The organism is Luteolibacter rhizosphaerae, assembly GCF_025950095.1.
Lineage (GTDB): Bacteria > Verrucomicrobiota > Verrucomicrobiia > Verrucomicrobiales > Akkermansiaceae > Haloferula > Haloferula rhizosphaerae.
Map to the genome: position 1 here is coordinate 114,507 of NZ_JAPDDR010000008.1, position 57,671 is coordinate 172,177.

Sequence of the window (57,671 nt, forward strand, 5' to 3'; positions counted from 1 at the left end):
GCTGCGGCTCCGGCCGTCTTTTGCTTCCACTTTTGCAGAAAGGCTATCAGGTCGAGGGCTTGGAGCTCTCCGCGGAGATGTTGGAACTTTGCCGCAGGTCCGCGGCGGATCTCTCGCTGGAGCCTGTCCTCCATGAGGGGGACATGACGGTCTTCGATTCGGGGCAACGCTATCAATCGCTGCTCCTTCCCGCCTTCACCCTCCAGCTCGCCGCCGATCCCGCGGCGGCACTCAAGCATTTCCATACCCTGCTGGAGCCGGGTGGGGTGATCTACCTCAGTGTCTTCATCCCCTTCGCGGAGCTACACAAGGAGCTGCCGGAGGGTGAGTGGTATGAGGACCACCGCATCCCGTGGACGGAAGGCCGCAGCGCGGTGATCGATACCCGCCACCGCCTGAACCGGAAGGAGCGCATTCTCGAGCGCGAGCACCGCTACCGCCTGCTCGCGTCGGACGGCAGCGTGGAAACCGAGCATGTTTCGCAGCAGACCCTGCGCTGGTTCACCGCCCGCCAGCTTCACGGCCTGCTCATGAAGGCGGGCTTCGAGCCCCTGCATGCCCTTGCCGACTTCGATCCGGAAGTCCCCGTGAACGAGGAGGCCCAGATCATCACCGTCGTGGCACAGAAGTAGCGTAACTTCGGAAACTCGCGCCACTCCCCTTGCGGGCCGGGGGATTTCCCTCAATCCTACCCGCATGCGATTCCCTCACGGCCACCTCGCCTACTGCACGAATATCCATCCGGCGGAGGATTGGAAGACCACCTTCCAAGCGATCTCCACCCATGCGATGAAGGTGCGGGATTTGGTGGCTCCGGATGAGGCCTTCGCGATCGGCCTTCGCCTCTCCTCCACCGCGGCCAAAGAGCTTCTCCGCGGCGACGAACTTCCCGCCTTCAACGACTGGCTGGCCACCAAGAATGCCTACGTTTTCACCATCAATGGCTTCCCCTACGGCGACTTCCGCGCCGGGTCCTTCGTGAAGCGGAATGTCTTCCGCCCGGATTGGGCCGATCCCGCCCGCTTGGAATACACCAAGGAGCTTTTCACGATCGTTTCTCAACTGCTTCCGGAGGGCATCGAGGGCTCCGTGTCCACGCTGCCCGGCTCCTTCAAGGAGTTCCAAGCGGACGAATCCGCGATCCGCCTGCAGCTTATCGAGCTCGCCACATTCCTCGATTCCCTCGCGGAGGTTTCGGATCGCGATCTCCATCTCGGCATGGAGCCCGAACCGCGCGGCCACTTCGAGAACACCGAGGAAACCCTGCGCTTCTTCGACCGTCTGCTGGACGACGCCCCGGATCACGAGCTGATCAAGCGCCGCATCGGCATCAACTACGACTGCTGCCACTTCGCGCTCCAGTATGAGAGCGCGCGGGACTCGCTCACGGCTCTCCGGGGCGAAGGCCTCCGCATCTCGAAGATCCATCTCTCCGCCGCTCTCGCGCTCGATCCCCGCATCCCCGGTGCGGTGGAGGCAGTCTCGAAGTTCGATGAGCCCACCTTCCTCCATCAGGTGCTCGCTCGCCATCCGGATGGCCGCATCGAACGCTACACCGATCTGCCGGAAGGCGTCGCCTCGCTGGGAACCGATACCGGCGCCGATGCCGAGGAGTGGCGTGTCCACTTCCACATCCCCCTCGATGCGGAGCCGGCCCCACCGCTCGCGAGCACCCGCCAGAATTCGCTCGATGCCCTCGCCCTCGCGCGCGAGGTCCCGGATCTCTGCCAGCACTGGGAGATTGAAACCTACACTTGGGGTGTCCTCCCGCAGGAACTTGCCCGCCCGGTGGAAGAGCAAATCGCCGGAGAATACCGCTGGGTCCTCGCCGGAGTATGAGCCATCCCGGAAAGCTCCGCGCCCTCCTCGCCACGCTCCGCATCGCCAATGCGCCGAGCGTGGTGAGCAATGTGTTTCTGGGATTCATGGTGGGGTGGATCCAAGTCGGTGAGTTCTGGAAACCTTCCGAAATGGATTGGGGGCGGGCCTGCCTCGCAGCCCTCTCGGGCCTGATGCTCTATTTCTCCGGGAATCTCGCGAACGATTGGTTCGACCAGAAGTGGGATGCGGAGAAGCGACCCGAGAGGGCCCTGCCCTCCGGACTCTTCAAACCGGGATCTTATCTTGCCTTCGCGTTGATTCTTGCGGTCGGAGGAACCTCGCTCGCCTTCACCCTGCATCCCCTCTGCGGCTTTACGGCCATCCTCATCGTTTCTCTGATTGCCCTCTATACAGCCTACCACAAGCGAACCATCTGGGCGGTGATCCCCATGGGCTTGTGCCGGGCCGGTCTCTACTTCCTTGGCTACTTCGTCTGGTGGCTGAGCCTCGATTACCTTGAATCGATCGGCTACGCTTCCGGATCACTAGCTTTAAAGAAGCTGGCGATTCCCGCTGTGATTGGCTTCGGACTCTTCTCCTATATCGTGGGGCTTTCGCTGTCCGCGCGCTATGAGGGGATGGGGGATCCACCGCGGGGGCCGCGCATGCTTTCTTTGATCATGCTCTTGGTCCCGCTCGCGGCCATGCCCGGCAACTTCATGACGGGCTACTTGGTCCCCGGATTCCTCGGGATGCTTCCCTTTGCCGTCTGGCTCGCGCTCGCACGAACATCATTCAAGCAGCCGATTCCCCGCTACGTCTCCGCGCTGCTCGCCGGGATCCCATTGGTGGATCTTATCGCCGCCGTTCCGATCGTCATGGGGCTGGATGCGAGAATGCCAACTCTCGGGCTGCGCGACCTGCCTCACCTCATCGTGATGCTGGTATTGCCGCTAGTTGCGTTTGTCTTGGGCCGGGCGCTGCAGAAGCTGGCACCTGCCACCTGATCAATGCGCCGGTGTCCCGCGCATCTTCTTGATCCCGTTCACTAGCAAAAGGACTGCAGCCCCCGCCACGAGGCCGATGCCTCCATTGACCAACGAAGCGGTCAAGCCACCCGCAGGACCATGGCCAATGTGCTCGATCCAATGGTGAAGCGCGGGAACCCCGTGGGTGACGATGCCGCCACCCACCAGGAACATCGCCGCGGTGCCGGCGATCGAAAGCCCCTTCATCAGGAAGGGGGCTGCCCAGAGAATCGCTTTACCCAGCGACTTTGCCGCAGCGGAAGCCTTCTGGCTGAGGTGCAGCCCCAAGTCATCCAGCTTCACGATCCCCGCGACCAAGCCATACACGCCCACCGTCATCAAGATCGCGATCGCGGAGAGCACGGCGACTTGGGTGCCGAAAGGCTTCGGCCCTGCCGGATCCGCAACCACTCCCAGAGTGATCGCGATGATCTCGGCGGAGAGGATGAAGTCCGTGCGCACCGCCCCCTTGATCTTCGCTTTTTCCTCCTCCTCGGACACGCCTTCCCTCAGTTCCGCTTTGGCCTCCTCCACGGTCTTCTTCTCCCCGCGGTGCTGCCACTGATGGTAGAGCTTCTCGACCCCTTCGAAGCATAGATAGAGGCCTCCGATGATCAGCAGCGGCGTGATCAGCCACGGAGCGAAGGCACTGATCGCCAGCGCCGCCGGCACCAGGATCAGCTTGTTGACAAAGGAGCCCTTGGCCACCGCCCAGACCACCGGCAGCTCGCGGTTCGAGACCACGCCGCTCACCTGTTGGGCATTCAGCGCGAGGTCATCCCCCAGCACCCCCGCGGTCTTGGAGGCCGCTTTCTTGGTCATCACCGCCACGTCATCGAGGATCGCGGCGATATCATCCAACAGCATCAATAGACTTCCTCCGGCCATGGCGGATCATGGCCAGCAATCGCCACGCCGAGGCAAGGGGAAAGGATCTGGAATCCTGTCCTGATTTCCCAATTGGCCGCTGATCCTCAAACCGCCGGAGCCTTCGAGCGCAGCTTCAGGTTCAGCATCTCCACGCCCAGCGAGAAGGCCATGGCGAAGTAGATGTAGCCCTTCGGGATGTGGAAGTGCAGACCCTCCGCCATCAATGCGGTGCCGATCAGGATCAGGAAGGAAAGCGCCAGCATCTTGACCGAGGGGTGACGGGAGACGAAGTCGCTGATCGCGCCGGAGGAGACCATCATCACCCCCACCGAGATGATCACGGCCAGCGCCATGACCGTGATGTCCTTGGCCATGCCCACCGCGGTGATCACGGAGTCCAGCGAGAAGATGACATCGATCATCGCGATCTGGACGAGCACCGCGCCGAAGCTGGCCACCGCCTTCGCGGACTGGCTTTCTTCGTGCCCTTCCAGTTTGTGGTGAATCTCTTTGGTGGACTTCCAGATCAGGAAGAAGCCGCCCCCTAGCAGAATGAGATCCTTCAGCGAGATGCCTAGCATGCCGGAGGCCGCCACCAAGGCGGTCGCCGTCTCGCTTTCGCCGGGCTTGCCGAAAAGGGTCTCTTGGATCGCTGGATGGATCGGGATGCTGAACAGCGGCTGCACCAGACCCATGATCCAAGTCAGCGTGAAGAGCAGCAGCAGGCGCATGCCCATCGCCAGGCCCAAACCGATGAGGCGCGCTTTCTTGCGCTGCTCCAGCGGCAAACGATCCACTAGGATCGAGATGAAGACGATGTTGTCGATGCCGAGGACGATCTCCAGCAGTGTCAGCGTGAAGAGAGCCACCCATGCATCCGCACTGGTGTACCACGGGCCGGAGATTTCCGGCATGGAAACCGCGGCGGCCAGAAACTGGGCGCCCGCACCGAGTGAGGAGATGATCTCAAGCATGTCGCGCGGGACATAGTCGCTTGAAGCGCCCCGCGCAAGATCATGTAAGGGATCCCCCTACAAATCAGCTCCCGGAGAGCTCCAGCGCCCGCTGCTTCATCTGGGTCGCCATCAGGTTCAGGGCATTGGCCCGGGTGGGGGCCAGGTGCTCTTTCAGCCCGGTCTTGTCGATGAAAGACATGTCGGCGGACAAGATCTCGTCCGGGGCCTCGCCGTCCAGAACGCGGACGAAAAGAGCGATCATCCCTTTGGTGATCACGGAGTCGGAGTCGGCCAAGTAGCGGACCTTGTCGCCCTCCTTGTGGGCATCCAGCCAGACCTGCGACTGGCAGCCCTTGATCAGCCGGTCCTCGGTCTTCGCCTCCTCCGCCATCGGCGGCAGCTTCCTGCCCAGCCCGATGACGTATTCATAGCGCTCCTGCCAGTCCGGGAAAAAGGACAGTTCCTCAAGGATCTCCTGCTGTTTGTCGGCGATGCTCATCGCGGCTCCAAGGAAGGGCGGGCGGGCCGCGATTGCACGCGGAAAGTCCTACTCCCCTGGCGGAATCGTCACCGGGATCGTCACCACGTTGTTGTCGTAGTTCGTCTCGGGCAGGATCCCGTCCGGGTTCACCGTCAGCTCCAACTGGTAGTTCCCCGCCGCCAGGTTATCGATCTCGATCCACTGTCCCGGCAATCCGCTGTCGTAGACATCACCCCAGCCTGCCTGGATCCCTTGAGTGCCGCAGTTGTAGCGGCGGGTGGTCCGGGCACCCCGCTCCCAACGAATGTTGTCGAGCAGACAAAAACTGACCTTTCGGCTCGTGCGCAGTTCGTTGCCCGCCATATCCAACAGGCGGGATCCGGCGAATCCCTTGAAGTGGTAGTGCCCGTGGCAGGAGTGATATTCAAAGAAGGGATTCCCCTCCGGATCAGGCATGACCATATCCTGCGCACCCACGTTCCGCACCTCGGTGTTGTAGCGCAGCAGGCGCCGCGGTCCCGCCCCGATCAGGCCTTCCTGCACTTCGCAGGAGGTGGGGTCGAATTCCTCGTTGCTCACGTAGGGATTCAGCGCCGGTCCCCACGGCATGAGATCCGGACCGTCGCCAGCGACCGCCGCCATGAGCGAGCGACCGGAGAAGGTAGCGGTGGCATCCAGCGCGATGTAGTAGTCGCCCGCTTGGGTTTCCGGGATCACCACCCGGTTCGTGCCACGGACTGTGGCCTCACCGCGCACCGGCTTGCCAGTCGGCGGAGCTTGCCCGAATAGGACTGCTAGCGACGACTTGCCCTTGCCGCCTTCAGACTGGATTGCCAGCCGCTCGCCGGCACCCACGGTTACGCGGAAGAGATGTCGCTGACCCTTGATCGCGGCGAGGTGGGAGATCGTGCCCACATTGACCAGATCGATGATATCGCCCGCCGGACGGATCTGGTAGCTTGCTTCTCCGATCGGGCCTTCTTGGCCGCTCGTGCTGTAGGAGCGGGCCTTGAGCGTGGTATCCTCCGTCAGGCTGATCGTGGTGTTGGCCAGCGGCGATCCGGCATCGGGATCATCGCCATCGGTGGTGAAGCGAGTGCTCGCCTTCTTCGTCTTGGTTTTGATCTGGGCGCTGATCGGTCCGGGATAAACTCCCGGCACCGGGGTGAAGGTCGGCTGGAGCAGCGCGCCTTTTTCCAAGGTGGTCTGAACCGTGAGCTGGACGCCCGCATAGCCGCCATCCGCTTGAATGCCGATATACCACACCCCGGCCTCGGCGGCCGGGACCCGGATCTGCTGGCGCGTCCCCGGATAGGTGGAGGCGTAGTCGGTCGCCTCGCCGTTATAGGTCGGATAAACTCCCCGGCGGACAAAGAGGTCTACATTACCCGCCCCGCTGCTGGTGGTAACGATCATCCGTGCCGTAGAGGGCGGCACGATCACCTTGTAGACGACGAAGGCATGCGGGTCCGAGGAGATCAATCCGCCGATCGGCACGCCGGATTGGACGATCTTCGGAAAGGGAGTGACCTCGAAATGCGCCTGCGCTGGAAGCGCCGCCAGGATGCTCAGCAGGAGGGGAAAGACTGCTCTCATGGCGGCGGAGTCTTCCAGACCCACCGAAAAGAAAAAGCCGAAGTTCTACCGAAAATCGCGGTCAGCGAAGCATCGAGAGTGCCTTGTCCACGGCAGTCACCAGCGCGTCCACCTCCGCTTCCGTGTTGTAAACGGCGAAGGAGGCGCGGGTTGTCCCGGTGATTCCGAAGCGAGCCATCAGCGGCTGGCAGCAATGGTGTCCGGTGCGGACTGCTACCCCCATCTGGTCGATCAGAGTTCCCAAGTCGTAGTGATGCACACCCTCGATGCCGAAGGAAAGAGCTCCAGCACGGTCATCCGGGCCATACAGGCGCACGCCGGAAAGCGCCGAGAGACCCTCGGCCGCGCGGCGGATCAGCTTCGTTTCGTGCTCGCCGATCACCTCAAGCCCGACCGACTCCATGAACTCGAAGGCGGCGGCGAGAGCGATTGCCCCCTCGATGTTCGGCGTGCCGGCCTCATACTTGAAGGGCAGCTCGTTGTAGGTGGTCTTCGCGAAAGTCACTTCCTTGATCATTTCGCCACCTCCGCGCCACGGCGGGAGTGCATCAAGGACCGCGCGCTTGCCCCACAGCAGGCCGATCCCGGTGGGCGCATAGGCCTTGTGACCGGACAGGGCCACGAAGTCGGCTCCGAGAGCCTGCACATCGATTGTCAGGTGCGGTGCTGCCTGGGCCGCATCGATCAGGACCAAGGCTCCCGCGCTCTTCGCGGCGGCGATCATTTCGCGGACCGGATTGACCGTGCCGAAGGCGTTCGAGATCCAAGTGAAAGCGGCGATTTTCGTCCGGTCGGTCAACAACGTGCGGAAGGCCTCTTGATCCAGCGAGCCATCTTCGTGGCAGGGAATCACCTTCAGCATGGCACCCGTGCGCTCGCAGAGCATCTGCCATGGCACGATGTTCGAGTGGTGCTCCAGCGTGGAAATCAACACCTCGTCGCCCGGCGCGAGGATCCCGCCGAGCCCGATTACGGAGGCTACCAGATTGATGCCGTCGGTGGTTCCCGAGGTGAAGATCACCTCCGCGGGATCGGTTGCGTTGAGGTAGCGTGCGATCGTCTCACGCGCCGCTTCGTGAGCGGAGGTCGCGGCCCGGGCGAGGTGGTGGGTGCCGCGGTGGATGTTCGCATTGATCTCCTCGTAGTAGCGCCGGGAGGCATCGAGAACGGCACGCGGCTTCTGGGCGGTCGCCGCATTGTCGAGGTAAACGAGCGGGCGGCCGTTCACCGATTGGTGGAGGCAAGGGAACTCGGCGCGAATGGCGGCGGAATCAAGAGCCATGTGGAGGCAAGGGAAGCGAGGGAAAGGCAGGATGCACGCGAAATGTCCGCGCGGGGCTCAGGACTGCGGCGGAAGGTGCTCGGAGCAATACTCCTTGCCGTCCGGAGTGACGAAGAACTGAAGGTCCGCGGGATCATGCTCGGTGCGGCGGCAGATCTCGCAGACATGGAAGGGTTCGGCGGAGGGGCCCTTCGCGACGGTGAATTTGCGCCGGCGCTGGGCAGCTTGGACCAAGGACTTTCTGCCGCGGGCCACGTCCGGCAGGACCCAGAGGCAGTATGGCAGCATGGCCGGGACCACGAGCCACAGGAGTGGCGGCCACATCACGCAACTGATCGCCATCAGCACCGCGCTGATCATCGCCAGGAAGCGGACCTGCACGGGAATCAGGAAAAAGAGGACGAACTCCACCTTCGGGAAAAGGGTGGCAAAGGCGAAGAAGAGGGAGGAATAGAGAAAACTTCCGCCTCCTTTCGCTTCGGGACCAATTGCCAGCTGGAAAATCATCATCCCGAGGATTGCGGCGACGATGTAGAGCGTGGTGCGCTTCGGTCCCCATGCCTGTTCGAGCGAGTCGCTGATCATGAAGGAGATCATTACGGCGAAGAACAGGAACAGCGCCCCGGGCGCAGAGAAGGACCTCATCCCCATCGGGGCGAAGATAAAGGTGAAAATCCGCCAGATCTCCTTGTCTTCGAAAACCGCGGCCCGATCGAACTCGAGGATGTGGCCGATCTCCGGCCGCGCCCATTGGCAGGCGTAGGCGATGACCCCGAGGAAGGTCAGGTATTTGAAGAGCCCCGGAAACGAGAGCCACTCCATCCGTCTTTCCAATGCATCAAGCCAGCGCACGCCGGAGGAAAGCCCCTCGGCCAGCGGCTGGCAAGGCACAAGGGGGATGGCGGATCGGGGGTTGTCCGGCGCTGGTCCGGGGCTAGGCTGGCGGCACTCCTGCATGAGCGAGCATCCGGTTTCCCCTCCCGTCGCCGAATCCGACTTGGAGAAAACCCGGCGCTATCTCCCTTGGGTAGTGGCGGTGGCCCTGTTCATGCAGCAGCTCGACGGCACGATCGTGAACACCGCGGTGCCGACCATGGCCGAATCGCTCGGCGTGGCCTCGCTGGCGCTGAAATCGGTTCTGACTAGCTACACTATCGCCATAGCGGTGCTGATTCCCCTGAGCGGCTGGCTGGCGGATAAGTTCGGGACCAAGCGGGTTTTCGCCTTCGCGGTGGCGGTTTTCACTCTCGGCTCCCTCGCCTGCGGCCTGTCGGTGAATCTGCCGATGCTCGTCGCCTCGCGCGTGCTGCAAGGGATCGGAGCGGCCTTCATGATGCCGGTGGGCCGGATCGCGCTGCTGAAGACATTCCCGAAATCCGGGATCCTGCGGGCGATGAATTTCGTGATCATCCCCGCGCTCCTCGGGCCCCTTTTGGGCCCGCTTACCGGGGGCCTTATCGTTCATTGGCTGCCGTGGCGGGTGATTTTCCTGATCAATATCCCGATCGGCCTTCTCGGGCTCTGGCTGGTGAAGAAGCACATGCCGGATCACCGCGGCGCGGTGGCGGATCCTTTGGACGCACGGGGCTTCATTCTCTTCGGAGCGGGGATCGCCCTGCTCTCCTGGGTTCTGGAGATCTTCGGCGAGCATCGCATGGAAACCGGCTGGGTCGCCGGACTGGCCGCCATCTCGCTGGGGCTCATCGGCGCCTATTTCGTTCATGCGCGGAAGTCGGCAAATCCCTTGTTGCCGGTGGATCTATTTAGAGTCCGCACCTTCCGGGTTTCGGTCGTCGGCGGTTTCCTGACCCGTTTGGGGATCAGTGGGATGCCTTTCCTCCTGCCGCTGCTCTATCAGCTCGGGATGGGCTTCTCGCCCTGGCAAGCCGGGCTGCTGGTGATGCCGCAGGCGCTGGCGGCGATCGGCATGAAGCTGGCGGTGCAGCGGATCATGGGACATTTCGGACATAAGCGCGTGTTGCTATGCAATACGGTCTTGATCGGCCTGATGATCGCCGCCTTCTCGCAGGTCGGGCCCGGAACGCCGGTCTGGGTGATCCTCATCTTCAGCATCCTGCAAGGCAGCGTGTCGGCTTTGCAATTCACCGCGATGAACTCGCTGGCCTATGCCGATACCACGGACGAGCAAGCGAGCGATGCCAGCACCGTGGCCAGCACCGGACAACAGCTTGCGATCAGCTTTGGCATCGCCTTCGCCTCGCTGGTCACTGCGTGGTTCCTCGGCGGAATCGATCGCACGAATCCGGCGCAATTGGTCCCGGCCTTGCACAAGGCCTATCTGCTGTTAGGCGGAGTGACGGTCGCGAGTTCTGCGATGTTCCTCACCCTCAGGCGCGCCGATGGTGATAACGTCAGCGGCCACGGGCAAATCAAGGAAGTGGTGGAAGCCTGAGTCCCTCGTTTCAGTCCCATTTGATTCGGCGCGCTCCGAGCCACAACAGGGCTGGCACGCCAATGCTGAAAGCGATCGCCCATCCCGGGGCATCGCGGCCGACGGCACCGATCCACGCGAAGAGGAAGCCCACCGGGATGCTGCCGCAAGCCAGCGCGGCAAGAAAGCGGTGGAAGGGCATGCGCACCAGTCCGGCCGTGCATGACAATGCCTCGGGAAGAATGGGGATCGCGCGTGAAAGAGCGACCACCCAGCCACCACCGCGGGAGAATAGCAGCCGTCCCCGTTCGAAGTCGCGGTCGCCCAGCAGCTTCCGGGCGGCCTTCTCACCGATCAAACGGCCGAGCCCGTAACCGCAGAGGCCAGCGAGAATCGATCCCGCCGCCGCGAAGAATCCACCGAGCAGAGCCCCATACACCAGCCCGAGCGCGGACATAACGACCGTCCCGGGAATCGGGAGCACCAGGTCCGCCGCCAGCAGACCCATGCCCGCCGCCCATGCCCAAGGGCCGGCTTGCTTCATCCACTCCGCGGCTCCGGTGAGGGTGAAATGCTGCTCCCAATGCCCGCCCCAGAGCAGCCACACCGCGATCACGAGGGCGGAGACGGCGATGAACCAGAGCAGCAGGCGCATGGCGGTATTGTTAGAAGATCCACCAGGCCAGCAAGGTCACTCCGAGCAGGCAGAGGAAATCGAGCAGCATCCCCGTCTTGATCATCTGGCGCTGGGGAATGCGTCCCGTTGCAAAGACGATCGCATTCGGCGGAGTCGCCACCGGGAGCATGGAGCCGCAGGATGATGCGATGGCGATGGGGATCACCAGCTTGGCCGGAGCGATGCCAAGCTCCAGTCCGATCGAGTGGAAGATCGGCACCATCAGCGCGGCAGTGGCGGTATTGCTGGAGAACTCCCCGAGCAGGATCACGAAGAGCAGCGAGGCGGCGATCAGCAAGGCCAAGGGCCAATCGTGGACCATTGCCACGATCTCGCGGGCCATGAACAAGCTCGCGCCCGTCTTGTCCAGCACGGTGCTCAGGGCGATACCTCCGCCGAAAAGCAGCAAGACTCCCCACTCGGTGCCGCGCTCGATCTGCCTCCATGTAACGGTGCGGAAGATCACGAGCGCCATCACCGCGAGCAGGGCGATCAGGGAATCGGTCGCAGCCGTGATCCCGAGCATTTTCCCGAGCCATTCACCGCAGATCCATAGCACTCCGGTGATGGTGAAGATCGCGATGGTCGCCGCTTTGGTCGCGCTCCACTTGAAGTGGTCGATCTTCGGTAGGGGGAAGCTTGCCACCGTGGGTCGGCACGCCAGTCGCAGGGCCAGCACCATCAGGAAGAAAAGCAGGAACATGGATGGCAGCCCGAAGCGCAGCCATTCAAGAAAGCCGATGCCGAGTTGCTTGGCGGCAATCCCGTTCGGCGGAGTCCCCACCACGGTACCCAATCCACCGATGCTGGAAGCGTAGGCAGTACCTAGCAAAAGGTAGATTGCGTTGCGGTCGCTTCCTTCGCCCTCCGGCAGCTTGCGCAGGATGCCGATCACCAGCGGGATCATCAGGGCCGTGGTGGCGGTGTTGCTCATCCACATCGAGAGGAAGGTGGTGGTGCCGAAGACCAACCAGGAAACCCGCATGAAGCTGCCTTTGCCTCGCAGCAGGAGCTGGTTGGCGATCCATTGGTCCAAGCCTTGGGCGGACATGGCCGATGCCAGGGCGAAGCCGCCGAAAAACAGGAAGATCAGGGGATCGGCAAATCCGGCCAAAGCCGACTTCATGTCCATCAGCCCGCAGATCGTGGCGAGGATGGGCACCAGCAGGGCGGTGGCTGCCAGTGGCAGCGCCTCGCTGATCCAAAGTAAACCGATACAAAGGAAGATCCCCAGACCGAGACGGATTTTACCCGGATCGAGACCTGCACCCGGATCAAAAGGGATGATGAAGGGCAGGGGAATCAGCGCGAAGCTTAGCAAGATCAGCCAGGTTTCACGGCGGCGGAAGAAGGGGCGCTCGTCCGGGGATGGTTCACGGGTTTCCTCCATTTAGGCAGCTAGTTGGAGCCGATCGGCGGGGGAGGGCAAGCTTGCGGCGTGCATGTAAGGAAACAGGATCAAGCGCGGGACAATGTCCGCCAAGGCGTTTAGGGTCGCGCCGTGAAGCATCGCCTGCCTGTCCTCGTCGCCTTGGGTTTCCTGTCACAGGGCGAGGCGTCCGACACCTTTCGCAATCCGATCAATCCATCGGCGGATCCGTGGATCGGCTATGCCGAGGGCAAATATCATCTGGCCACGACTCAAGGTGACCGGGTGAAGCTCTGGTCGGCCAAGACCATCGCCGGGCTCAAGGATGCCAAGCCGGTGACGGTGTGGGAGCGGGGGAAAGGCGTCTGGGCCGCGGAGTTCCACTATCTGCCCACCCGCCTGGGCAAGCGCTGGTTCTGCTACTTCACCAAGACCGATGGCGAGGACGTCGACCACCGGATGTATGTGGCGGAGAGTAAGACCCACAGCATCACCGGTCCCTATGGCGAGGCGAAGCTCATCAAGACGGACCCGAAGAACGAGTTCTACGCCATCGACGGCAGCGTCTTCGAGCATGGCGGCAAATACTACTTCATGTGGGCCGGTCATCCCGGGCACCGCATCTTCATGTCGCGCATGAAGGACCCCTTCACCCTGGAAGGAGAGCGCGTCCTGATCCCCGCCTCCGGCTTCGGCTGCGAGGAAGTACGGGAGGGTCCGTACATCCTGAAGCATGGAAAGAACCTCTTCCTCACCTATTCCGCCTGCGATACCGGCAAGCCGGACTACAAGGTCGGCTACCTCTGGATGCCGGAGGATAAGGATCCGATGAAGCCAGCCTCATGGACCCAGGAGCCGGAGCCCCTGCTGGAGCGGAATGATGCCGGAGAGGTCTTCGGTCCAGGCCACCACTCCTTCTTCAAGTCGCCCGATGGCAAGGAGGACTGGATCGCCTACCACGGCAAGACCGTGAAGGAATACACCTACCGCGGCCGCAGCACCCGGGTGCAAAAGCTGGAGTGGGATGGCGACGGCTTTCCCAAGAAGATCGTGCCGCTGCCTCTGGAGGCTGAGGTTGCAGTGCCCTCAGGAGAGAAATGACGAATGAGGTATTTCCGAATGACAAATGAAGCCGCCTTTGAGGCATTCGACATTCGGAAATTCTGAATCCGTCATTGCGCAGCCCTACGCCGATTGCCCGGCGAAGAAGACCTCCATGCGGTGCTGCATGTCCTCGTAGAAGCGCTTCTTGATCGCTTCCAAAGCGGCCAGCTTCTCCGGCCCGGCGTGGCGTGCTTCTTCCTGCTCCAGACGGATCTTCTCGGCGAAGGACTTTTCCATCTGGATCAGGGAATCGAGGAACTCCTGCGCGGCGCGGGAGTGCTCCACGCCATCGACGAGGGCATTCTCCAGACGCTTGTTCCGCGTGACCGCGAAGAGGTTGCCGGCGGCCACCTTCTCCATGTAGCGCTGGTGGCTGGTGCGGAAGGCCTTGTGCTCGGCATCGTAGGTGATCTCGTCGCGGTCCAGCAGGGTATCGTAGGGGCCTGGCTTGGTGAAGAACTTCACGATCAGCGGAATCGTGTCCACCAGCATGAAGAGCAGGGTCAGCACGACGTAGGTGGCGAAGGCGAACTGGCCACCCTCGCTGCCTGCCTTGAAAAGACCATGCAGAGCCAGCGTCTGGGTCAGGATGTCCTTCCGCGGCTCGGCTTGGATCGCCTCGATTCGGGCCCGCTCATCGGCGGCCACGGCACCGAGTTCGTCTTGGGCGCGCTTCAGTTCGGCGAGGCGGATCTCGATCTGTTGGTCGATCGAGGAGCGCAGCGAATTCTGCTGCTCGGTGAAGGAGTCGGCCTGGCTTTCCTCGACCTTGCGCTTGAGGGCCGCCACGCGATCCTCCTCCGCCTTGTTGGCTGCGGCGATCTCGGAAAGCTTCGCCTCGAAGGTGGCGATCGCGCCCTTCTCGGCCTCGCGAACCTGGGTCTGCAGGGTCGCCTTCTCCGCGCTGAGGTGCTCGAGCAGTCCGCCGATCCGCTGGGATTCCTGGCGGCGCGGCTCGAGCTGGTCGGCCCGGATCGAGCGGGCGCGTGGTCCCTCACCGCGCATGCCGGAGCGCTGGCCGTTCAGCTCGCGCTCGAATTCCGCCTGCCAGAAACCAAGTTCGGATTGGAGCTTCGTATACTGCGGGCTCAGTTCATCGGCCTGCGTGTTCACGATGTCGAGGCGGTCGCGGAAAGGCTTGGTCGCCTCATCGGTGGCCGTCTTCAACTCGGCCTGTTGTTCGGGCGTCAGACCCGGGATTGCCGCTTGGGCGTCCTCGCGGTCCTGGATGATGAACTTCGCTTGGAAGGTTTCCTTGCGCTTCTCGCGCTGGGCTTCGATTGTTTCCTCCAGCTTTGTGACTTCGCCGCGCGCCGCTTCCTTCGTCACCGCGAACTTCTCGCGCTCGGTCGCAATCTCCTTCGAGCGGTCCTCCTCGACCACCGTCTGGATCGTGTCGCGGAAGAGCAGCAGCACCAGCGGGTGGGCGATGGTCAGGCCCATCAGGATTGCGACGACCAAACGCAACGAGAATTGGGAGAGCTTCCGCCACCAGGACAAGAAGGGCCGGTAGCCTGCCAGCAGGGCGCGGTCGATCGTGAGAATGATGAAGGCCCAGACCGCCGCCACCGGATAGATCACACGCGGGTTGTCGGTGAGGGTGGACAACGCGTAGGAGCACGCGATGAAGGCGAAGGCGCAGGGCACCAGAACCGTGGCACCGAAGGCGACATACTTTCGCTGCTCCCAATTCGGGCACTGTTCGAGAGTTTCCGTGCCTGCACCCGAGAGCCAGAAGAAGAGGCGCTTGAAAGGATTGGACTTATTCATGGGAAAGCGAACCTGAAGATCAAAGCGTGGTTCTCGCCAAAAGCGAGGCTGCGCGCCGGATTTATCGGCTAACGCGGAATAAATCCGCGCTCTCTCACTCGATTCGTCAAAATTTCGTGAAGACGTCCCGGGTGCGTAGATTCACTCGCCGCTGAACTCTAGTTTCACCAGTCGCTGGTTCCCGGAGTCGAAAACCACCGCCCGCTTTCCCCGCGCTGCTAGCGTCGTCGGCCGGTTGAGCCGCGCGAGATCCTCTCCTGCACGGTCGGTAGTTCCAAAGCTAGCGAGGAGTTTTCCCGCGGCATCGAAACATAGCACCCGGTGGCGCAGGGTGTCCGCCACCCAGAGCAGATCCTCGCTCGCGGCCAAGTGGATGACCTCCCCGAATCGAGAGGCCGTGTCCTCGCTGCCCCAATCCTTCCAGCGCGAGGTCTCCTTGAAGCCTCCTTGCCCGGTTCTGAACCCAATCACCTCGCCCTTGTCCGCAGCTAGGATCGCCTTCCCTTGCGTGGCCAGGCTGGTGATCGCGGAAAGCCCTCCGGGTAGCTCCGCCGCCCCTGCATCGCCCTCGAACTTCCCTTCGCCCGCAATGTGCATCATCCGGCCTTTCCCCTGCGCATCCGTGACCAGCAGCGTCAGACGCTCTTGATCGGGGACCAGAGCACAGGCCACAGCGTTCTCTGGCAGGGGAATGTCCTCGGAAAGCCCCGCCGGGCCATCGCCTTTGCCATAGTAGAGCGCGGGTTTCTTCCAGCGGATCCCCGGCGCGACGATACCTCCGCCCGGCAGGGTCGCCGCCCCGGCAAATCCCGGCGCATCCGGCGGCGGCACGCTGTGACGCAGCGGCGTATCCGGCCCGTCGCTCCATTCCCAGAATCCGCTGTGGAACCAGACCCGGTCCTCGCCGTCCATGGCCAGTGCTCCGCAACGTGGCACCGCGCCGATCCGCCGCAGGATCGTGAAGCGGCTTTCCACCGGCGACCACTCCAGCAGGTGCATCACTCCCTCCGCGCCGGAGGCGGCGAAGAGGTTGCCACCGAGATCGGCCAGGCCACGCGCGTCGTTCAGTTCGTGGTTCCCCGGCACGTAGCCGATGAAGGCCCCGGAAGCCCCGCCGAGCACCACCCCGGGATCCGGTAGGAAGTCCGCGCCGAAACGCCGCAGGGTGCCGTGCCATGCCGAGCCATACCAGCGCTCTGCCAGCCACTGCGGCCGGTCGCCGGGCGCGGGCCATGGCCCCCGTTGACCCTCGGGTGCGAAGGAGTCGATCCGCTGCATTGTGTCGCCCGTCTTGGCGAAGATTCCGTTGTCCGGACCGATCGCGATGTCCGAGGTGTCGGATTCCAGCACCTCGACCGGCTTGGTCTCGCCCGCGGCATTCACTAAAAAAGCCTCGCGCCCCCTGGCTGCCGCGACCCAGCCGTCTTGGCTGTTGGGTGAGATCCGCGTGACCTCGGGGGCCAGCGCGGTGGGGTGCGTCGCCGCCTGAGCGTCGAGCGGAAGGACATGGAGCGACTTGCCGACTTTCATCAACAGTTGCTCGCCGCAGATCACCAGCGTGTCCTTGTCGTGTGCGCTACCGCCAGGAGGGATCTCGTAGCTCGCTATCAGGCGGCCATCCACCGCATAGCGGTTCAGCCTGCCGTCACCGCCCCGATCCCATAGCGAGCCCTGCGCGTCGTAGGCCACGCCCATGCCGCTCGCGTTCTTCTCCGCGAAGCGCACCAAGGTCGTGCCTTGCTCGCCGGAGTTTCCCAGCACCCCGCGATGGCGCAGGGACGTCTCAGCCGCGGCGGCGGGAATGAGTGCAATCAATAGAAGCGGCAGTCTCATGGTTTGGCGGCGTCGAAGTGGATGTTCCCCCAGAGATTCGGGCTCAGCATGATTTCCCCCGGCACGTCGTTCACCAAGCCAGTGGCCCGGTTCGACCAGTAGTTGCGGAAGATGTTCAAGGTCCCCGCGGCATCCCCGTAGATCACGCCGAAGTCTCCGCGCAGCGATAGATTCGCCGGATCGCTCAGGCCCAGCTCGGCGAGGGGGATCGCGACATCGACCCGGTAGCTCTCGCCACCGCGCTCCGCCCGGATCTGCACGGCTTCGAGCTTCCTCACCGAGTCCACCTTCTCGCTCCGCCACGGGCTTTGAAAATTCACCGTCTCGCCCGCCGCCGCTCCGGGCAGGCGATGCCGGTAGAGTACGGCCACGTTTTCCTCGCCCATCGGCGCGATGAAGAGCCTCAGGTCCCCGGGCACCGGATTGCTTCGAGCGGTGGCCGCCGCCGGGTCGGTTCCGAGCTGCAGGTCGATCCCGTCTCCCGTCTTGAACAGCGCCTGCCAGTCCGTTCCGTGGTTCACCCATGGCGAGGCATCCGCCACCTCATACTGTAGATATAGTAGTTTGCCATCGCAGGCTGCGCGGACGGTGACGGGGAATTTGCCCTCGCGGTCCCATCGCGTCGTCTCGGTCGTGGCCTTGTCGCCCCGTCCGATCACTGCCTTCGGCGGCTCGGCGCTCTCTGCCACGCTCCGCGCCTGCTTGCGTCCTGCCGCGATCGATTGCGGCCCGCTCACGGTGAGGCTCCCGCTGCTCCGTTTGGTCTTTCGCAGACCCTCGACCCGATAGATGCGGTAGGCGATCCCGCCTCCTTGGAAATAGTATTCCCCGTCGGGTGCCCTTCCGAAGGTCCCGCCGAAGCACTCTCCTCCCAAGATACCCACGCCCCCGGCCTGCGGGTTCGTCATCATCCGCACGTCGGGAAACATCTCGTCCAGATAGAGGCCGTCGCTTGTCATAATGAAGGCTCGGCCGTGATTGCCGTTGATCGCCATCACGTCGGATTGATCGTCCAGCGGCACCATCCCGCTGTAGAAGAGCGCCCCTTGTAGCTCGCCGGTCTTCGGGAGCGGTGCCTTGTGCGACCCGTGGACGTTGCTCCACCGGTTGGGATAGGTCCATTTCAGCTTTCCGTCCGGACCGATCAGGCGCATCGCCGGGTCCGAGTTCATCACCGTGTTGCCGAAGCGGTCGCTGATGCTCTCCACCATGCTGCTGCCTGGCAGGTCAATCTCCGGCGCCTTCGCCACCGCTTCATTGAGCGAAGGGTAGCGCGGTGCCCCGCCCGGCCACCAGCCCTGCGGAACCAGCGTCACCAACACGGCCTTTCCGTTCCGCTCGCCCGGAACGCGGAAGCCCAGGTCCTGTCCATCGTGGCTCCAGCCCGCCCCGCCCGCGCTGGTGTCCTTCGCGGTGAATTCGATCTCCGCCGCATCCATCTCGCCATTCCCGTTCTGGTCCACCCACAGCATGCCGGTGCCATGCACCGGTTTGCCGTCTTCGATCACCCCGCCCTGGCTACCGCCGTAGGGAATGTCGGGCCGGTCCCGCTGGAAGGCCTCGGTGAATGCCGCCGGTGGCCGCCAGTCGCAGTCGTAGGAGAATTGGTGGGCAGACGACAGACAGGCGAGGGGACGCAAGGTTCCGTCCTCGTGGAGTTCTTGAATCCATGTCGCCTTGCCCGAGCTGATTACGAAGGTCCGCCCCTCCTGTCGCCAGAACTGGTGCCGCCGTCCGCTCTTACCGCTGGTGATCGCGACCGGCTTGGCCTGCTTCGTCTTGAAGTCGATCTTCCACAGCGCCCCCTGTCCGAGCCACCGGCTCGCATCCTTCTCGTCGAAGCCCGCGCCCTGCGCCCCGTAGTTGGTCGGGCCGAAATACTCCTTCACCACCTCGCCGCTCAGGATGTCGAAGGCAGCCAGCCGCTTCGGCTGCCAGCGCTCGCGTTCCGTCACCCACAGCTTCCCATCCAGTGCGACAAGGCCGCCGGGGTTTTTCAGTCGCTTAGGATCGTAAGCCCCCGGCACGATCCCTCCCGGCGTGCCCAGCCGCTTCACCTCCTGCCCGCGGCCATCCAGCACCCGCACAATGTGATCTTTCCCGTCGCTGACCAAGAAGCCGTCCTCCATCACATCCAGCCCCGCCGGATCACCCCCAAGCTTGGCGATCACCTTGCTCTGTCCCGTTGCCGGATCGATTTTCATCAGGCCACCCTGACCAATCGCGTGGAACCGCGATCCCTTCGTCGCAAGTGCCCTCACCCCGGGGAGTGGATATTCCCTCTCCAGTTTCCCGCTCCCGGCATCGACGATCATGATGCTGGCTGTGGTGCTGTCGCCGATATGGAGCTTGCCATCTAACAGAATCATCCCTGCCAGCGCGTGCTCCAAGGGGTCTCTCTTGGTGCCAGACCCCGGTCCCACCTGATATTTCCTCAGCGGCGAATGCCTCGTCCCGTCGGGAAACTCCGCGACCTTCCAAGACTTCAGGTCGATCCGTATCACGCTGATCGTGCGCTCTTCCTTCCAGTCCGGCTTGGATCGGTCCACGTGTTGGCCCCATGCCAGCCCGTCGTGGGCTGCGTAGAGATAGTTTTCGTCCGCCGCCAGCGCCACCCTGCCCAGCCCATGACCATGCGGCGGATTAAACCCGCGGATGAAGCTGCCGTCCGGCGCCAGCTCCACGATCTCATGCCCGCCCTCCGCCACCGGTGCCGCGAAGAACAGCGAGGTCCCGTTGGACGCCGCCGCTTGGAAAGTCCCATGGTTCGATCCCGGCCCGTCGCAGAAATCCATCACGTGCACCGGCTTCAGCCCGGGATGGGAGATCGCCCGCCAGCGATAATCGCCCGGTGCCGCGATGTTTCCCTCTTCGTCCAGCCCGTCCCAGACCAGCCGGTGCTTCCCCGCTGCCAGATCTTGCCCTGAGATCAGGTTCCTGACCCGCGAGCCGTCCGGCTTCTCGATTACCACGCTCGCCTTCCCATCCGAGGGCTGCTGGAAGTCGATCGCGATCTCCAGTGCCCGGTCCGCTGCCTGCCGCTCCCGCTCCTCCAGGTCGAGTACCTGCCAGTCCCGCGGATTCTCCGACAGACCGGAATGCGCCGCCGCCGGATTGAGATGTCGGAAGCGCTGCTTCAACCGGACTTGTCCGCCCGGGCCGCCAGCCCATTCGAGGGAGAATGCGAGGCGGAGTGATGAGTTTCCCTTCTCGTCAGGGATCTCGAATTCCCAGCGGGTTGTCTTGCCGCTACGGGACTGCTTCGCTCTCTCGCCGCCAAGCTCGGTGTGCCCCTTTCCCGCCACTCCGAGCTTCAGTGCAACGGCTTCTCCATCGAGGGCATCCGCCTCAACCACGATCTTGAGACCGGCTGGCGTTTGTTCCGCATCGAAGGCCACGCGGGGACTCAGCACCGTCGAAACCGTGGTCAGGTTCTCCGCCGCTACAGAGTAGGGAAGGCCGGCGCAGAGGCAGAGAATGGATCGGAAGGACATTTGAATCTGGAGAGAAAGAACCCCGTCAGGAGGGACTGGCTTTCATCAAAACGCGATCCTTCCCGGCATCTTCCGCCTTGGGGCTCGCCACGGAGCCCGGGGCATCCTAGCAAATCCGCGATGCCCAATCGCTTCTACGGTGCCTTCGATACCGAGCGCTTTTCCGGAAAACCCGATGCCAGGGACTTCCGCACGCCTTTCCAGATCGATCGCGACCGCATCCTGCACACGCCCACTTTCCGGCGCTTGCAGAACAAGACCCAGGTTTTCTGGAGCGGGGAGTATGACTTTTATCGCACCCGCCTCACCCACTCCTTGGAAGTCGCCCAGATCGGTCGTTCGATCTGCCACTGGCTCAAGCATGCGGGCGATCCTCTGGCGGAGGATTTCTTCATCGATCCCGATCTCGTCGAGGCCGCTTGTCTGTCGCACGACCTCGGTCATCCGCCCTTCGGCCATGCCGGGGAGCGAACCCTCAATCACCTGATGGGTCCCTACGGCGGCTTCGAGGGCAACGCCCAGACCCTGCGCCTGCTCACCGAGCGGATATTCTCCGCCAAGCGCACTGGCATGGATCCCACGCGGGGCTTCCTCGACGCGATCCTGAAATACAAGTCGCTATGGACCGAACTCCGGACGACAGGAGGCGTACTGCCGGAGAACCATTTCCTCTACGACTTCCAGCACGGCTTTCTCGACTGGGCGATGGGCGGGCATGACTTTCCCGCAGAGCTCCCGCCCGGTGACGAGCGCGACTCCTTCAAATCGATCGAGTGCCAGGTCATGGACTGGGCCGACGACACCGCTTACTCGCTCAACGATATCGCCGACAGCGTGCGTGCCGGCTTCCTCCGCATCGAGCGGATCGAGGCATGGGCGGAGAAGCACGACAAAGGAATCGGGGAGGGGACCCCGCTTGGCGAGCTCATCGCCGCCATTCGGAAGCGCCGCGTTGATCCCTTCGTGGGCAAGCGCATCGGGCGCTATATCCAAGCTACCACTCTCAAGGCGGATACCAACTTCCTCAGCGGCTCCAGCAACCGCTATCGTTTCAAGCTCGTCGTAGATCCCGACATCAAGGCCGAGTCGAAGCTCTTCAAGAAACTCGCCTTCGAACTCGTCTTCCTCTCCCCCCAGCTCAAGCAACTCGAGCACAAGGGCAATCACCTCCTCCACCGCCTGTGGGACGTGTTGGAGCAGCGCTATGTCACCGGCGGTTCCATCGACGGCCAAGACTTCCAACTCCTGCCTGAAGACGCCGCCGCCGAGATTTCCGAAGCGGACAGCCCCGAGAAGAAAGCCCGCCTCATCTGCGACTTCCTCGCCGGGATGACCGACGGTTACGCGGCGCGCATGTACAAGCGTCTCTTTACTCCGGACTTCGGCTCGATCAGCGACCTGATCGGTTAGAGAATAACAAAACGGCTCCGCAGTGCCGAAGCTCTGACGGAGCCGTTCTAGTCCGGAAGTCAGATCCGCTACTCGGGGTAATGAGTTGTCGTCTTCCGCGTGGTGGTGCTTTCACCCGTTCCGTAGTCCGTCACCGTGGTGGTCGTATCGCGGGTGGTGCTGGAGATTCCGGACGGTTCGTCTTCGTAATAGGTGCAGCTTGAGAGGCTGGCCAAAAAGCCGGTGACGAGGAATGTCGCTATGATTTTCATGGGTCGAGAAGTTGGAGCTTATTCCACTTTGTTGATGACGGTGCTGGTGCCAGAATCGGTAGTCCCACCGCGGGTCCCGGTACGAGCGGCTCCCATGATACCCAAGCCGAAGATGATCGCGCCGATCACGCCGACCCAAACGGGAGGAACTCCGACCAAGGTTGCTGCGTAACAAAGGGCTCCGAGAAGGATCAAGGAGCCGAGGATATAGAGGATGATTCTCATGGCAGTGAATCATCCAGCAATCACGATGCCCGGGCCTGACGGGGCTGTGATTGGTCTTTGTTAACCGTTGTTGGCGAGTTTGTTATGATCGGTGTTCGATGCTATTTTCCATTTTCAGGAGGACAGCAATCCAGCGCAAGTCGCACTCCTTCGCCGAGCGTGCGCATTGCAAAGGGCAAGGGTTTGTCAACGCAGCAGCTTTTCGTAGTTCGACCTCTCCGTCGCGTCGAGGTCGGCCCCTTGGATCGCAATTCTCACGGCATCCGCATCGTTCGTATTCCAGTTGCGGATCGTCGCCTCCATGACGGCCGCTCGCTTCGCAGAATCTTGAATCGAGAGCCCCCATGAGAAGGCGGTCTCGGGATCATTCTGGCGGATGGATTCCACCAAGGGTTGGATTGCCGCATCTTTCACCCCTCCTTCGGGCAATCCGGAGATCCAATCGGCCGCGCCTGCCGGGTCATGGGTGCTCCAATTTTGGATCAAAGAACCGGCTCCGGATTCGGCTGCACTTCCTGCCGGGAGCCCTGCTACCCAAGCTGCGGCTTCTAACGGATTTCGTCCCGCCCACTCGCGTGCCAAGTCGCCGGTGGCCGATTGGAGTACCGCGCCGGTATTGCTACCGGGATTCGCGAGCAGGGAACTCAGGCGGTTTGCCGCGGAAGCAGGATCGTTCCTGGCCTGTTCAGGCAGAAGCTTGGCCAGCGCTGCCGTCTGCTCTTCTCCGGAGAGCGATTCCGCCCAGCGCAGGGCGGCGTCCGGATCGCGCTGGCTCCATGCTTCCGCCAGTGCCACCAGAGCCTGCTGCCGGTCCTTCGGGTCGCTCATGCCTTCCATCGTCCGGGCCGCATCCTGTGGAGAGAGCGAGGCCATCTGCTCGAAGGCCTGCCGCACCGCTTGGCTGCGATCGGAGGCCGATTCGAGCGAGGTTGCGAACTTCAGAGCCTCCTTCGGATCGTGTTGAGCCAGTGAGGACATGAAGTAGCGGAGATCATACTCACCCCGCAGGGACGGTGGGACTTCCTGGAAAAGCTTCATGGCCGCTTCCGGATCCTCGGCGATCATCGAGCCGGCCACCCGGCTGGCGAGCTTGGAGTATTCCGCCCCCTCGAATTGGGCGAGAGTCGCCTGCCGTTCCGTCGGCGATAGCCAGCGAAGACCCCAGGCCAAGTTATCCAAGGCCGAGTTACGGGCATTCCCCTTGGGCATCGCGAGCAGCACCTTGGTGGCGGCGGTCGGATCGCTCCAATCGAGCCGGTTGACGAGAGCCTGCATCGCCCGCTCGCGTTCGGCCGGCTGGCCCATTGCTTGGGCTGCGGCCAAGGCCCCGGGTAGGTCGGTATCCGCCCATGTTTCCATCACCGCGCCGATCAGTTCGGTTCTCAGGTGCGCGGGCATGGCGCCGACCTTTGCCATCGCCGCGGCCGGATCTTCTCCTGCGATGCGGCGGCAGTAAGCACGGTAGGCCGAGTTCCGCATGTTCAGATCGGTGGCGGTTCCCGCCCAGGCCAGTAGCGCCTCCGGATCGCTCGCCGCCCATGTGGTGAAAACCCCTTCGCTGTTCCAGAAAGTATCCCGGTCATTGGGCGAGATTTTCGCCAGCTCGGCGACCGCTTCTTCCGGCGCGATCTTCCCCAATTCATCGATCAGGGCGGTCCGGATATGACCGGGTAGCTCCTTCATCCCTCCGAAGAGCCGGATCGCCTCGCGCGGATTTTTCCTCCCGCTCGCCCATGCGGCTGCGGCCAAGGCATTCAGCCGTTCCGAGGAGTTCTCCAGACCCTTCGCCCGGCTGAGGGCATCGGCCGGGTTTTCTTCCGCGAGTACGCCGAAGACCGAATCGTAGGCCATATTGCGAAAGGTCTTCGAAGGCGAGTCCCTCACGAAGGCCAACGCCCCTTCCGGATCACTGCCGGTCCAAGCGGAAAGCACCGCCCCCAGCAGCTGCACCTGCTTGTAGTCGTAGCCGGGATTCTTGCGGAAATGCTCCCGCAATTCGTCCGCCAGTTGCGAGAGCTTTTGTGGCGGCACGTCATCGAGCGCGAGGGTCAGCCGTGCCTCGGCCACGCCGGTCCGTCCGGACTTCATCAGCTCCATCAAATCCTTCAGCGTCGCATCGGCTTTTACGATCCGCTCTCCCGTGCGGTTGGTCCGAGAGTGGCCAGCCGGATCGGCGGTTTTAGAGGCCGCGGAGGAGGGGGATTCCTCCTTTCTGACCGAGTGTCCGATCAGGCCTCCACCGGCCAAACCTAACACCAAACATGTAACGGGGAGAGTCGCCTTGTGCACAACTCCAGCAATGCCGGAGCACCTTGTCCTCGTCAGTAGAAATCCCGACATCGCGGTCTTCCCTCGCGGAAATTTCACCGTAGCTTCACCGGGAACCCGGCTTGACCCTTGTCGCCGGATGAGTTCACTTGAACAAGTGCCAGCCGCGCCATCCAAATCCCTTGTCCAAACCCCGCTCGAAGCGCTCCGGAAGCACTTCGGCCACGAAGGTTTTTTGGATGGCCAGGACCGTGTGATCTCCCAGATCACCAGCGGGCGCGATGGCCTGGTGGTGATGCCCACCGGCGGTGGCAAGAGCCTCTGCTACCAACTCCCGGCCCTTTGCTTCGAGGGGGTAACACTGGTGGTTTCTCCGCTGATCGCCCTGATGAAGGACCAGGTGGATGCGCTGGTGGCGAAGGGAATCCCCGCCACGCTGATCAATTCCTCTGTCCCTTGGCCGGAGCAGAAAGAGCGGCTCGATGGCATGCGGAGCGGACACTGGAAGCTCGTCTACGTCGCGCCGGAGCGTTTCCGCGCCGAGTCCTTCCTAAACGCCCTGAGGGGCGTGGAAGTCTCGCTCTTCGCGGTCGATGAAGCACACTGCCTGAGTCAGTGGGGCCACGACTTCCGCCCGGACTACATGCGGCTTGGCAAGGCGCTGGACAAGATCGGGCGTCCCCAGTGCGTGGCACTCACCGCGACCGCCACGCCCGTGGTTCGGCAGGATATCCTGGAAGTGCTGAAGCTCCGCGATCCCTTCGAGGTGGTTAGCGGCTTCTCGCGGCCCAATCTCTCGCTCGCCATCACTGCGGTCGAGAAGAAGCAGCAGAAGTATGACCGCATCCGCGAGATCCTTCAGGCGCACAAGACCGGCATCATCTACTGCGCCACCCGCAAGAAAGTGGAGGAAGTGGCCGAGACGATTGCCTCGTGGCGCATCCGCTCGATCGCCTACCATGGCGGCATGAGCGATGCCGAGCGGGAGGATGCTCAGGATATCTTCCTGCAGCGCAAGGCGGACGTCGCCGTGGCCACGAATGCGTTCGGCATGGGGATCGACCGTTCGGATGTCCGCTTCGTGATCCACTTCGAAGTGCCGGGAAGTGTGGAGGCCTACTATCAGGAGGCGGGCCGCGCCGGTCGCGATGGCGAGGCCGCGCACTGCGAGCTGCTTTTCAACTATGCGGACACCCGCACCCAAGAGTTCTTCATCGAGGGAGCGAACCCCGGCGCGAGCACCATCCGCGAGGTCTACCAGTATCTCCTGAATGCCGCTGACAAGGAGTACGAGGTTCATCGTAGCATCGAGGACATCACCGAGGGCGCGGGCATGAAAAATTCGATGTCCGTGAGCAGTGCCTTGGCTGCGCTCGGGCGGGCAGGTTACATCGAGCGCTTCGATGTCCCCGGCAAGCGCATGCGCGGCACCCGTCTCAAGCGGCCCGATGTTTTCGCCCGCTCCTTGGAATTGGACGATTCAGCGCTGGAGGAGAAGGAGCGTCGGGATCGTGACAAGCTGAAGTCGATGGTCGAGCTCTGCTATGCCCGCAGTTGCCGTCAGCAATGGATACTCGGCTACTTCGGCGAGGAGGACGCCGATGTCTGCGGCAACTGTGACATGTGTCGCGAAAGCGGCGGGAGCGATCAGCGCGGCCCAACCCCCGATGAGGACTTGGTGGTCCGCAAGGCGCTCAGCGGTGTCGCCCGGATGTCGCGTAAAGCGGCCTCGGGCTGGGAGGGGAAATTCGGTCGCGGCAAGATCGTGCAGATGCTCTGCGGCAGTCGTTCGCAAGAGATGATTTCGGGCGGGCTGGACAAGCTCAGCACCTACGCCCTTCTTAAAAGCCAAGGTACTGGCTATGTAAATGCCCTCATGCGCTCGCTCTGCGATGCCGGCCTTTTACGGATCGAGGCCGGGGAGTTCCCGCTTCTGACTCTCACCGAGCGAGGTGAGTCGGCTATGCAGGGGAAGGCGAAGTATCGCATGGTCTGGCCTTCCACCCAGTCGTCCCCGGACCCCTCGCATCATCTCGCGGACCAAGGCTTTGATCCGGTGCTCTATTCCATGTTGCGGGATCTCCGCGGCACCCTGGCCAAGCGCGAGGAGGTGCCGCCCTACGTGATCTTCAGCAACAAGACGCTCGAAGCACTCTGCCGTTATCGTCCCACCACGGTTGAGGAAGGGATGGCCGTGCCGGGAATCGGTGAATCCAAGGCTCAACGCTACCTGCCGGCCTTCCTCCGGGCTCTGAAGGAGTGGAAGCAGATCTAGGCGGTGTTTCCTTAGGAAAGTTCAAGTATCAGGAGGAATCCCGAGATACGGGAGAGATGAGCGTCACGAATCGTTTTGGCGGGATTTCATCTTGGTTCCGGAATGGCGCCGGCTAGCCTCGCCCGAGCATGCGCCACTCCCCCCGGTGGAAAAAGCGAGGCCTCTTCATGGCTCTCTGCCTGGCCGCAGCGGGATTGGCAGCGCTCCCCGGGCGGCCCAAGCACGCTGCGGTACCGGTTGGCGCGTACTTCAACGGAGTCTTCCCCGCCGAGGCACCCGGCGCTTCCCCGGGCTTTGCCAGTGCCAATGCATTTCCCGAACTCACCTTCACTGATCCGATGTGGATCGCCGAGATTCCCGGGACGAGCGACATGGTGGTGGTGGAAAAAAGCGGCAGGCTGAAACGCTTCCCGAAGGAAAGGCAGTCGGGTCCACGCGAGGTTTCGGTCGCTCTCGATCTGGGTTCCCGAGTCCAGATCTCGGAAGATCAGGGGCTCTATCAGATCGCCTTCCATCCGGAGTTCGGTCGGTCTGGTTCGTCCCATTCCTCCGAGATCTTCCTTAGCTACAACTTTCGCCCCACCTTCGCGGGTGCCGGTCCTGACGCCAGCTTCTGGCGTCTCTCGCGCTTCCATTGGGATCCCGCCGACGAGACCATCGATCCCTCCAGCGAATCGGTGCTGATCCAACAATATGATCCGAACCGCTGGCACAACGGTGGGGCGCTCGCCTTCGACAAGCAGGGCTTCCTCCTTTTCACCTGTGGTGATGGCGGGGGCACCGATGACCAGTTCGGTCAGTCCCAAGCCTTGGATGGCTGCTTCTTCGGAGGGGTCTTCAGGATCGATGTGGATCAGGATCCCGAGCGCTCTCATCCTATCCGTCGCCAGCCATCGGATGGCGCGGATAAGCCGCTTGGTTTTCCTGCCAGCTTTTCGCAGGGCTATACGATCCCGCATGACAATCCATGGGTGCATCCAGCCGGGCATTACTTGGAGGAAACCTTCGCGATCGGACTCCGCAGCCCGCACACGGCTCACTACGATCTTCAGACAGATGGACTCTGGGTGAGCGATGTCGGCCGCACCGATCGCGAGGAACTCAACCTTGTCCCCAAAGGCTCGAACCTTCAGTGGCCTTTCATGGAGGGAGAGGTTCCGGGGCCGAAGTCCCGCGAGCAGGTCCATGGCAGGGAAACGCCACCGGTCTATGCCTACGACCGTTCCATGGGCGGATGCATCATCGGGGGAATGCGCTACCGCGGTTCGCGCTGGGCGGATCAACTCGACGGGAAGATCTTATTCGGTGACAACCTGAAAGGCAGCCTCTTTACCTTGGATCCGGATGCTTTCGGAGATCCGGAAGCCACGGAGATCCTCTCGGGCTTGGGTGCCGGAATCTACTCGGGCCTCTCTAACGTCTGCACCGATTCCGCCGGGGATATTTACCTACTCAAGTTGAACGGTAGCAATCGCGACGGCGGGACGGTGAGGATACTCACTCCAGGCAAGCCGCTCGCCGGGCCGCCTGCCTTGCTTTCAGACACCGGGCTCTTCACTGATACCGCCCGCCTCGAGCCTTCTCCTGCCCTGATGTCCTACGAGGTTGCCAGTCCCCTCTGGTCGGATGGCGCGATCAAGCGGCGCTGGATGGCATTGCCCAACGATGGCCTCCGCGATTCGGACGAAGAACAGGTCGCCTACTCCACGGCGGGCAACTGGAGCTTTCCTGCCGGTACCGTTCTGGTGAAACACTTCGATCTGGCTCTCGACGAATGGGATCCCTCGGTCCTCAAACGGATGGAGACCCGGGTCATCATCTGCACTGCCAAAGGGGGGAAATACGGTCTTACTTACCGCTGGAATGAGCAGGGTACGGATGCGGTTTTGCTCAACGAGGGTGCCATCGCGGACTACACGATTACCCGGGAGAACGCGACCAAGGAGACATTCCAATGGCACTTTCCTTCGCGGGCAGACTGCATGCAGTGTCACAGCGAGGCCTCCGGCCAAGCGCTCGGTCTGAGAACCCATCAGATCAATCGGCTGGTGTTGTACCCGGGTTCCGACAAGCCGGTCAATCAACTCGCCCACTTCAATTCCCTCGGGATCTTCCACCGCAGCTTAAGCCCTTCCGAGCTCGCCGGCGCTTTGGCCGCTTGCGGCCTGGATGATGAATCCGCTCCACTGGAGCATCGCCTGCGTTCCTACCTCGATGCGAACTGCGCCCACTGTCATCAACCGGGCGGACCCGTGGAGTATTTCGATGCCCGGCTCCAAACCTCGTTGCAATCGCAGGGCATCATCGATGTCACTCTGAAAGGCCAGTATGCATTGCCCGGCGGATCCTACATCACCCCGGGTCACCCCGAACTCTCCGCGATCTACACCCGCATGACGAGCTGCGAACCCGGCCTCGCGATGCCGCCGCTCGGTTACAACCGCATCGATGCCCGGGCCACATCGCTTCTCGCGGATTACATTTCGGGACTATCGCGCGATATCACTCCTCCTCCCTCCGCCCCGCTTGCCCGCTACGTCTGCTTCACCGCTCCGATCGGCAGCGATGGCTTCGCCTCGATCGCTGAGATCCGTATCCTCGATGAATCCGGGAACCCGATGCCGGCAGCGGATCTCGCGATTGCGGAAGTGAACTCCGAGGATGCCGTCTCCCCCGCCCGGTTTGCCCTTGATGGAGATCCGGCTACCTGCTGGTCGAGTTCGGAGAAGGCGGGATTCTTCCTGGCCCTCACCCTCGATCTACAGCGCCCCCGCAGGATCGGCGGCTTTGAATATGTCCCGAGACAGGATTCATCTCTCGGGCGCCTTCCTTCCTATCAAGTCCACCACAGCTTGGACGGGATCGGTTGGACCCAACTCGCGGAGGGAAGGCTCTCTCCTGGCTCTGGCCCTGCCATTGCGACCTACCGCTTCGATGACCTGATCCATGCGCCAACCTGCACCATCGCTGCCTCTCCGGTTGCTTCCGGCCGTGATTTCGATGGGACCATCGTGTTTGATTCCGAGGTCCGCGGCTTCGGTCCCGGCGATCTCCGCGTCAGCAACGGACGGGTGAAAGCGCTTCGCGGCGATGGCTACTACTACGTGGCCACCATCTCACCGGAGAGGTTTCCGGTGAGCATTTCCGTGCCCGCCGGGGTGGCCACCGCATCCTCGCACGGCAATCTGGAGTCGAACCTTCTTAAGGTCTCCGGCTCTAAGAACCCGGCCCGCTAGTCAGGAACCTCCGCGCCATTGTCGATCCAGACCTTCATCTGCTTCACGAATTCCTCGTGGCTCAGCGGGGGCAGGGTCCTGCCCTCGCCGGGATTCCATCCCCATAGTACCAGTTGGTCCTCGGACACGTGATGCAGGATCTGCTCGAGGGTCTTGCCACCGTTGTGCTTCGGATCCTTGAGCTGCGCTGCGAGTTCGGCGGGAGACTTGCCCTCGAAGACCATCGGCATCTCTGGCGGCGGCAGATGCCAGACGGGATTCCCCGGCGGCATGTTCTCGCCCGGCAGGTTCGCGTTCTGGTGGCAGCTCGTGCACTTCATCGCGGCGAAGCCCTCGCCCTTGGGGCCTGCCTTCACGTTCATCGTATGCGGATGGCTGTCGTCTCCTTGCAACGGGGCATCACCCGCCGGGTGGCAGTTCATGCAGCGCGGGTGCATCAGCACCTTATAGGCTTCCTTGAAGGCGGCCTTGGAGGCTGCGGCATCTTTCTTTTCAGCAGGGGCATCCTGCCCTTGGAGATGGAAGGCATAGCCCGCCATGGCGATGGCTCCGGTCGCAAAGATCATTCGTGTGGCTTTCATGGCATCTCATGCGTGTTTGAGTTGATCGGTGCGGACCGGCAGCTCCCGCACGCGTTTCCCTGTCGCGGCAAAGATGGCGTTGGTTACTGCAGCCGCCAGCGGTGGCACCCCGCACTCACCCGCACCACCCATCTTGGCGCTGCTCTGGACGATGTGCGTCTCGATCAAAGGCGTTTCGTGCATGCGCAGCACCGGGTAGTCGTGGAAGTTTCGTTGCTTCACCGCACCCTTGTCGAAGGTGATCTCGCCGTGCAGCACGGCACTCAGCGCGAAGACGATGCCGGACTCCATCTGGGCTTTCACGCCTTCCGGATTTACTGCCAGACCGCAATCGATCGCGCAGGTCACCTTGTGCACCTTGAGGATGCCTTCTTTCGATACCGATACCTCGGCGACCTCCGCCACGAAGCTTGCGAAGCTCTCGTGGACGGATACCCCGTGGAAGTGACCGGCAGGAAGCGGCTTGCCCCAGCCGGATTTCTCCGCCGCCAGATTCAGCGCCGCCAGATGTCTCGGGTGATCTTTTAGCAGCTCCCTGCGATACTCCACCGGATCCTTCTTCGCCTTGTGCGCCAGTTCATCGATCAGGCTCTCCATCACGAATCCCGTGTGGCTGTGCCCGACGGAGCGCCACCACAGCACCGGGACCCCGGTCTTCGGTGAATGAAGCTCCACCAGATGATCGGGGATCTCTTTCATGTAGGGCGAATCCGACACGCCCTCGACGGAAGTCGCATCGATCCCGTCCTTCACCATCATGGCTTCCATCATCGTGCCCGCCATGATCGATTGGCCGACCAGGACATGTTTCCATGCCGCCGGGTATCCATCTTTGCCGAGCGCCACCTTCGCATGATGCAGGAAGGCGGAGCGATAGTAGCCGCCGCGGATATCGTCCTCCCGCGACCACACCACCTTCACCAGCTTGCCGCTCGCTTTCGCCACTTGCACGGCTTCCGAGATGAAATCGGAGGTCGGTGTCGCCCGGCGTCCGAATCCTCCGCCGAGGAAGGTCGTGTGAATCGAAATCTGCTCAGGCTTCAACCCGGTGATGTGCGCGACCACCTGCTGGTCCACCGTCTGCATCTGCGTGCCGGTCCAGATCTCGCATTTATTCTCGCCCAGTTTCACCGTGCAGTTCAGCGGCTCCATCGGAGCGTGTGCCAGGTAGGGCACATAGTACTCCGCTTCTAGTAGGTCGTCGCCTTGCAGGGCCTTGCCTGCGTCGCCAGCCTTGGCCGCCGGTGCCCCGGCGGTGGCAGCGAGCTTGCGGAAATCCTCGCGTTGCTTGGCACTGTCCAGCCCCGCGGTCGGGCCTTCGTCCCACTCGATCTTCAGGGCTTCTCGCCCTTGTTTGGCCGCCCAGTAGTGGTCCGCCAGCACGGCCACGCCGCTCGGCACTTTCACCACCTGCCGTACCCCGCTCACCGCGAGCGCTGCCTTGTCATCGACCGACCTCAGCTTGCCGCCGAATCCCGGCGAACGCGCCACCACCGCCGTGAGCATTCCGTCGAAGTGCACGTCCATGCCGAACTGCGCCGTGCCATTTACCTTTTCCGTGCTATCCAGCCGCTTGGTGGCCTTGCCGATTATCTTCCAGTCCTTAGGATCCTTCAGCGTCACTTTCTCCGGGGCAGGCAGCTTCGCCGCCGCTTCCGCCAGTTCGCCGTAGCTCGCCTTCTTGTCACCGGCGATCACCATCCCCTTTTCGGTCCGGCATTCTTCCGGCTTCACGGCGAACTTAGCCGCCGCCGCCTTCACCAGGAGCTCCCGCGCCATCGCTCCCACCTGCCGGTAGCGATCGAATTCCGAATGCGTGGTGGTGGATCCGCCGGTGATCTGGAAGCCGAAGGCGGTGTGATTGTAGGCCGGAGCCACGCCGCTGTGCTCCGCGCTCACCTTCGACCAATCGGCATCCAGTTCCTCCGCGATCAGCATCGGCAGCGTGGTCCAGATCCCCTGGCCCATTTCGGCGTGGGCCAAGATCACTCGCACCGAATCATCCGGCCCGATCCGCAGGAAAGCATTCGGTGCCGGGAGCTTCGAGTCCGGCGCTCCCTGGGCACCGAGCCGCTTCGCCATCGGCACGGTGAACCCGAGAACCAAGCCTCCACCCAGCAAGCCGCCACGCTTTAGGAATCCGCGCCGGCCCATGCGTTGCTCCGTGCTCACTTGGCACCTCCTTTCGACATCTCGGCGGCCTTGTGGATCGCACAGCGGATTCGTTGGTAGGTTCCGCAGCGGCAGAGGTTCCCGCTCATCGCGGCGTCGATTTCCTCGTCGCTCGGGTCGGGCTTGCCTTTGAGGAGGACTGCTGCCGACATGATCTGGCCGGACTGGCAATAGCCGCACTGCGGCACATCTTCCTGGATCCATGCGACCTGCAGGGGATGCGAGTTGTCGTCGGAAAGTCCCTCGATCGTGGTCACCTGCTTCCCGACCGCGCGGGACACCGGTGTCACACAGGAACGCACGGCCTCGCCGTCCAGATGCACGGTGCAGGCACCGCACTGGGCCATCCCGCAGCCGAATTTTGTCCCGGTCAGATGAAGGAGGTCTCTCAGCACCCATAGCAGCGGCGTGGCGGGATCGGCATCCACGGCGTGCTCTTTGCGATTCACTTGGAGCGTGATCATGGCGAATGGTGGTTGGCGGGGCATGCCGCGACACCGCTTCACGCCCGACCTATCAGAAAGCACCATCCGCGACTCCCGTCTAGGGATTTGCGCTCACCTCCTCCGTTGTTTCGGATGAGTGTGACAATTTCGCCTCACTTCTTCGCGGCCCTGCTCCACAGGCCGCTTGGCAGTAGGGGAGGTGAGCCGGACCACCCGAACGGGTGGTATCCATCGTCAGGAATTCCATTGAATCCGTACAATCGATTGATATAGCGGGCGCAGTCATGCCCGCAAAACCCAGTCGCGGGAGCGTGTGGACCTCCCTTGCCTTCGCTGTGCTCGGCTCCCTGCCGTGGACGCAGACCTTCGCACAGGGTGGACTGGATGCGCCCCAAGCCGTCGGTAGCTTTTTCAACGGTGCCTTTCCCGCTACCCCGCCGGGCCAATCGACCGGCTGGCAGACGGAGAATGCTTTCCCGAACCTTACTTTCGTCGATCCGCTCTGGCTGACGGAGATTCCCGGTACCACCCAGCTTCTGCTTGTCGGGAAGAACGGGCAGATCTGGCGCTTCGAGAACAACCCCGCCGTCACCCAAGGACAGGTCACCAAGGTGCTGGAGTGGGTCTCGAATACCCAGTCTTCCGAGGACCAGGGCTTCTACTCGCTGGTTTTCCATCCGCAGTTCGGCCATCTCGGTTCGCCGAACGCGAACTACGTCTACGTCTGCTACAACCACCGTCCGGCGCTCTCCGGTGCGGATTCAAATCATTCTTTCTGGCGCGTCTCCCGTTTCACCTGGCTAGCCGCAAGCGGCACCCTCGATCCTGCCAGCGAATACGTGATGATGAACCAGTATGACCGCTGTCGTTGGCACAATGGTGGCGCGATGTTCTTCGGCGCGGACGGCTTTCTCTACATCAACTGCGGGGACGGCGGCGACAGCGGCGAGGGTGGGGGACTCACCGGGGCCGATGGTGCCCTGAGCCGTACCCAGCGCCTCGACTGGGGACTCTTCAGCGGTGTCTTCCGCATCGACGTCGACAACGACCCCGCCAAATCCCACCCGATCCGTCGCCAGCCGCAGAGCCCGACCAACAAGCCCGCCGGCTGGCCCGCCAGCTTCACGCAGGGATACGGCATTCCGAACGATAATCCATGGCTCGATGCCGGGGGCTCGATCCTCGAAGAATACCACTCCCTCGGCCTACGCAGCCCGCACACCATGCACCATGATGCCGTGACCGGTGATATCTGGATCGGCGATGTGGGTGAAGGTGCGCGCGAAGAGATGACCTTGGCCCCCAAAGGCAGCAACGCCCAGTGGGGTTTCATGGAAGGCGGCATCCCCGGTCCGGGTACCACGCCCACCCCGCTCATCGGAGTTTCCCAAGCTCCGGCGCACGACTATAACCGTAGTACCGGCACCTGCATCATCGGTGGCATGCGCTATCGCGGGGCAAAGTGGAATAGCCTCCTCGGCGGGAAGCTTCTTTTCGGCGATCACGTCCGCGGACGGATCTGGACCGCCACGCTCTCCACCAGTGGCGGCGCTCCGGTCGTGCAGGAGATCGTGGCGGGGCTGCCCACCGGCAACAAGGCGGGCCTGGCGAACTTTTGCACGGATTCCAGCGGTGAGATTTTCCTGCTGAACGTGAATGGCACCAATCAGCCCGGCGGCACCATCCGCAAGCTGGTCTCGGCAGGTGTCTCGCAGGAGCCGCCTCAATGGCTATCGCAGACGGGCGTCTTTACCGACCTAGCCACGCTTGCCACGGCACCGGGAGTGATCCCTTACAATGTGGCGAATGCGCTCTGGTCGGATGCCGCCGCCAAGCAGCGCTGGATCATTCTGCCGAACGACGGCATCCACGATAGCGCCGCGGAGAAGATCACATTCAGCGAGGAGGCCAATTGGGTCTTCCCGGCGGGGACGGTCTTCGTGAAGCACTTCGAGCTTCCCGTGGATGAGCGGAATCCGTCCCTTGTCCGCCGCCTCGAGACCCGCTTCATCGTGGGCACTACCGGTGGTGGGAAGTACGGCTTCACCTACAAGTGGAATGAAGCAGGCACCGATGCCGAACTCCTTTCAAGCGGGGATGCAGATGACTTCGAGGTCACCCTTCAGGATGGCAGCACCGAGACCCGCCACTGGGACTTCCCCTCGCGGGCGGATTGCCTGCTTTGCCACAATGATGCCTCCGGGCAGGCCCTTGGCGTCCGTACGTCTTCGCTGAACAAGCCCTTCCACTACCCCTCCACCGGCCGCACGGCCAACCAGCTCGCGACCTTCAATGCCCTTGGCATGCTGGATGTCTCGCTGACTGCCGCGCAGATCGAGGACTACATCGAGTCCCGCCCGCTTTACGATGAAACCGCTCCGGTCGAGCATCGGGTCCGATCCTACCTCGACTCGAACTGCTCGCACTGCCACCGGCCCGGCGGCACCGTGGATTACTTTGATGCGCGCCTCGGGACTCCTCTCAACCTGCAAGGCATCGTGAACGGCGTGATCCAAGGTCACTTCAGCCTCGGGCCTGATGGTCGCTACTTGAAGCCCGGCATACCGAGTCTCTCCGCACTCCATGTCCGCATGGATAACGTCGGAAACGGTGCCGCGATGCCGCCTCTCGCCAAGAACCTCATCGATGAGGAAGCCGTCGATCTGATCGAGGGATACATCACCGGTCTCACGGAGGCGGAGTTCCAGACCTCGCCCTCGCCGCAGGCCCGTTATGTCCGCCTCACCGCCACCTCGGAAGTCGGCGGTGGACCGTGGACGAGCGTCGGGGAGTTCTCGATCCTCGATGGCAATGGTGCTTCCATTCCTGTCTCGGAGCTCTCGGTGTTCGATTTCGATAGCGAGGAGCTTGGTGACGAGTTCACTCCCGCGGTGCGCGCCATCGATGGCAACATCACGACTTTCTGGCACACCGGCTACGGCACCGGCGGCATCGATCCGCTGCCGCACCACATCACCATCGATATCGGCTCCCTCCGCAGTGTCGGAGGCTTCGTCTATACCCCGCGCCAAGGCAACCAGAACGGCCGCATCGCGAACTACCAGGTCCACTACAGCACGGATGCCAGCAACTGGACCTTGATGACTTCCGGAACCTGGCCAAATGGCACCGCGGTCCAGCGCTACGACGGCTTGGTCGGCTTGCGGAAAGCCCGCTGTGAAATCGCCGGGCCGGTGGACACCGTCTCCGGCCCATTCGAGGTGACCGTGGTCTTCGACATGGACGTCACCGACTTCACGGCGGCCGACCTTCAGGTGAATGGTGGCACCGTGACCGGCCTGCGCGGCAAGGGATATTACTACGTCGCGGCCATCGCTCCCGGGGCCGCGAATGTCTCCGTCTCGGTCCCGGCCGATGCCGCGAATGTCGCCGCACTCGGGAGCCGTGCTTCCGCGTCGCTCTCGATTGGCTTCGTCGATACCGCGCCGCCGCTGCCCGCCTTCACGAATGTTCCAGCTCAGGTTACCGGGCCCTTCCAAGTCGGCCTGAACTTCGGCGAACCGGTCACCGGTCTCGCGCTCTCCGACTTTGTTGTGACTAATGCCACCCTTGATTCAATTGTGCCGGCAGGTGATGCCTACCTGCTCAACCTCACTCCGCTCGTCCCGGGAAGCGTGCTGATCGAGTTGAAAAGCGGGGCGGTGATCGACACCGCGGGTCTTCAAATGGGCGCGGGTCTCTCTGCCTCCTTGGGCTACGTCCAGCAGATCCTCGCCCGCAACGCGGCGGAGACATCCTATATCGGCGGGGGCATGGTGGTGGTGACGGATCCCGCGGCACCTCACGGCCAGTATCTCTGGCTTCCGGACGGGGCATACGCGAACAACTTCAATCTGCCGGTAAAGACCCAGCACCGCGCTGAATACAGTTTCGTCCTGCCTCACGGCGGCCAGTGGATGGTCCGCGGTCTGGTCCGGGCGGCGGACACGTCCAGTGATTCCTTCTGGACGGAGATCGATGGCAATTCGGCCACAGGCACCGTGCATCTCTGGGACATCACTCCGGTCGGCACCAGCTACGTCTGGGACTACATGAACAACCGCAATGTGGCAGATCCCGTGGTCCTGAACCTTGCCGCGGGTAGCCACACTCTTACCATCTTCGGGCGGGATGATGGCACCCGGATCGATCGCTTGGAGTTCGAAAGCATCCGCCCGCTTGCCAACCTCAGCGGTCCCCCCGGCGTCGTGAATGGCAGCTTCCCCGCTACCCTCGTGTTCTCGGAGAGCGTCACCGGGCTTGCGGCGGCAGACTTCTCGATCACTGGCGGTGCGATCACCTCGCTCGCTGGTTCGGGCGCCTCCTACACGCTGACGATCCTGCCTTCCGGAGCGGCCGTCACGCTTTCGCTTCCGGAGAATACCGCGCTGGATTCGGGCGGTGCAGGGAACTTCCCTTCCAACCCGCTGACGGTGACTCATCGCACGCCCTACGAGCAATGGGCCTTCGACCATGGAGTGGATGGCGGAGCTTCGTCCCAGCTTTCGGATGAAGATGGCGATGGCATCGCAAAGCTCTTGGAGTATGCCTTCAATCTCGATCCCTCCGATCCGGATCATTCGGTCTACAACGCCGGCGAGGTTCCCGGCTCCGGCTTGCCCCGCATGATTGTAAGCCCGGGTGATCCCTCCGGCCAGCTGCTCTCCCTGCAGTTCCTGCGCCGGAAGGCCTCCGCACTGACCTACACCGCGCAGTTCGGAGCGAATCTCCATGACTTCGCCCCGGCGCTCGCACCCCCGCTGGTGGAGAGCATCGATACCGTCTGGGAACGAGTCACCATCGCCGATCCCGGAGGTTCCGGTCCGGCCCGGCGCTATGGCCGGGTGGTAGTTACCCTTACACCGCCTTGACCGCGGAGCGGTTGAGGGACATGGTGCGCGCGCATGTCCGCCAAGAAATCGGTCCTCTTCATCTGCACGGGAAACACCTGTCGCAGCCCGATGGCCGAGGGCCTCTTTCGGAAGGCGGTCGAAGAGCGGGGTGATTTCGAGGTGCTGTCTGCCGGGGTCGCGGCTTATCCCGGGGACTCGGCCAATCCGGAGACGAGCAAACTCCTCTCCGGACGCGGCATTTCCTTGGCTAGCTTCAGCAGCCAGCCTGTCACTCAGGAACTGGTGGAGAAAGCCACCCACGTCTTTGCCATGACCTCCGGTCACCTTGAGGCGCTGGAGAACTTGTTTCCGGACTACAGCGACAAGTTTTATCTGACCTGCGAGTTCGTCGAGATCCCCGGGCGCGGGGTCGGATCGGACGTTCCGGATCCCATCGGTATGGGCCGCAAGGCTTACGAGGAAACGGCCAAGACCCTCGACCAAGCGATCCCGACCCTGATTGCTTTCATCGACCAGACCTGGCAGGGCTAAAGGCTCACCGGTCCCACAAGGACAAGAGCTTCCAACGATTGTCAGCCTCTCTGGCTGTCCTTGTGTCTTGGAATTTCGGGTTTGGAACGTCCTCCCCCGGAACTTCGTACTTTTCACTTGGAACTTGGGCCCTCGGCCTCCATTTCCGTGCCGCCCAAGCGATCACCATGAGCCAGAAGTCCCTGCGTATTGCCCTCGGCGCCGACCACGGCGGAGTTGACTTGAAGGACCAGCTTGTCGCCCACCTGAAAGGTGCCGGCCACGAGGTCACCGATTTCGGCACCCAAGGCCATGACTCGGTCGACTATGCGGACTACGCGAACCTCGTCGCCCGTGCAGTCGCGGATGGCACTCAGGATTTCGGCATCCTCTGCTGCACCTCTGGCGTGGGCGTCTCGATCGCCGCGAACCGCCACCGTCACGTCCGCGCCGCCAACGTCCGCACCGCGGAAGAAGCCTCGGTGACCCGCCAGCACAATGACGCGAACGTCCTTTGCCTCGGCGCGAAGACTGTCGATTTCGGTACCGCGGTCGCCATGGCGGACGCATTCTTCACCACCTCCTTCGAAGGCGGTCGCCACGAGGGCCGCGTCTGCAAGTCCTCCGGCTCCCGCATCGCCGAGACCGATCCCGATCTCTACGCCGCCATCGTCGCGGAAGAGAAGCGCCAGCGGAACAACATCGAGCTGATCGCTTCCGAGAACTTCGCCTCGCCTGCCGTGATGGAGGCCCAAGGCTCGGTCCTCACGAACAAGTATGCCGAGGGCTACCCCGGCAAGCGCTGGTACGGTGGCTGCGAGAATGTCGATGTCGTCGAGCAACTCGCGATCGACCGCGCCAAGAAGCTCTTCGGTGCCGAGCACGCGAACGTTCAGCCGCACTCCGGCTCGCAGGCGAATACCGCCGTTTACTTCTCCGTGCTCAAGCCCGGGGACAAGATCCTGACCATGGACTTGTCCCACGGCGGCCACCTGACGCACGGCCACAAGGCGAACTTCTCCGGCAAGTTCTACGATGTGGTTCACTACGGTGTCAGCCCGGATGACGAGTGCATCGACTACGACAAGCTCGCCGAGATGGCGCGCGAGGTGAGGCCCGCTCTCATCACCTGCGGTGCCAGTGCCTACTCCCGCGTGATCGACTTCGAGCGCATGTCCGAGATTGCCCGTGAGGTTGGTGCCTATCTCTTCGTGGATATGGCGCACATCGCCGGTCTCGTCGCCGCCGGGGTTCATCCGAATCCCGTTCCGCACGCCGATTTCGTCACCTCCACCACTCACAAGTCCCTTCGCGGCCCGCGCGGCGGTATCATCCTCTGCAAGGAGGAGTTTGCGAAGAAGATCGATGCGCAGGTCTTCCCGGGCATCCAAGGCGGCCCGCTCATGCACGTGATCGCCGCGAAGGCGGTGTGCTTCGGTGAGGCTCTCAAGCCGGACTTCAAGGCCTATCAGGAGCAGGTCGTGAAGAACTCCCAGGCCCTCGCCGCCCGCCTCGCCAGCCACGGCTTCCGCATCGTTTCCGGCGGTTCCGATAACCATGTGATGATGGTCGACCTCCGTCCGAAGGGTCTCAACGGAGCCGATGCCTCGCACGCGCTGGACGAAGCCGGCATCACGGTGAACAAGAACTCCATCCCCTTCGACACCGGCACTCCGATGAAGCCGAGCGGTATCCGCATCGGCACCCCGGCGGTCACCACCCGCGGCATGAAGGAGAAGGACGTCGAGCAAGTCGCCGACTTCATCGCCGAGGCTCTCGCTTCGATCGGTGATGAGGCCAAGCTGCACGCGATCCGCGACAAGGTCTTCGCCTTCAATCGCGCTTTCCCGATGCCGCTCTGAGAAGGGCGTTACCGGGTTCCAGCTTTCAGGCGGTGGCGTTCGCGCGTCACCGCCTCCTTCATTTCAGCAGCACCACGTTTCGCGCCCGTCCTCCCTCCGCCACCCGCGTGATGGCGGGGATGTGGAGCTTCTCGAAGCCCGGATAGCTCAGGCCTGTCTGTTGGATCTTCCGCGAGATCTCGTTCAGGCGGATCAGGTCCGCGCGCCCTACCGAGAGCTGTTCGTCGGGATCTTCCCTCAGGAAGGTATTGAAGTGGCTCAGCACCACATGCCTTGGACGGAGGCGCTTCAGGACGTCTTCCGGGTAGTTGAAGCCGCTCACTTTGTTCGCCCCGGGCGCGCAGAGCAGCAGGACATCCAGTGGCTTACCATCCGGGAAGCGCTCGGGAATGGCCTGCAAGTCGCCGATCGCGCCGAGGTAGAAGACCGTGAAGCTTCTACTGCCTTTTGTCAGCTTGACCCAGTAGTTCAGGGCCTCGCCCGTTTTAAAGTCGTCCACCGAATCCGGCGGCTCCGTGAGTTCTTCCGTCACACTTCCATCGAAGGCGGTGTAACCGCACTTCAGGTGCGGTCCGTGGGTCCCCTGATAGGCTCGCATCTCCAAGCGACATCCGGGCGGCAACTTCTGCACCGTGATCGGGCCGCCTTCTTTATCCAGCTTGTGGCAGCGATCGGTGACTTCGGGCTCGCCCCAGCCTGCGATCAGGTTGCGACAGCTCTCGCCACCGTAGAGAGGCACTTTGGCCCGCTGCCATGAATCTTGGGCCAGTGCAGCATGTGCATCCAGAAAGTGATCGAAATGGCAGTGATTGATCAGCACCGCTTGCGGTGGCGCGATCCGTCCAAAGGTCTCGCTCACCCGCTTCGGATCGGACTGGAAATCCGTCAACGCCGGACCATTGGTCACGAAGGGATCGGTGAGCACGCTCAGCTCACCGAGGCGGATCAGGTGGCATCCGGACCCGAACCAGTAGAGCTGCAGGGTATCCTGATAACCCTTCTCCCCGGCAGCGATGGAATGATCCGAGCGACGGATCTCGATCACCGCGCCATCCACGGCGGGCATCCGCGGTCCGCTCATGCAGGTGCTCAAAACGATAGCGGTGAGCAGGGCCCCGCATGCTCCCATCGCCGTCCAGCGGGGAAAGGCATATCTTTTGGGTGCGGGTCGGTCTATGAAGGAGAACATCGGCTCTGACCCGCATCGTGATTCGACCGGTCTTGACCGGACAATCCCGAATTGGAGCCATCTTCAATCGCCCTCGGCAACCTTCTTCAAGAAGGCATCCACCTCCCGCCGGTAGGTCGAGGCGTCGCCCGCTTGGATCTGGAAATGAGTTCCTCCTTTGATCGGGATGAAGCGATAGTTCCCGCTCTTCGCATGGCTGGCGATACGCCGCCCGTGTGCGATGGGGATGATTTCGTCAGCATCTCCGTGCAGGTGCAGCACCGGCACCCCGATCTTCTCCGCCGAGCGCTCGGGAGAGATCTGTCCTGGGTCGAAGCCCGCCTTCTTCCCGGCCTTGTCGATGAAGTAAGGCCCCAGCCCGGTCAGCGGCAGGCTGGTGTGATTCGCCACCTGCTGTCGGGAAATATCCCGCAGGTCCGCGAAGGTGTTCTCGATGATCGCGAAGTCGAAGTCCGGATCGGATCCCAGCGCCTGCAGCGCCACCGCCCCACCATACGAGGTGCCCCACAGGCCAATCTCTAGGCCCGGAAACTCGTTTTCCACCGCCCGTCTCAGCCGGGATAGATCGTCCTTCTCCAGATATCCGTAAGTCGCATTCGCCCCGCTGCTGTCGCCATGAGCGCGCAGGTCCGGCGCGATGGCAAGTAGACCGCTCCTTGAAAGATGTTTCAGCGTGTTCGCTTGGGTCGCCTTCGAGTCAGAGATCCCGTGGAGCACGAAAACCGCCGCCTTCGGGCGTTCCTGCGGTCGCGCTTCCCAGGTCCGGATCTCGGCTCGGTCCGGCATCACGAAGGTCCGCGCCTGCATCCCTTCCGGGACTTGGGCTCCCACGCCTTTCCGACGCGGGTGCAAGATCGCATCGGTCGCGATCAGGGAGACCGCCGCACACGACGCGAGGATCGAGGTGAAGACGGCGATGCTGCCAATCCGCAGCCAGCGCCGCCATCCGCGACGCTTGGGTCGATCGTATCTCGATGACTCAGTGCTCAATCGGCGGAATCATACGCGACTTCCGGGAAACTTCCATCGACTCCTTACGGAGCTTCCAAGGGAGGCAGAACCCCGCCGCTCCCGTCGTCAAAGTAGGTTGGCTCTTCTTCCACCTTCAGCGGGCGGAATTGGCCATGATAGCTGTCCACCTGGAAGCGCAGTTCCATCATGTCACGGTTCGTGTCCGCCACCCGGTCGCGCAGTTCCTGATTCTGCTGGAGCATGTCCTCGAAGAGTCGGAGCAAGCGCTCCTCGGTGCCTGCTCCTCCGCCGGCTGAGGCACGGCTAGCGAGGGCGCCGGCATTCGGCTTCACGGCCGGGGCCGGCTGTTCGCGGCGCGCTTCAGCCAGAAGTGTCTTCGCTTCCTGGGCCAAGCCATCATCCGGCAGCGGCTGGATAGCGGGAGCTTTCGGGAGTGTCGCGGGAGCAGGTGCTTGCGGCATGAGCCGCGCGAAGGCGACCATGTTGCGGACGGAGAGCCAATGGGATCCGGCGGCCCCGGCCATCAGGGCGAGGGCGGTTCCGCAGGCGATCGGAACGAAGCTGGATTTCATCGCTGTTTCTTGTTGGGAGTCGGCGCCACGGGAGTGGCAACGGGAGGTGCGACAGGGGCGGGAAGAGATCCGAGGAGTTGCTCCAGACGGTCGATGGCTTCTCCCATTTTGCGCGAGTCATCGTCGAGGCGCTCCAGGGAGGTGGCGAGCACGGCCGCCGTGGTCGCAGTTTGAGCGTATCGCTTGTCAGGCTCGAAGCCCGGCTCGCTCACGGAAATGACTTGGGCACCATCCGCGTCCGGCACCAGCAAATGGGGGCGGATCGAGAGTTGGATACGCGTCCCGTTGGACAGCGGCACCTCGCGGGTGAAGGCGGGCAGATCCTTCGGATGCTCCAAGCGCCATCCGGTCGGCGGCGCGGCCAAGGGCTTGGCAGGGAAGGGGGCCAGCAATTTGACCGACTTCGCGTCCACGGATCCGCTTCCGCTGCTGCCGGGTTCTACCGAAACGGTCACCCCTTCCGGTTCCGGTGGTGCGGGTGGCGCTTCCTCCGGGGCGGGGGTTTCATCTTCCTGAAGTTCTCCTTTTACCTCGACCGGCTTCTTCTCCTCGTCCGGAACGTGTGACTCCGCCGTCGAGCGGATATCAACCGTTACGGAAGGTCCTTCCTCGTCGGTAATCTCCTCGAGAGCGGAGAGCAGCGGGTCGCGTTCCGAATTTTCCGGAGCGAGATTCTGGGCGTAGGCGGGCGCGGCGAGCACCGCGCAGGCGAGCAGCGGGCGTAAGGCTTTCATCGGTTCTGGATTTCGATCGCTTCGGAGCTGTCCAGCCCCTCGGCCGGGGTCAAAAGGGCATCCCGGATTAGGGATGGGCTATCCGCGCGCAGCGCACCCGCCGGGATGGAGTCACCCACCAGCGTGTTCCACTGTTCCAAGAGCAAGCTTCCTTCCTCTCGCAGGGCGCGGGATTTCTCCTGATAGTCCCCGATTTTCACCAGCAGCGCGCGGGCCCGGGCGACTCCCTCCGGCGTCCAGCGCATGGTGCGGCTCCCATAGAGCACCGGCACCTCCAGAGTGACCTTGCCCAGATCCTCGCCATTCGGCCCGCGGGCATTCAGGACGTGTTGGACCCGGAGATTGGTCTCCTCATAGGCGGCTGCGGAACCGGTGGCCGCAGAGCCGAGGCGCCGTGGATCGGTGGATTGGGGCTTGGAAGCCTTGTCTCCAGGCAAAGCATTGCCGCTCGGCAACAATGGGTCCTGGGGCTTCTGCGCCGGTCCGGGCAGCGGTGGCGGAGCCGGATCCATGGCCATCTCACTGGCGGCTGGAGACACGCTGGCCGCGATGACCGGTTTGGTCAGATACAGGCCGAAAAAAATGGCAGAGAGCGCGGTGCTCGTGACGAGCAGCCAGGGGTAGGCCCGCTGGGTCGCTGCGGCAGGGGTGCGGCGGTTCGGGGCCGGCGTGGTGTGGCTGCTCAGCGGTCCCAGCTCCAGGGTTTGGGGTCCTGTGACCAGCGGCACCGTCTTCGGCGCTACCGGCGTGACCTGTGTGGATGTCGGAAGTGGTCGCATGAGATCAAGGATCGGCTTGCTCGGCCCGGGCATCTGCCGCGGGTTGCTTGTTGGTGGCGGGGGGAGCGAGTCGGGCATGAGTGATGACGGTCTGATCGGAGACTCCGGGGAAAACGGTGAGAGTCAGTGTGTCCTGCGTGAGTCGCAGGTGCTTGTGCACCCCGCCGGTATCGCTGGTGGCCTGCACCCCGGGAACCACCTCAAGCGGGCCTCCGGCGGTAGTCTGGCGACCGATGCCGTCCGAACGATAAATCGTGAAAGTCGACCAGTTGTCGTTCTCTGCCGAGGTCGAGATCCGCACGGTCACACCGTCCGTCTCCACCCGCAGCGGCAGGGGTTTCATCGGGATTTCCAGTACCTTTCCGGTACCCGTGATCTTCACCTGGCGGTGGATCACGTAGTCCCCCATCACGCTGAATTCCGCGCCAAGCGCTGCGCCGGCGAAAGCCAGAGCGGCACTGAGCAGGGCGACGATGGTGGTGCGGCGATACTTCATTCCCCGACGTCCCAGAGCGAATCCGTGTTGCTACCGGAGGGATCGTAGCGTGCGCCTGATGTGCCACCTGCGGTGGCAGTCAGATAAGGGGGGGAAACATTTACCCGGGCATGTAGCACCGTGTTCTCGTTCGAGGTCGAGGTCGGGAAGGCGGCAGGTCCACTTGGCAAATAGGGCAGGAGGAGAGCTTGGGTGAGGCTGGCCACGGTCGCCGTCGGATGGTCCGCCAGATACGCTCTCTGCGCGGAGTAGACCGAACGCAGTGTCTCGGAGCCCGCACGGCCGTTCTTCCATGTCCTCGCGGAGCCGGAGACGCTCATCCCCACTCCCATCAACGCGATCAGGATGCAGATCACGATGGACATCTCGATCAGCGTGAAACCGCCGCACCGCGTGGTGGATGTGGAGGAAGACTTCATGGGACGAAAGAAGTTAAGATGTTCAGGGACTCTTGAAAAGACGGAAATCTAAAGGATTCCGCCTATTTGAATAGTTGGAGAGCTTCCGCGACGTTCCGCCGGAGTTCTTCATTCGCCCATGCCGCTTGGGCCACGCGAACCAGCCCGAAGATGCCGAGACCGGAGGCCGCGGCCCAAATCAGCCACCAAGTCACCGATTTGCCCTGGGGAGCAAGAATAGGCACATACCATGCCTCCCGGTCGACCACGCGGGTGGTAAACATCTGGTTGCCGTTTCGCAGGCTTTCGATGAGCGCTCCCACCGCCTTGTCATTGCGGAGGATAAAGCGGTGGCGGAACTTGCGGCCCGGGCTATCCGGCAGCTCTTCGGCAATCGCTCCGGCAGGGATCGATTCCGGCAGCCGCAGGGTATACACGTGCGTTTCGTAGACGAAGCGTTCGCGCAGGTAGCGGTCGAGTCGGGTAAGTTGCATGGCGACGAGGTAGGGTGAGCGGCTTCAGATTCCGCTGTTCATCATCTTCGGACCCATGAGGAAGATTGGCAGGAAAGTGCCGATGAAGACCGCCGCAATCAGCGCGACCGCAAGCAGCAGCACGATGAAGCCGATCGAGGCGGTGAAGGCGGCCATGTAGTTCTCCGCGTCCTCCTCATACATCTGGGAAAGCATGTCCAACTGGTTGTCCAGCGAGGCGGACTTTTCGCCGATCGAGAGCATGTGCACCACCTGCGAATCCACCGAGGTATACTTCGCGAAGGCGGTCGAGAGCGGCACGCCCGAGTGCTCGTATTTGTCCGCCGCTTCCCGCAGTTCGTTGTAGAAGGGCGTGCCCTTCACGCTGTTCGCGGAGACGCGGATCGATTTTGCCAGGTTGATGCCGTTCGCATGCAGCAGCTTGATCGTCGCGAGGAAAGTCATCTGGCGCAGGCTCATGATCAGGTTGCGCAGCAACCGCCACTTCGACATCGCGATGCCAAGGATCAGGTTGCGCACCTTGTCGGAACGCCAGATCACCGTCGCGACGCCTATGATCGTCAGCACCACGACAGGCCAGATCGCCTGGGTCATGTGCGAGACTTTGAAGGAGATCGCCGTCATGCCGTCCGGCTTCGCACCCACGCCCGAAAGCATATCCTCGACCTGAGGCACGATCTTCACTTGGGAAACGATGAAGGCACAGATCAGCACCGAAATGATCACCGATGGCATCAGCGTCGCCTTGCGGATCGCCTTGTTGAAGTGGAGCTCGCTGGTGAAGCGCGTGGCGAGTGACTTGAAGGCCTCGTTGAGCTGGCCGGCATCGCTACCCGCCTGGATCAAACCCACGACCATGTCGCTGAAACGGCCGGTCCGGCGGAAAGCTTCGTGCACGCTCACGCCGGAGCTGATTTCCTCACGCACCTTGTTGAGCGTGTCGGCCATCGTCTTGTCGTGGAGGCCCTGGGCATAGTATTTCAGCGCGTCCGCCGTGTTGATCTGGGCACGCAGCATCGAGGCCAGACCCCGGAAAAGTCCGATCAGCGTCTTCTTGTTGAACTCCTTGACCTTGTCGGCCTTGAGGAAGCTGAAGGAAGCCTGGGCGGGCTTTCCTCCGGCCCCGGGTTTGGCAGAAGTGGCGGTGGCGGCGGCGCTACTCATCGGTGTATGTCATGTCGATGACCTTGGACACGGCGTCGATATCGGTCTTGCCTTCGCGGAGAAGGCGCAGGCCGCTGCGACGCAAGTTGGGCAGCTTGCCCTCTTCCTGGATCTTCAGTTCCAGATCGTAGGGCGAAATCTCTCCTTTCGAGAGCATGTCCGAGGTCTTCGGGGTGATTGGGATGATTTCGAGGATGGCGGTACGACCGCTGTAGCCGGAATTGCGGCACTCCGAGCAGCCGCCCGGCTTCGCTTGGAAGACGGGGATCGTCGCCCACGAGTCGTCCAGATTGAAGGTCCGGCGGTCGTGGTCGGAGATGCCCTGTTTGGGCTCCTTGCAGTAGGGGCAGAGGATCTTCACCAGACGCTGGGCGCAGGCTGCCTTGAGGGTCTGGGCGATCTTCCATCGCTCGATGCCGAGCTGCTCGAAACGCTCGATGATCTGCGAGGCACGCGGGGTGTGAATCGTCGTCAGAACCTTGTGACCCGTCACCGCCGCTTCGATCGCGAGCTCCGCGGACTCCAGGTCGCGGACCTCACCCATCAGGATGATGTCCGGGTCGGAGCGCATGAAGGATGCGATCATCGGCTTGAACTCCTTCGGGCTCTTCAAGTCGCAATGGGTAATTCCCGGGACTTCGTCTTCCACCGGGTTCTCCAGAGTGAGGATGTTCACGTCCGGCCGGTTCAACTCGCGCAGGATCGCGTTCAGCGTGGTCGATTTGCCCGAACCCGTCGGACCGGACATGACGATGATGCCGGCAGGCACCTTCATCACCTTGCCTAGCTCGAAAAGCGTCTCCTCGTCGAAAGCCAGCGTGCCCTTGCCTAGCGTCACGTTGATGTTGCTCTTGTCGAGCAAACGCATCGTGATGTGGTAGCCGCGGTAAGTACGATGCCGCTCGTAGCGGATGTCGATCGGACGGTGGAAGTAAGAGATCGTGAAGCGTCCCGAGATACCCGGAGCCGTCGCACGGATCTCCGTCGGCAGCTTCATCAGGTTCAGCATGAAGGCATCCAAGCGGTCCTTCAGCTTCATCGGGATCTCAACCTTCTGGCCGATGTCGCCGTCGACACGGTAGGCATAGTAGAAGGATTCCTTCTCCACCTTGAAGTGGATGTCCGAGGCACGCATCTTCACCGCGTCGGCCATCACCGTGGCGACCAGCTGTGCCATCGGTTCGGTGTAGTCGGTCGTCACGTCGAAGTCGCGATGCCCCTCGTCGAGGTCTTCGACGTCGATGGCTTCAAGTTCCGATTTGCTCGGGCCGGAACTGGTCGCCACCGATTCGATCGCGCGTGCGATCTCGGAGGCGAGTGTCACGATTTTGACGATCTCCAGATCCGGGAAGCGCGGCGCCAGATACTCGTCGGGTAGCGGGTTCCAAGGGTTGGAGACGGCGACCACAAGCTTGTCACCCGTCACGCACAGGGGGCTGAAAAGACCGCGGGTCAATACCGTCGGGTCGCAATAAGTGTGAAGGGAGCCGTCGCAGAACTCCGCCACCTTCGGGAAAAAGGGCAGGCCGTTGATCTTCGCCACCGCGCCCATGAAGCAGTAGCGCGTCACGCGGTTCGGCACCTGATCGTGGGTGAGCTCGGAGAACTGGGGATCATGGATCGCCAGTGCCCGCATGATCTGCCCGCTGATCAGCTCGTTGAAGGACATGCTGTCGTAGTCGATCACAGCGCGAAGTGTTTGCGGGTGAGGAATGCCCAGCTCTCGTAGTCCATGCGGACGGAGGTGACGAAAGGCTTGATGCCGAAACGGCGGTCCACGGTGCCTAGGATTTCATCCGCCATGATGCGGGCGGCCACCGGGTTCAGCGCTCCCGTGCCGATCGAATCGGTGTCTTCAGCGTAGAGAACGGGAGCGAGGAGGGCGCGGGCGACCTTGTGAATGTGGTCGAAGGATTCGTAGAATGCGGAGGGAGCAATCAGTTTGCCGGCGAAGGGGATCAGCGGCGGGGAAGGGTGGATCACCGAGGAAACCGCGTGGGTGATCCGGGCCACTTCCGAGCCCACGTGTTCTTCCTCCGCGCCTTGCACGCGGGCCAGCAGTTCCAGCACGTCCTGGGGCTCGTCCTTGGCTACGGATCGCTCGTAGGCGACCCGCGTCCTCGCGATGTCGGTGTCGGTGGCGATTCCCGTGGCTTGGATCGCTTGGATCGTCTGATCCAGGCAGATCCGCAGGAGATCGCCGATGTCACCGGGTTTGCGGACCGGGTGTTCGTGCATGGCTTGTACGGGGGATGACATGGCTCCGTGTCTGGGGGAGACGGTTGGGGGCGGAGACTTTCGCCTCCGCCCTTCTCTCGATTGTTTTACTTCCGTCCGCCCTTGCCGAAGCGCGACTTGCTGGTCGCGGCAGGCTTGGCGGCAGGCTGTTGCTGAAGTTCCGCCGCCGTGGGGTAGTATGGAGCCTGCGTTGGACGCAGGTCGCGCACGCCGCGCTTCAGGTTCGGCTCGTGGGCAGGGCCCGGGTTGCACTCGGGATCCACCCAGTCGTGATCCTGCGTCAGCATGGTCCCGTTGTGCACCTTGCTGGAGACCCTGCGGGTGCCCGAAGTGCTGGCGGGATCATAGGAGGTCGGCGTCACGATGAAGACCAAGCTGGAGTTTTCCTTCACCGTCTCCTTACTCTTGAAGAAGAAGTTGATCACCGGCACGTCACCGAGCAGCGGCACCTTGGTGTTGTTCTTGTTCTCGACCTCGCCGTAGAAGCCGCCGACTACCAGCGAGTGGCCGTCCGGCACGCGGGAAAGGGATTCGATCATCGATTCCGAAACGCGGGGATACACGTTGCCGGACTGACCGGTGATCTGCTCCACGATCTGGGCGGAGCGCGGGCGCAGGCGCATGCGTACCGTACCGTCAGGCAGCAGGGTCGGGGTCACCACCAGCGAGATGCCGATTTCGCGGTGCTTCTCCGGATCCTCGGAGATCGACTTGTCGTCGGTGCCGACCTTGTAGCGCACTTCTTCCGTGACGTTGCTCACACCATTGGACTGGGTCACCGTCGCGGTGATGATCGGAATACGGTCAATGATCGAGATCGTGCCTTGCTCGTTGTCCTCGGTGATCATCGTGGGGTTCGAGATCTGGGTAGCGAAGTTGCCTTCGGCGAGCGCTCTCATCACACCGGTGAGTTGAATGGGGGACAGTACCAAGTTCTGCCCGACGGTGTCATCGGTCATGACGGTGCCTCCACCTCCGCCGGTGCCAAGCGTTTCGACGGCATTGTCGATGCCGAAGACGCTGTTCAAGCTTCGGGTAAGATTGACGGCCGTACCAGTTTCCCCCAGCGAGGAGGACCAGTTAATGCCAACCCGCTCCGCGGCCGTGCTGTTTACACGCAGAATCTTGGTTTCCACCACGATCTGACCTTTCGGACGGTCGATGCCTTCCAAAAGACGCTTCGCCTGCTCGATACGGTGGGCCGTGTCCACGATCACGATCGTACTGGTCTTCGGCTCGAAGTTCACAAGCCCCGTGCCCGGCGTCAGCATCGGCTGGATCAAGGCTTTGATCGGCTCAATGTCGGTGGGGCGGAGGTAGCGGAGTTGATAGTTGTACTCGGCGCTCGGCAGCTGACCCAACTGGGCTTGGCTCAGGGCGTAGATGGTGTTGCCCTTGGTGTAGAGCGTGAGGCCGTACATGAAGGCCAGCTCTTCCATCTGGTTGAGCGGATTGCCGTCATTCAGGTGACCCGTCACCCGGTACTCCGGCGAGATCAGCTTGGCGTTATGGAAATACTGGCGGCCAGCCTGCTTGGCGAGGAACTGGAAGATATCGTTGATCGGCGCGTCCTTGATCAGGTAGCCCTCTTCGGACTCTTGGATCTCCTGGCCTGCGGCGCCCCCGGCATTTGGATCCGCCGGCACGGCGTTCGGATCGGCAGCAGGAGCAGGCGGCGGGGTGACCGGCTCGACCGGATCCGCACCCGGTGGCGGCGGCGGTGGAGCAGCAGGCAGGTTCGGCAGGTCCGCGGCGGGCGCGGGTGCTGGAGGGGCCGGTGCCGGCGGCGGCAGGTCCGGCACGGCGGGTTCATTCGCTTGCGCCAGATCTGCGGGCGGCAAGCCGTCCTGGGCGGAAACGAAGGATACGGGCAAGGCCAGCAGCGTGGCGACGGCGATTGCAGGCTTCATGGTGTGTGCGGGTGTTGTGGGACAGCAGGAGGACGGGTTTTTACCCCTCAGTTGGACGAGAGTGGCGGCGGACCGGGTTGGACGAGCAGGGGTGCATCCTGTCGGGTGGATTGCATGCCGGGAGCCGTGAGCGGCTGGCCGCCCTTGCTCATCCCGGCGGGTAGCATCTCCAGCTTGCGGCTGGCGGTTTCCCCCGTTTCCAGATTGCGGAAGCCGATGGCGGTCGAGGTGACGGACAGCACCTGGACCTTGATCGTCTTACCGTTCGGAAGCTGGACAGGGAACACGCTGCCCTTGCGGAACTCGCGCGTGCTCACCAGGAAGCGCTGCTTCGCGAGATCCACCGTGTTCACCTCGATGGCGGACACGATGTCCACGAAAGGTGTCGGTGGTGTCGGCTTGTAGCTGGGTCGCGCCGAGGAAGAAACGATCTTCGGCTCGGGCGCCTTGAAGTCGGGATCTTGGAAACGGCCGAAGGGATCGGTCTTCCGGTCCTTGATCGAGAACCTGCCGGAGTAGGCGCTGATGTAAGCGGCCAGATTGGTGCCTGCCCCCGCATAGCGCGAAGGAAGCTTCAGCACCGCTTCTGCTTCTGGACTCGTTTCCTCCTTCTTCGGGGGCGCAGGTGCGGCGGCTGGCGCGCCGTTGGTGGGAGCCAGGCCGGTGGTGTCGAATCCTTCTGCGGATTGGGCAGAGGCTGGAATCGCCGCGAAAGACAGCGATACCACCACGAGCGATTGGATCAGGGGTAGCGTCTTCATTTTTCCCAAGAGGTGTAGGTTACAGCGAAGTTCATCGTCGACGAGGACGACACGCTCGGGTCGATCTTGAGTTCCTGCAGTTGCAGTTGCGGCATCAGCGTTTCCAGTTCCAGGAAAGCTCGCTGTACCGAGCGATAGGTACCACGGAAGGCGAGCTTCACTTGGGAGGACTTCTGGGCCGTGACCGTGCCTATGGTTCCCTCGCCGGATAGATACTCCACCGCGGTTTGTTGGAATTCCTTGGAAGGCAGGCGATCGGCGATCTCCTTCAGGCAAGAGGTGATCGAGTTTGCGGTCTCACGCTCAAGTTGTGCGGTCCAGCGTTCGACGTGCTCGCGCTTCTTGCTGATGTCCTTTTCGATGCCCTGCGAGCCGATGCGATTCTGCTCGGAGGATTTGTACAGCGACAGCTTCTGCTGGAAGGAAGCGGTCGCCTTCGACTTCAGGAAGAAGCCCCCGCCCACGATGATCGCGCAGATCGCGGCAGGCACTACAATGCCGAAGATGACGATCGATTGTCGGTAAAACATGGTAAGATGGAATTGTGGCTTGGCCGTGTCAGGGGGCCGCCGAGGCTTTCAGCGCCATCGGATCCGAGGATTCGAAGCGCTGTGTGATGGTGAGATCGAAGGAAAAGGGATAGGTGCTGTCGTCGAGGATGGACGCCTCTTCCAATGGGGCTTGCTTGAAGCCGGAGTTCTCAAGCGTGCGGACATTCACCACCAGCGTACGGTTGCCGATGGTGGTGCGAAAGGCCTCGTTGCCGGTGGCGTCTGCCACTTGGTTGAAGACCGCCGAGATCCCGTCTCGTGTATTCAGCACCGAGAGGCGTTCCAATGCCTCCTCGCGGGCAAGGCCGGTGATTTTCCATTCCTTCACGAAGCCCGCCATGACTTGGCCCGGTGTGTTTTCCGTCCGCACCGAGTGATTGAAGGTTTTGGCGAGGAAACCGCCATTCTCCGGGAAGAGAATGCCCAGAAGTTCCATGGAAGCCCATGCCTTCGAGCGGTCGGCCAACAGGTTGTCCCAGTGATCGATGCGGGTCCGCTCGGCGGATACCATCGCGAGCCGTTGCTTGCCTACCTGCGCGCTCTCGGCATTGAAGGCCCACTCCGGCTGACGGATCATTCCGACCATCCCGACAACAAGCCAACCCAGCGAAAGTAACGCGGCTGCGCCGAAGCCCAGCCTGGCATACCTCGCCATGCGCAGGAGCTTCATCTCCCCACGGTTGGGATATAGTTCGGCCGCCTCGTGCGCCATCGGCAGGAAATCCTGCGTTGCCCACCCCTCCGTGCGGAAATCGCTGAAGGTATGAGCGTTCGCAATCGGCGTTTCCGCAGCCGTGGTCAGTCCGGCAGTTACCAAGGGCTCGGGGAAGCTTACGCTGTTACTCCCCGCTTGATAGCGCGTGCCGCTCCAATCGATCTCGCGGATCGAGGTGGCCGGGAACACGACCTGGACATCCGCTGCCAGTTGCGGATCGGCGCCTTCGCCGATATTGAACAGGAAGATCTCCGGGTCCGCGAGTTCAAGGGCCGCGGCGGTTGTGGAAGTCGCGTGCCGCAAGTTTGTCGGACGGCGCTGGCCCCGGTGTTGAAGGGTGCGCAGCAAGCGCAGGTCGCCGTGCTCGTTGAAGAAGGCGAGCAGCGTGAAGCGCGGATAGGGCAGGATCGCGATGATCGGCCGTGTCACGGCGTCGGTCTTCAGGTCCGGCAGAGCCAGCAGGCAGATCAGCGGTGAGCTCACCGCCCGGGTCACGATCGGGAAATTGTTTTCCTCGCCGATGCGGCGCAGTCCATCGAGGAAAGGAGACCAGCGATGGCTGATGCAGAGGGTCGTGGCGATCGCCTCGCTGCCGGCGGCAGGGTAGGGGATCAAACGCCAGGAATTCTCGGCCTCGCTGACAGAAGCATCGTCGAGAACTCCCTTGGGATCGGTTTCGATCTGGGCACGCAATTCGGAAAGAGCTCCCGGATTGTCCAGCTCGGGCTTCAACTCGGAGGTCGCGAATTCGTCGGCTACATGCAGCACGACGGCGATCGAGGAAGCATTGGAGGCCTTGGCGGTGGCCAGAACTTGGTTCGCGAAAGCGGAAACCAAGGTGAGATCGGTGGCGCAGGCCTCGTCCGGCACTGGTCCGGCGGCCCAAGTGTTCGCGCGGCGGTTGTAGAGCCAGGAATCGATCCGGCTGCCGTCCACGCGGACGTGAAGCTGGAAATCCAGCTCGAGCGCGTTCTGATACCACGCGGTATTAGCCGCACGGCTGGTGCCGCGCAGGATCGCGCCGGCTTGGCGGAACCTCTGGAGAGGATTCAGCCCCGAGGGATGTTGGTAGGCGACCAAGGGTGTAGGTGGGTGAAGGTGGGAACAGCATTGGGGGGAGTTGGGGAGAATTGGGGGAAGGGGTCTCCCGCCCGCCGGAGCGGACGGGAGACAATGGCTGGTTCATTCCACTCGCAACCGCGAGGCCCGGGTGGAATAGGCAGCTTCAGACGATTACCAGTCGGAGTAGGAACCGGTGGCCGGAGCGTAGTCGGTTTCACCGGTGCCGGTGTAGGTCACGCCGAGCCAGAGGGTGCCCACTGGCGGCACGTTGGCACCACCGGCGTAGGCGGTGATTTCAGCCGCCGGCGGGTTAGGCTTGCGGAGGTAACCGCCGACACCGTCATCAAGCGGGCCGTAGATTTCGTTCTCGCCGCAGGCGCCCGTCGTTTCCGGCAGGTTACGCATGTTGGCGTGGCCACGAACCGCCTGCTGGGCATTGCGGATGTTCATGATGTTGGCCGAGCGGTCCGAACCCTTCTTCCAAGCGCGGGCGCCGACGAAGAGGATCGAGATGAGCGAAAGCAGAACGAGGATGACCACGGTCAGTTCGAGGAGGGTCATGCCGCTTGCGCGCTTGGAGGTACGAGTCAGTTTCATGTTTGGTGTGTGTATCTTTGGGTGTGTCTTTGTCTTGTCTTTGGCAGGAGATCGCACGTCTGGGTGTTTACAGGATTTCAGTATCGTCCCGGTTCATTCGTGCGTTCTCGAAAGTGGTTTCGGTGATCAGCCCCTGGCGCATCAGCCTGCGCAGGTTTGCATCCCACTCGATATTTCCGGCCCTGCGTATTACGTCTTCGAGTGATCTGGCACCTCCGTCGTAGTTTGTGATGGCGGAGGCGACAGCGTCGTCGTTGTTCTGCAGGAATTCGTAGGTCAGGACCCGCTTCTGGACCCCGTTGAGGAGGCCTTGCGAGTGGATGAAGATCAAAATCTCGGAAAGGCGGGAAAGCACCGCGGAGTGGTTCTCCTTCGGGTAGAGTTCCAGGATACGACCGATGGTCTTGACCGCACCGGTGGTGTGTAGCGTGGAGAGTACCAAGTGGCCGGTTTGTGCCGCTTCCATGCATGTTTCCATGGCCTCGCGGTCGCGGATTTCCCCCAAGAGGATGACGTGCGGCGCTTTACGCAGCACATCCTTCAGGCCCTGGCGGTAGGAGTGGACGTCCCGGCCGACTTCCTGCTGCGTCACCACGCTGGGGCAGGGGATGCGGCGTCCCGGATACTCCGGGTCATCCATGTCGTCGGGATATTGATATTCGATCGGGTCCTCCACCGTCACGATGTGCTTGCCGTGGTTGCGGCGCAGCCAGTCGATCAAGGCGGCGAGAGTGGTCGATTTGCCGGAGCCGGTTGGACCGGTCACCAGGCAGAGGCCGGCGCGCTTTTGTACCGCTTGGCGGAGCACATAGTTGGTATCGGCGTCGATACCGAGGCTCTCCAGCTCCGGAATGTAGTCATTCAGGATACGGCAGGTCACCCCTAGGCCGGACGAACTCAGGTGAGCTTGAATACGCAGGCGGCCGGAGCGCTCTCCATTCTCGCCCATCGGGATGCCATCGCAAGAGAAGTCGGCCACTTTTCTCTCGGCAAAATCACGGATCGCATTGGCGATCTTGTCTTCCACGCGCTCTTCCACGCTGTCCTTCTCTCCGAAGCCGTGGCTCGCGCTTTCCTTGTTCGAGATCAGTGTCTTCAGGATCTCGTCCATGTGGAACCCGTTCAGCAGTCCCAGGAAGTCGAGTTTCTCCACGCCCTTGTTGGTGTGGATATACACTGGCCGCTCGGTGCGCATCTGAATGTCCGAAACGCGCAGCTCCTTGCAGGTGCGGAAGATGATGCCCAGCAGCGTGGCCCCGTCCATCCCCGGCGCGAATCGCGGCAGCGCGACAGGAGAATTCCTGACGGGCAGCGGCGGCGGTTCATGTACGGCGGTGAACATGCGGGAGGTGAGAGACGGGAAGTTGCTTAGAAGGTGGAGCTGATCTCAGGGCTCTCCTTGGAAAGGCGTTCGATTGTTGCGGCGGAGGCGCTGCGGATCTTGGTGATGAATTCAAGGCGCTCTTGCATCTCGTATTGGCGCGCAGGGGAGAGGCGTCCGTATTCGCCGGATTCGATCCAGCGGTCGGTCAGTTCGTGATGGCGGGCCAGCGAGAAGTCCAAGCGCTTCAACTCGTCGCGCATCTGGTCGAGGCTGTAGTCCTGCTTGTGGAGGAACATCAGTTCCAAGACAGTCGCGGAAGCGGAGGCGGCGGTCAGTGCCGGGCGGGGATCGTGTTCCTCGCGCAGACAGTAGAGGATCGTGTTTTTCGCCAGAGCCAGCACCTTGTCGCTGAGGATCGGGCGCGTGCCCACCTGTGGCTCGCTCAGGAAGAGATGATACGAATTGTAGTTCGCGTAGTTGGAAGGATCCAGCTCGTAAGCCGTGCGGAGACGGTCTTCGATCTGGCGGCGCAGATATTTCTTGTGGGCCTCCGTCGCAGGGCGGGCGTTGGTGCGTTCCGTCACCGCTTCTTCCAGCCGCACGATGAGGCTCGGCGTGGAGTCTTCGCACTCGTCGTGAGACCCGTCGGAATGATCGTGACCGCAGTCACACTTCCGGCCCTTTTTGCCGGTCTCACCGGAAACCTCCACCGCGTGCCAGTCAGATGAAACACCGCCCTGTGCCGCGATCGCGATGACCTGACCATATGGGCTCATCTTCAGGCCCAAGGGATTCGGGAAGTAGTTGAAGTCCCCGCCCCCTGCCAGCTCCTTCGCGCCGTACGACCACAACGCGGCGCCAGCGAGGGCGAGCGTGGATGGGATCGCGAAATTGCGAAGGTTCATGATCTTAGGGAGGGAAAGGGAGGTAGAGATGAAATCTCAGGCAGCGGCA

At 62.5% G+C, this 57,671-nt stretch carries 47 protein-coding genes (2 of these 47 cut by a window edge); 11 read left to right on the forward strand and 36 right to left on the reverse strand.

Going from position 1 to position 57,671, the window contains the following annotated elements; translation table 11 throughout:
- The 3 genes from OJ996_RS15965 to OJ996_RS15975 all read left to right on the forward strand — a co-directional run.
- Positions 1-632, forward strand: partial view of a class I SAM-dependent methyltransferase gene (locus OJ996_RS15965; RefSeq protein ID WP_264514624.1) — the 3' portion only. The gene continues 127 nt to the left of window position 1, outside the view; the window shows 632 of its 759 coding nt (coding positions 128-759); its start codon lies beyond the left edge, outside the window; the stop codon is at positions 630-632.
- Positions 633-696: 64 nt separating this feature from the next.
- Positions 697-1,839 (forward strand): metabolite traffic protein EboE, encoded by a 1,143-nt coding sequence (gene eboE / locus OJ996_RS15970; protein ID WP_264514625.1) that lies wholly within the window; start codon positions 697-699, stop codon positions 1,837-1,839.
- Positions 1,836-2,828: a UbiA family prenyltransferase gene (locus tag OJ996_RS15975; protein WP_264514626.1), complete on the forward strand. Its 993-nt coding sequence runs from the start codon at positions 1,836-1,838 to the stop codon at positions 2,826-2,828. The genes eboE and OJ996_RS15975 overlap by 4 nt, the downstream gene beginning before the upstream one ends.
- Here the strand turns inward: OJ996_RS15975 and OJ996_RS15980 are convergent, their stop codons facing one another.
- From OJ996_RS15980 to OJ996_RS16005, 6 genes are all read right to left on the reverse strand, one after another.
- The gene (locus OJ996_RS15980; protein ID WP_264514627.1) at positions 2,829-3,737 is read right to left on the reverse strand and encodes a DUF808 domain-containing protein; all 909 of its coding nucleotides are present in this window, start codon (positions 3,735-3,737) and stop codon (positions 2,829-2,831) included.
- Between the two features lie 86 nt (positions 3,738-3,823).
- Positions 3,824-4,633: a TerC family protein gene (locus OJ996_RS15985; RefSeq protein WP_345783792.1), complete on the reverse strand. Its 810-nt coding sequence runs from the start codon at positions 4,631-4,633 to the stop codon at positions 3,824-3,826.
- A 124-nt stretch (positions 4,634-4,757) separates the two neighbouring features.
- Positions 4,758-5,174 (reverse strand): SufE family protein, encoded by a 417-nt coding sequence (locus OJ996_RS15990; RefSeq protein WP_264514629.1) that lies wholly within the window; start codon positions 5,172-5,174, stop codon positions 4,758-4,760.
- Between the two features lie 48 nt (positions 5,175-5,222).
- Positions 5,223-6,752 (reverse strand): lysyl oxidase family protein, encoded by a 1,530-nt coding sequence (locus tag OJ996_RS15995; RefSeq protein ID WP_264514630.1) that lies wholly within the window; start codon positions 6,750-6,752, stop codon positions 5,223-5,225.
- A gap of 61 nt (positions 6,753-6,813) precedes the next feature.
- On the reverse strand, positions 6,814-8,034 hold the full coding sequence (locus OJ996_RS16000) for an aminotransferase class V-fold PLP-dependent enzyme (RefSeq protein ID WP_264514631.1): 1,221 nt from the start codon (positions 8,032-8,034) through the stop codon (positions 6,814-6,816).
- 57 nt (positions 8,035-8,091) lie between these two features.
- A complete protein-coding gene (locus OJ996_RS16005) occupies positions 8,092-8,925 on the reverse strand; it encodes a hypothetical protein (RefSeq protein ID WP_264514632.1) in 834 nt (277 codons plus the stop codon).
- Positions 8,926-8,989: 64 nt separating this feature from the next.
- Here OJ996_RS16005 and OJ996_RS16010 point away from each other — a divergent pair, with 64 nt between their 5' ends.
- Positions 8,990-10,447: a DHA2 family efflux MFS transporter permease subunit gene (locus OJ996_RS16010; protein WP_264514633.1), complete on the forward strand. Its 1,458-nt coding sequence runs from the start codon at positions 8,990-8,992 to the stop codon at positions 10,445-10,447.
- A 10-nt stretch (positions 10,448-10,457) separates the two neighbouring features.
- Here OJ996_RS16010 and OJ996_RS16015 read toward each other — a convergent pair whose 3' ends face one another.
- Complete coding sequence (locus tag OJ996_RS16015; protein ID WP_264514634.1) at positions 10,458-11,081, reverse strand: TVP38/TMEM64 family protein; 624 nt, start codon at positions 11,079-11,081, stop codon at positions 10,458-10,460.
- A gap of 10 nt (positions 11,082-11,091) precedes the next feature.
- Positions 11,092-12,492 carry an SLC13 family permease gene (locus OJ996_RS16020; protein WP_264514635.1) on the reverse strand — a complete coding sequence of 467 codons (1,401 nt, stop codon included), beginning with the start codon at positions 12,490-12,492 and terminating at the stop codon, positions 11,092-11,094.
- A 111-nt stretch (positions 12,493-12,603) separates the two neighbouring features.
- Here OJ996_RS16020 and OJ996_RS16025 point away from each other — a divergent pair, with 111 nt between their 5' ends.
- Positions 12,604-13,572, forward strand: coding sequence for a glycoside hydrolase family 43 protein (locus OJ996_RS16025; protein WP_264514636.1), 969 nt, complete (start codon positions 12,604-12,606; stop codon positions 13,570-13,572).
- 84 nt (positions 13,573-13,656) lie between these two features.
- On the opposite strand, the gene OJ996_RS16030 is transcribed toward OJ996_RS16025, so the two are convergent.
- From OJ996_RS16030 to OJ996_RS16040, 3 genes are all read right to left on the reverse strand, one after another.
- Positions 13,657-15,345 (reverse strand): DUF4407 domain-containing protein, encoded by a 1,689-nt coding sequence (locus OJ996_RS16030; protein WP_264514637.1) that lies wholly within the window; start codon positions 15,343-15,345, stop codon positions 13,657-13,659.
- A 141-nt stretch (positions 15,346-15,486) separates the two neighbouring features.
- Positions 15,487-17,178, reverse strand: coding sequence for an NHL repeat-containing protein (locus OJ996_RS16035; protein ID WP_264514638.1), 1,692 nt, complete (start codon positions 17,176-17,178; stop codon positions 15,487-15,489).
- The gene (locus OJ996_RS16040; protein WP_264514639.1) at positions 17,175-20,672 is read right to left on the reverse strand and encodes a hypothetical protein; all 3,498 of its coding nucleotides are present in this window, start codon (positions 20,670-20,672) and stop codon (positions 17,175-17,177) included. The genes OJ996_RS16035 and OJ996_RS16040 overlap by 4 nt, the downstream gene beginning before the upstream one ends.
- Positions 20,673-20,792: 120 nt before the next feature.
- Here OJ996_RS16040 and dgt point away from each other — a divergent pair, with 120 nt between their 5' ends.
- Positions 20,793-22,082 (forward strand): dGTP triphosphohydrolase, encoded by a 1,290-nt coding sequence (gene dgt / locus OJ996_RS16045; RefSeq protein ID WP_264514640.1) that lies wholly within the window; start codon positions 20,793-20,795, stop codon positions 22,080-22,082.
- Positions 22,083-22,150: 68 nt separating this feature from the next.
- On the opposite strand, the gene OJ996_RS16050 is transcribed toward dgt, so the two are convergent.
- The 3 genes from OJ996_RS16050 to OJ996_RS16060 form a co-directional block, all read right to left on the reverse strand.
- The gene (locus tag OJ996_RS16050; protein ID WP_264514641.1) at positions 22,151-22,333 is read right to left on the reverse strand and encodes a hypothetical protein; all 183 of its coding nucleotides are present in this window, start codon (positions 22,331-22,333) and stop codon (positions 22,151-22,153) included.
- Between the two features lie 18 nt (positions 22,334-22,351).
- On the reverse strand, positions 22,352-22,558 hold the full coding sequence (locus tag OJ996_RS16055) for a hypothetical protein (RefSeq protein WP_264514642.1): 207 nt from the start codon (positions 22,556-22,558) through the stop codon (positions 22,352-22,354).
- Between the two features lie 186 nt (positions 22,559-22,744).
- Complete coding sequence (locus tag OJ996_RS16060; RefSeq protein WP_264514643.1) at positions 22,745-24,646, reverse strand: hypothetical protein; 1,902 nt, start codon at positions 24,644-24,646, stop codon at positions 22,745-22,747.
- A gap of 319 nt (positions 24,647-24,965) precedes the next feature.
- On the opposite strand from OJ996_RS16060, the gene OJ996_RS16065 reads away from it, so the two are divergent.
- Both OJ996_RS16065 and OJ996_RS16070 read left to right on the forward strand, forming a co-directional pair.
- Positions 24,966-27,101: a RecQ family ATP-dependent DNA helicase gene (locus OJ996_RS16065; protein ID WP_264514644.1), complete on the forward strand. Its 2,136-nt coding sequence runs from the start codon at positions 24,966-24,968 to the stop codon at positions 27,099-27,101.
- A 167-nt stretch (positions 27,102-27,268) separates the two neighbouring features.
- Positions 27,269-30,337 carry a PQQ-dependent sugar dehydrogenase gene (locus OJ996_RS16070; protein ID WP_264514645.1) on the forward strand — a complete coding sequence of 1,023 codons (3,069 nt, stop codon included), beginning with the start codon at positions 27,269-27,271 and terminating at the stop codon, positions 30,335-30,337.
- Here OJ996_RS16070 and OJ996_RS16075 read toward each other — a convergent pair.
- Genes OJ996_RS16075 through OJ996_RS16085 form a run of 3 tightly spaced genes read right to left on the reverse strand, consistent with a single transcriptional unit; the run spans position 30,334 to position 33,554 of the window.
- Positions 30,334-30,918 carry a hypothetical protein gene (locus OJ996_RS16075; protein ID WP_264514646.1) on the reverse strand — a complete coding sequence of 195 codons (585 nt, stop codon included), beginning with the start codon at positions 30,916-30,918 and terminating at the stop codon, positions 30,334-30,336. The genes OJ996_RS16070 and OJ996_RS16075 overlap by 4 nt on opposite strands.
- A gap of 6 nt (positions 30,919-30,924) precedes the next feature.
- The gene (locus OJ996_RS16080) at positions 30,925-33,072 is read right to left on the reverse strand and encodes a xanthine dehydrogenase family protein molybdopterin-binding subunit (protein WP_425605567.1); all 2,148 of its coding nucleotides are present in this window, start codon (positions 33,070-33,072) and stop codon (positions 30,925-30,927) included.
- Between the two features lie 14 nt (positions 33,073-33,086).
- A complete protein-coding gene (locus tag OJ996_RS16085; RefSeq protein WP_264514648.1) occupies positions 33,087-33,554 on the reverse strand; it encodes a (2Fe-2S)-binding protein in 468 nt (155 codons plus the stop codon).
- A gap of 266 nt (positions 33,555-33,820) precedes the next feature.
- Here OJ996_RS16085 and OJ996_RS16090 point away from each other — a divergent pair, with 266 nt between their 5' ends.
- The 3 genes from OJ996_RS16090 to rpiB all read left to right on the forward strand — a co-directional run bounded on the left by OJ996_RS16090 (position 33,821) and on the right by rpiB (position 40,761).
- Positions 33,821-38,407, forward strand: a complete 4,587-nt coding sequence (locus OJ996_RS16090; protein ID WP_264514649.1) for an Ig-like domain-containing protein — start codon at positions 33,821-33,823, stop codon at positions 38,405-38,407.
- Between the two features lie 33 nt (positions 38,408-38,440).
- Positions 38,441-38,920, forward strand: coding sequence for a low molecular weight protein arginine phosphatase (locus OJ996_RS16095; RefSeq protein ID WP_264514650.1), 480 nt, complete (start codon positions 38,441-38,443; stop codon positions 38,918-38,920).
- 167 nt (positions 38,921-39,087) lie between these two features.
- Positions 39,088-40,761 carry a ribose 5-phosphate isomerase B gene (gene rpiB, locus OJ996_RS16105; RefSeq protein WP_345783790.1) on the forward strand — a complete coding sequence of 558 codons (1,674 nt, stop codon included), beginning with the start codon at positions 39,088-39,090 and terminating at the stop codon, positions 40,759-40,761.
- Positions 40,762-40,819: 58 nt separating this feature from the next.
- Here the strand turns inward: rpiB and OJ996_RS16110 are convergent, their stop codons facing one another.
- The 19 genes from OJ996_RS16110 to OJ996_RS16200 all read right to left on the reverse strand — a co-directional run.
- Positions 40,820-41,842 carry an MBL fold metallo-hydrolase gene (locus tag OJ996_RS16110; protein ID WP_264514651.1) on the reverse strand — a complete coding sequence of 341 codons (1,023 nt, stop codon included), beginning with the start codon at positions 41,840-41,842 and terminating at the stop codon, positions 40,820-40,822.
- 171 nt (positions 41,843-42,013) lie between these two features.
- Complete coding sequence (locus OJ996_RS16115; RefSeq protein ID WP_264514652.1) at positions 42,014-42,940, reverse strand: alpha/beta hydrolase; 927 nt, start codon at positions 42,938-42,940, stop codon at positions 42,014-42,016.
- Between the two features lie 44 nt (positions 42,941-42,984).
- Positions 42,985-43,494, reverse strand: coding sequence for a hypothetical protein (locus OJ996_RS16120; RefSeq protein ID WP_264514653.1), 510 nt, complete (start codon positions 43,492-43,494; stop codon positions 42,985-42,987).
- Positions 43,491-44,228: a hypothetical protein gene (locus tag OJ996_RS16125; RefSeq protein ID WP_264514654.1), complete on the reverse strand. Its 738-nt coding sequence runs from the start codon at positions 44,226-44,228 to the stop codon at positions 43,491-43,493. The genes OJ996_RS16120 and OJ996_RS16125 overlap by 4 nt, the downstream gene beginning before the upstream one ends.
- Positions 44,225-45,007, reverse strand: coding sequence for a hypothetical protein (locus tag OJ996_RS16130; RefSeq protein ID WP_264514655.1), 783 nt, complete (start codon positions 45,005-45,007; stop codon positions 44,225-44,227). Before OJ996_RS16130 ends, OJ996_RS16125 begins: the two co-directional genes overlap by 4 nt.
- 4 nt (positions 45,008-45,011) lie before the next feature.
- Complete coding sequence (locus OJ996_RS16135; RefSeq protein ID WP_264514656.1) at positions 45,012-45,503, reverse strand: hypothetical protein; 492 nt, start codon at positions 45,501-45,503, stop codon at positions 45,012-45,014.
- Positions 45,500-45,922, reverse strand: coding sequence for a type II secretion system protein (locus OJ996_RS16140; RefSeq protein WP_264514657.1), 423 nt, complete (start codon positions 45,920-45,922; stop codon positions 45,500-45,502). The genes OJ996_RS16135 and OJ996_RS16140 overlap by 4 nt, the downstream gene beginning before the upstream one ends.
- Before the next feature lie 62 nt (positions 45,923-45,984).
- Positions 45,985-46,395 (reverse strand): hypothetical protein, encoded by a 411-nt coding sequence (locus OJ996_RS16145; protein WP_264514658.1) that lies wholly within the window; start codon positions 46,393-46,395, stop codon positions 45,985-45,987.
- 24 nt (positions 46,396-46,419) lie between these two features.
- On the reverse strand, positions 46,420-47,559 hold the full coding sequence (locus tag OJ996_RS16150; RefSeq protein ID WP_264514659.1) for a type II secretion system F family protein: 1,140 nt from the start codon (positions 47,557-47,559) through the stop codon (positions 46,420-46,422).
- The gene (locus OJ996_RS16155) at positions 47,552-49,246 is read right to left on the reverse strand and encodes a GspE/PulE family protein (protein ID WP_264514660.1); all 1,695 of its coding nucleotides are present in this window, start codon (positions 49,244-49,246) and stop codon (positions 47,552-47,554) included. Before OJ996_RS16155 ends, OJ996_RS16150 begins: the two co-directional genes overlap by 8 nt.
- Positions 49,243-49,818 carry a hypothetical protein gene (locus OJ996_RS16160; protein WP_264514661.1) on the reverse strand — a complete coding sequence of 192 codons (576 nt, stop codon included), beginning with the start codon at positions 49,816-49,818 and terminating at the stop codon, positions 49,243-49,245. The genes OJ996_RS16155 and OJ996_RS16160 overlap by 4 nt, the downstream gene beginning before the upstream one ends.
- A 65-nt stretch (positions 49,819-49,883) precedes the next feature.
- The gene (locus tag OJ996_RS16165) at positions 49,884-51,707 is read right to left on the reverse strand and encodes a type II secretion system protein GspD (protein ID WP_264514662.1); all 1,824 of its coding nucleotides are present in this window, start codon (positions 51,705-51,707) and stop codon (positions 49,884-49,886) included.
- Between the two features lie 47 nt (positions 51,708-51,754).
- Positions 51,755-52,468: a hypothetical protein gene (locus tag OJ996_RS16170; protein ID WP_264514663.1), complete on the reverse strand. Its 714-nt coding sequence runs from the start codon at positions 52,466-52,468 to the stop codon at positions 51,755-51,757.
- Entirely contained in the window at positions 52,465-52,998 is a 534-nt protein-coding gene (locus OJ996_RS16175) for a hypothetical protein (RefSeq protein WP_264514664.1), read from the reverse strand. The genes OJ996_RS16170 and OJ996_RS16175 overlap by 4 nt, the downstream gene beginning before the upstream one ends.
- Positions 52,999-53,026: 28 nt before the next feature.
- Positions 53,027-54,814: a hypothetical protein gene (locus tag OJ996_RS16180; protein WP_264514665.1), complete on the reverse strand. Its 1,788-nt coding sequence runs from the start codon at positions 54,812-54,814 to the stop codon at positions 53,027-53,029.
- A 153-nt stretch (positions 54,815-54,967) separates the two neighbouring features.
- Positions 54,968-55,393 (reverse strand): hypothetical protein, encoded by a 426-nt coding sequence (locus tag OJ996_RS16185; RefSeq protein ID WP_264514666.1) that lies wholly within the window; start codon positions 55,391-55,393, stop codon positions 54,968-54,970.
- Between the two features lie 67 nt (positions 55,394-55,460).
- Positions 55,461-56,735 (reverse strand): type IV pilus twitching motility protein PilT, encoded by a 1,275-nt coding sequence (locus tag OJ996_RS16190; RefSeq protein ID WP_264514667.1) that lies wholly within the window; start codon positions 56,733-56,735, stop codon positions 55,461-55,463.
- 26 nt (positions 56,736-56,761) lie between these two features.
- Positions 56,762-57,622, reverse strand: a complete 861-nt coding sequence (locus tag OJ996_RS16195; RefSeq protein ID WP_264514668.1) for a hypothetical protein — start codon at positions 57,620-57,622, stop codon at positions 56,762-56,764.
- 36 nt (positions 57,623-57,658) lie between these two features.
- Positions 57,659-57,671, reverse strand: the end of a protein-coding gene (locus OJ996_RS16200) for a hypothetical protein (RefSeq protein WP_264514669.1). Its footprint extends 755 nt past the window's final position; only the last 13 of its 768 coding nucleotides appear in the window; the start codon falls outside the window, past its right edge; the stop codon is at positions 57,659-57,661.

Coding starts and splice junctions, on each gene's coding strand:
- eboE (WP_264514625.1), top strand. CDS start 697: ATGCGATTCCCTCACGGCCACCTCGCCTACTGCACGAATATCCATCCG.
- OJ996_RS15975 (WP_264514626.1), top strand. CDS start 1,836: ATGAGCCATCCCGGAAAGCTCCGCGCCCTCCTCGCCACGCTCCGCATC.
- OJ996_RS15980 (WP_264514627.1), bottom strand. CDS start 3,737: ATGGCCGGAGGAAGTCTATTGATGCTGTTGGATGATATCGCCGCGATC.
- OJ996_RS15985 (WP_345783792.1), bottom strand. CDS start 4,633: ATGCCGGAAATCTCCGGCCCGTGGTACACCAGTGCGGATGCATGGGTG.
- OJ996_RS15990 (WP_264514629.1), bottom strand. CDS start 5,174: ATGAGCATCGCCGACAAACAGCAGGAGATCCTTGAGGAACTGTCCTTT.
- OJ996_RS15995 (WP_264514630.1), bottom strand. CDS start 6,752: ATGAGAGCAGTCTTTCCCCTCCTGCTGAGCATCCTGGCGGCGCTTCCA.
- OJ996_RS16000 (WP_264514631.1), bottom strand. CDS start 8,034: ATGGCTCTTGATTCCGCCGCCATTCGCGCCGAGTTCCCTTGCCTCCAC.
- OJ996_RS16010 (WP_264514633.1), top strand. CDS start 8,990: ATGAGCGAGCATCCGGTTTCCCCTCCCGTCGCCGAATCCGACTTGGAG.
- OJ996_RS16015 (WP_264514634.1), bottom strand. CDS start 11,081: ATGCGCCTGCTGCTCTGGTTCATCGCCGTCTCCGCCCTCGTGATCGCG.
- OJ996_RS16020 (WP_264514635.1), bottom strand. CDS start 12,492: ATGGAGGAAACCCGTGAACCATCCCCGGACGAGCGCCCCTTCTTCCGC.
- OJ996_RS16030 (WP_264514637.1), bottom strand. CDS start 15,345: ATGAATAAGTCCAATCCTTTCAAGCGCCTCTTCTTCTGGCTCTCGGGT.
- OJ996_RS16035 (WP_264514638.1), bottom strand. CDS start 17,178: ATGAGACTGCCGCTTCTATTGATTGCACTCATTCCCGCCGCCGCGGCT.
- OJ996_RS16040 (WP_264514639.1), bottom strand. CDS start 20,672: ATGTCCTTCCGATCCATTCTCTGCCTCTGCGCCGGCCTTCCCTACTCT.
- dgt (WP_264514640.1), top strand. CDS start 20,793: ATGCCCAATCGCTTCTACGGTGCCTTCGATACCGAGCGCTTTTCCGGA.
- OJ996_RS16050 (WP_264514641.1), bottom strand. CDS start 22,333: ATGAAAATCATAGCGACATTCCTCGTCACCGGCTTTTTGGCCAGCCTC.
- OJ996_RS16055 (WP_264514642.1), bottom strand. CDS start 22,558: ATGAGAATCATCCTCTATATCCTCGGCTCCTTGATCCTTCTCGGAGCC.
- OJ996_RS16060 (WP_264514643.1), bottom strand. CDS start 24,646: ATGAAGTCCGGACGGACCGGCGTGGCCGAGGCACGGCTGACCCTCGCG.
- OJ996_RS16065 (WP_264514644.1), top strand. CDS start 24,966: ATGAGTTCACTTGAACAAGTGCCAGCCGCGCCATCCAAATCCCTTGTC.
- OJ996_RS16070 (WP_264514645.1), top strand. CDS start 27,269: ATGGCTCTCTGCCTGGCCGCAGCGGGATTGGCAGCGCTCCCCGGGCGG.
- OJ996_RS16075 (WP_264514646.1), bottom strand. CDS start 30,918: ATGAAAGCCACACGAATGATCTTTGCGACCGGAGCCATCGCCATGGCG.
- OJ996_RS16080 (WP_425605567.1), bottom strand. CDS start 33,072: ATGGGCCGGCGCGGATTCCTAAAGCGTGGCGGCTTGCTGGGTGGAGGC.
- OJ996_RS16085 (WP_264514648.1), bottom strand. CDS start 33,554: ATGATCACGCTCCAAGTGAATCGCAAAGAGCACGCCGTGGATGCCGAT.
- OJ996_RS16090 (WP_264514649.1), top strand. CDS start 33,821: ATGCCCGCAAAACCCAGTCGCGGGAGCGTGTGGACCTCCCTTGCCTTC.
- OJ996_RS16095 (WP_264514650.1), top strand. CDS start 38,441: ATGTCCGCCAAGAAATCGGTCCTCTTCATCTGCACGGGAAACACCTGT.
- rpiB (WP_345783790.1), top strand. CDS start 39,088: ATGAGCCAGAAGTCCCTGCGTATTGCCCTCGGCGCCGACCACGGCGGA.
- OJ996_RS16110 (WP_264514651.1), bottom strand. CDS start 41,842: ATGAGCGGACCGCGGATGCCCGCCGTGGATGGCGCGGTGATCGAGATC.
- OJ996_RS16120 (WP_264514653.1), bottom strand. CDS start 43,494: ATGAAATCCAGCTTCGTTCCGATCGCCTGCGGAACCGCCCTCGCCCTG.
- OJ996_RS16125 (WP_264514654.1), bottom strand. CDS start 44,228: ATGAAAGCCTTACGCCCGCTGCTCGCCTGCGCGGTGCTCGCCGCGCCC.
- OJ996_RS16130 (WP_264514655.1), bottom strand. CDS start 45,007: ATGCGACCACTTCCGACATCCACACAGGTCACGCCGGTAGCGCCGAAG.
- OJ996_RS16135 (WP_264514656.1), bottom strand. CDS start 45,503: ATGAAGTATCGCCGCACCACCATCGTCGCCCTGCTCAGTGCCGCTCTG.
- OJ996_RS16140 (WP_264514657.1), bottom strand. CDS start 45,922: ATGAAGTCTTCCTCCACATCCACCACGCGGTGCGGCGGTTTCACGCTG.
- OJ996_RS16145 (WP_264514658.1), bottom strand. CDS start 46,395: ATGCAACTTACCCGACTCGACCGCTACCTGCGCGAACGCTTCGTCTAC.
- OJ996_RS16150 (WP_264514659.1), bottom strand. CDS start 47,559: ATGAGTAGCGCCGCCGCCACCGCCACTTCTGCCAAACCCGGGGCCGGA.
- OJ996_RS16160 (WP_264514661.1), bottom strand. CDS start 49,818: ATGTCATCCCCCGTACAAGCCATGCACGAACACCCGGTCCGCAAACCC.
- OJ996_RS16165 (WP_264514662.1), bottom strand. CDS start 51,707: ATGAAGCCTGCAATCGCCGTCGCCACGCTGCTGGCCTTGCCCGTATCC.
- OJ996_RS16170 (WP_264514663.1), bottom strand. CDS start 52,468: ATGAAGACGCTACCCCTGATCCAATCGCTCGTGGTGGTATCGCTGTCT.
- OJ996_RS16175 (WP_264514664.1), bottom strand. CDS start 52,998: ATGTTTTACCGACAATCGATCGTCATCTTCGGCATTGTAGTGCCTGCC.
- OJ996_RS16185 (WP_264514666.1), bottom strand. CDS start 55,393: ATGAAACTGACTCGTACCTCCAAGCGCGCAAGCGGCATGACCCTCCTC.
- OJ996_RS16190 (WP_264514667.1), bottom strand. CDS start 56,735: ATGTTCACCGCCGTACATGAACCGCCGCCGCTGCCCGTCAGGAATTCT.
- OJ996_RS16195 (WP_264514668.1), bottom strand. CDS start 57,622: ATGAACCTTCGCAATTTCGCGATCCCATCCACGCTCGCCCTCGCTGGC.